Raw genomic sequence first — 46,929 nt, 5'->3', positions numbered from 1 at the left:
CGCAAAAGATGATGCAATCGACGCGGACTCACCAGGACAGAGAATGGGCTGAGAGGTTCCAGCCCATTGCGCATTCGCTCAAAGCTTGATGCCCTTGTGCAGGGCGACGATGCCACCCGAGAGATTGAAGTATTCGACGAGCTCGAACCCGGCGCGCTCCATCATCTGCTTGAGAGTTTCCTGATCGGCCCAGCGGCGAATGGATTCGACCAGATACTGATAACTTTCCCGATCGCCAGCCACCAGCTGGCCCAGATGCGGCAACAGGTGGAAGGAATAGGCGTCATAGACCGGACCAAGGCCGGGCCAGGTAGGGTGCGAGAATTCAAGGATCAGGGCCCGCCCGCCCGGCTTGAGCACCCGCTGGATCTCACGCAGGGCCTGCTCGGGATGGGTCATGTTGCGGATGCCGAAGGCCAGGGTGACGATATCGAACTCTTGGTCGGCAAAAGGCAGGTGCTCGGCATCGGCCTCGACGAATTCGACATTGCCGACAATACCCTTGTCGGCCAGCCTGTTGCGCCCGACCTCGAGCATGGCGGGATTGATGTCGGAAATGACGACGCGCCCCTGGGGACCGACCCTGCGCGCCAGGGCGGCGCCCAGATCTCCGGTGCCACCCGCGACATCCAGGACGTGCTGGCCGGGCCGGGCACGGGTCTGGTCGATGGTGAAACGCTTCCAGAGCCGATGGATGCCAAGCGACATCAGGTCGTTCATGAGGTCGTACTTGCCCGCCACATTGCTGAAGACCTGGCCGACCAGGCCGGCCTTTTCGGTTTCGGGGACCTCCCGAAAACCAAAGTGGGTGGTACCCTGTCCTGCATTCTTCTGCTGATCATCCATGGCAAGCATCTCCTTTACGCGGCTGATGAGGCCCGTTGCAATTGCGGTCTAGGATAACCGAAAATCCGCCACTGGTAACTTTTTAGCCATACAGGAAACCCACCCTTGCACGATTCACCCAGCGCGCTCTTTCTGGCCCGGTTCGAGGCCTTCCGTCAGGATGACACCCGGTTCATCTGGGAAACCCACAGCCGCGGCAGCGATTTCTATAAGGAGTATCCAGAACCGGAAGATTTCAGGGCCGGGTATGGGGCAATGCTGATCCGGGGTGTTCCGGTGCAGGAAGTGCTTGAGAGCCAGAATCCGGAAGCTTTTGCCAGAGCACGGGCATTACTGCCAGCGGATGACGAGCCGGCTGAGGACCGGGGGCTACTGGTTTATGCGCTGATCTACAAGACCGGCCAGCACAAGAATGTTCATCATGAATTGGGTCTGTTCCTGCTACAGGAAGGACACTGGGGATTTCACTCCAGCATCAGCACGCAAACCCGTCGCTATCGCCCGGGCACCGCACTCAGCCCGGTGATCATCAATGGCGTCCGTTTCCAGGGCAGCAGTAGGTCCTAGGCATAGAATCCTGATTCTATAGAGCTTTGCGGGCAAACAGCCAGAGATACTCGTGAGGAATGGCCAGGCCAGCATCTCCCTGATACTGACGAGACAGACTGGCGATCTCCGCCCGCACGGCTTCCCGCTCGGTCGCCGCCAGGCTGTCGAGTGGCGCCTGCAATACCCCTGAAGCTTCCACCGTCTGCCAGTAGGCATCGAAATCCGGGAAGTGGTAGACCAGTTCCGCGGTATGCACCTGGCAGGCTTGGAAACCAAGCTCTCTGCAAAGGCTTTCCAGCTTTCCGGGCTCGCCCAGAGCACTTGCCTTTTCCAGGGGCGGCAGAAGTTCCTCAGGCACTCGCTGACGCAGGGCCTGATGGGCCCAGGCGAGCGTCGGCATGCGTTCGGCGCTGCTCCATACAGCGACTGCCAACCGTCCGCCGGGCTTGAGCACACGATGCATTTCACCAAGACCGCGTTTCGGGTCCTCGAAGAACATCAGGCCAAAGCGACAGAGGACCGCATCAAAGCCTGCGTCCCCAAAGGCAAGCGACTCCCCGGGCATGCACTGGAAGGTCAGGCTACGCAGGCCGTGAAGCGCGGCCTTAGTCCGGGCGGCGCGCACCATGGCTTCTGCGGCATCAACGCCAATGATCTCAAGCTGGTCCTGCAGCCGACGCGCCAGCGTCAGGGCGGGTTCTCCGGTACCGGTGGCAACATCCAGGATGCGCTCCCCGGGTTGCGCGTCAATGGCGTTGAGCAGGCATTCGCTGACCGGTGCCATGTGGGGAATCCAGGCATCGAACTTCTCGGCGACCTTGTCGAAATCCAGACCTGTACCCATGCGAAAGCCCTCCTTGTGAGGTTCAGATGAGACAACTTCCCTTGCGGCGCAGGTAGGCTGCAAACTGCGCGTCGAAGTCCTGCGGCACGGATTGCTGTACGGCAGACAGGGCCAGCAGTGCCTGGCTCCAGGCCTGAAGACGGGGCAGGTCCGTCCAGCCCAGACTGGGATGAAGGCGCTGCATGATCTCCAGGCGCTGAAAAAGCGGGGCGAAGGCTGCATCCACGAGCGAGAAGTCCGGGCCCTGGAAAAATGGGCCGACCAACTGTGACTCCAGCATCTGCAGACGCTTGAAAAACCTTTCGGCCATCGCGTTCAGACCTTCCGAGTCACGCGCCAGCATGAGGTTGAATTGATCGACCAGCAGTGACGATCCGTACTCTATCCATGCCCGGTGGCTGGCTCGGGTCAGCGGATCAGCCGGATGCAGGCGTGGCTCGGTGACTTCGTCAATGTATTCGTTGATGACTGCCGACTCGAAAAGGACGGTACTCTCGACCCGCAGCACCGGTACCTTCCCGGTCGGAGAAATCTCCAGAAACCATTCCGGCTTGTTATCAAGGTCGATGTATGTGACGCGGAAATCAACCCCCTTATGCAGCAGCGTGACCATGGAACGTTGCACGAAGGGACAAAGGGGAAAGCTGATCAATTCGAGATTCATTGGTTCGGCTCCTCGCTGTTTGGCGTGGAAAAGGGTGGAATGCCGTTCATAACGGTTCAGAGTGCGGGTTCCAGGATCGACAGCAGTCTCGCCTGCAGGCGCTGCCAGCTCGAACGGGCTTGCCAGTCCGTCAGGCCATAAACCCGGCTTTTGGCAAGATCCGCGAGGAATACCGCCTCCAGTCCCCTGGCGAAAGATTGTCCGTAGACCTGGACGTTGAGTTCATTGTTGCTGGCGAAGGAGCGGTTGTCCAGATTCGACGAACCCAGGCTCGACCAGACCCCGTCCACAACCATGTACTTGCTGTGCATCATGGTGGGCTGATACTCGTACACCTTCACGCCATCTCGCAACAACCGGCCCAGCCGTGCCCGGCTGATCGGCTGGATGAACGGCACATCGATGTAGGCGCCGGGCAACAGGATGCGCACATCCACGCCCCGGCGAGCGGCCTGACCCAGCGCATCGAGCAGGGCCGCATCCGGCACGAAGTATGAATTGGCAATATAAATGCGTTTCTGCGCCGAGCGGATGGCCAGTTCGAACAGCAGGCGCAGGCGCGGAGTGGCAGCCCCCAGCGGCGAGGTGCTCACGATCTGTGCCCTGTCGCTGCCGGTTGCCGCCAGCTCGGGATAGATCGCCGGCCCCAGCAGGGCTTCGCCGGTGGCTTCCTGCCAGCCCTCGGCGAAGGCCGCCTGCATCTGCGCCACCAGGGGGCCCGTGATGCGCACCTGGGTGTCGCGCCAATGGTCCGGACTCTGGGCCTTGCCGCGCCAGGGATCGGCAATTCCCACGCTGCCGGTGAATCCGGCCCGGCCATCCACCACCAGAATGCGCCGATGCGTGCGGTCGTTCACGTGCCCTAAGGTGCGCAGGGCCGCTGGCCGGTACCAGACCACCTGGCAGCCAGCCGCCCGCATCTTTTCCTGCAAGTCAGCCCCGAGCTTGCGCGACCCCACCGCATCCAGCAGCACCCGCACCTGCACGCCGGCCCGGGCCCGCTCGCTCAGGGCCTCGGCAAACAGGCTGCCCACCCCGTCAGACCAGAAGATATAGCTTTCGAGATTGATGCTGGATTTCGCCTGGCCAATGGCGTCGAGCATGGCCGGAAAGATCATCTGGCCATTGTTGAGGATATCCACCCGGTTGCCGGACAGGATCGGGGCGTGCCCGATGCCTGCGGCCGCGCGCTGAAAGGCTGCCTGCTCGAGACCATGGGGCAAGGGTGCGCCCAGACGCACCCGGCCGTCCAGCCGGTGCGCGCAGCCCTGCAACAGGGCAAGCAGGCCACCGCAAAGCAGCAGGACCAGGAGCCGAGAACTCATCATTATTGTTGGCATATCGGGCAATTATAGACGCCGGCCCGTATCTTGGAATCAGGCGCTGGAGACGTGGCGCGCGAACAACAGATGTTTCGTTTTTAACCAAATCTTCATGCAACTGTCATCAATCTGAAATATAAGCGCCCTAGCATAGGCACCCGTAGATCAGTTCATCACAACAGGAGTGCAACATGCGCAAGTATATTCTGATGGCGGCGGTCGCCGCAGCGGTAGCAGGTGTGAGCGGTAACGCCATGGCTGAAATCAAGGTCAAGGCGGGTGGCCGTATCATGGTTGATGGTGAGTTTGGACGCGGCATCAACGGGTCAAAAGGATTTGAACCATCTTCCAGTGCACAGGAAACTGATTTCGACAGCCAGCTCGATCGCGCCCGGCTGAACCTGAGCGGTACGGTCAGCCCGGACTGGGGCTTCAAGATCGAATACGATTTTGCCTCCGGCAGCGCGTCCGCCAAGGACATCTACCTAGCTTACAAGGGCTTCAAGCCCGCCTCGGTGCTGATCGGTAACTTCAAGGAACCCTTCGGCCTGGAAGAACTGACCAGCTCCAAGTACATGACCTTCATGGACCGTACCATTGTCAACGGCCAGTTCGCCCCCAGCCGTAATGTGGGTGCGGCCCTGCACACGGGTGGTTCCAACTACTCCGCCACAGTCGGTATGTTTGGCAAGGGAACCAGCAAGGGCCAGGATCCCAAGTACAGTGTGGCTGGCCGCGTGACTTTCGCCCCCATCGCCACCAAGACCACAGCCGTGCACCTGGGTGCCGCGGTGAACTACATCGACGTGCATTCCAGCTCTCTTTATACTTCCAGTGGTGCAATTACTACAGGTGATACGAACAATAAAGAGCCAGCCGGTTATCATATCGGCAACCCGAATTTCGTGGATCTCGACAAGAGCACCATTGGTGGCCTGGAAGCCGCGGCCGTGTTCGGCCCCGCCTCCATCCAGGGCGAATACATGAAGGCTTTCAACGACTATCTAGACCCGACACATAACAGCGATCCCTCCGGCTGGTACGTGCAGGCCAGCTTCTTCCCCACCGGCGAATCACGCAACTATGTGGCCAACAAGGGCGCCTTTGGCCGCATCAAGACCAGCGGCAACGCCGTCGAACTGGCCGCCCGTTATGGCGTGCTGAAGCTTGATCAGGCCGGCCAGGACGATGTCAAGCAGACCACCCTTGGCGCCAACTGGTATGCCACCTCGCACCTGCGTTTCATGGCCAACTATGAAATGCTCGACTACGGCAACAACACCGGTGTGCCCGAAAGCGACGACAACTTCTTCATGGCCCGTGCCCAGGTGGACTGGTAAGCAAAACAACAGGGGCGCACCAGCGCCCCGCGCAGCAACTCTCCTCGTATTGAGCCCGCCACCCGGCGGGCTTTTTTCTACATCAGGATGATGTCGAACTGCTCCTGGGTGTAATCCGGTTCGACCTGCAGCACGATGGGCCGCTGGATGAACTCCTCCAGAGCCGCCAGTCCGGCGTTCTCGTCGTCCATCAGGGTTTCCACCACCCGCTTGCTGGCCATCACCATGAATTTCTCCGCCGGATAGGCGCGGAATTCGCGCATGATCTCGCGAAAGATCTCATAGCAGAGCGTCTGCGCGGTCTTCATGATGCCCCGACCGCTGCAGTAGGGGCAGGGCTCGCAGAGCACGCGCGCCAGGCTCTCGCGCGAGCGCTTGCGGGTCATCTCGATCAAGCCCAGCGCCGAGATCTGCGTCAGGGTGGTGCGCACCCGGTCGCGGGCCAGCGCCTTTTCCAGGGCCCGGTGCACGCGGCGCTTGTGCTCCTCGTCCTGCATGTCGATGAAGTCGACGATGATGATGCCGCCGAGGTTGCGCAGACGTAGCTGGCGGGCGATGGCCTGGGCCGCTTCGAGATTGGTCTTTAATATGGTTTCTTCGAGGTTGCGCTTGCCGACAAAGCCGCCGGTGTTCACGTCCACCGTGGTCAGGGCCTCGGTCTGGTCGATCACCAGATACCCGCCCGACTTCAGCGGCACCTTGCGCTCCAGCGCGCGGGCGATCTCGTCCTCGACCGAATAAAGCTCAAAGAGTGGCCGTTCGCCGGTATAGAGCTCGATGCCTTCGAGGACCTCGGGGATCAGCCGTTCGGCGAAATGGATGGCCGTCTGGTAGGTTTCGCGCGAGTCGATGCGCACCTTCTGGATGTCCTCGGAGATCACGTCGCGCATGGTGCGCATGGCGAGGTTGAGATCCTGGTGCACCTCGGCGGGCGCGCCGCTCTCGCTGATGCGGGTCTGGATGCCGGTCCAGAGTTTTTTCAGGAAGCGGATGTCGCGCGCCAGATCCTCGGCGGAAGCGCCCTCAGCCAGGGTGCGGATGATGTAGCCGCCGGTTTCGTCCTCAGGCACCTGGGCCTCCAGGATCTCCTTGAGGCGCGCGCGTTCCTCGGCGGACTCGATGCGGGTGGACACGCCGATATGCCGCACATAGGGCATGTACACCAGAAAGCGTGCCGGCAGGGTGATGTGCGTGGTCAGGCGCGCGCCCTTGCTGCCCAGCGGGTCCTTGATGACCTGCACCACGATCTGCTGGCCATCGCGCAGCAGTTCGTCGATGGGCTGGTGGTTGCCATGGCCATTGCCGTTGCTGGCGATGCCCTCACCGACCATGCGCGGCAGCACGTTCGGGTCCTGGCCGCTATGGATCACGTCAGCCGCATGCAGGAAGCCGGCGCGTTCCAGGCCAATGTCCACGAAGGCCGCCTGCATGCCCGGCAGCACGCGCGCGACCTGGCCCTTGTAGATGTTGCCCAGCAGCCCCTTGCTGCGGCTGCGCTCGATCTGCACTTCCTGCAGCACGCCGTTTTCTACTGTGGCAACCCGAATTTCCTGTGGCGTGACATTGATCAGAATTTCCTCGCTCACAACACCCCCACCCCGCATTCCTGTAATAATCGAGCTGTTTCAAAAAGTGGCAGACCCCTGATGCCGCTGTAGGAGCCATCGATGCGCGCCACGAACACGGTACCCAGACCCTGAATGGCGTAGCCGCTCGCCAGTGCCACCACCGTATCAGCCGCCAGCACCGGCTCGTGCCGGATCTGGTTTCGGATCAGGGCAGGGCCGGCGCTGGCTCAGGGGCCGGTGCGCTGGACACCAGCAGCTCCAGTTGACCTGCCGGCAGGTTCGTCCCCGGCACCACACTCACGCTCTGGGCCGGCAAGCCGGCCTGGATCAAGGCCTGGGCCAGTGCCTCGGCCCTGGCGGCTGAAGGACCGGCTGCCTCGCTCACCAGGAAGCGCCGATCCGGCAGGGCCTTCAGTAGCGCGGCCAGATTCTGGACCTGCATGCGGCCCTGGCTGCTGAGGCTGTGCTTAGAGCCAAACAGTCTGCTCGCCTCCAGGCGCAAGCGCTTGCCCTGACTGTCCTCGCTCACCTGGGCCCACTGGCTGAGCAGGATGTTGAGGCTGGCCTCGATCTGCTGCCTTTCGACTGCCAGGCGCGCCAGCCGGGTTTCCGCCTCCAGCCGGGCGCGACGCTGGCGTTCGAGCTCGGCATCGAGTTCCGCACGCTGGGCCTGAGCCTGACGGCGGCGAGCGATCTGACTCTGCAGTTCGGCCTGGCGGGCCTTGAGCTGGCGGATTTCAGCGACATAAATGTCGTGCTGCTGTTTGAGAGCCTCCAGATACTCGCGATTCTCGGCGGCCTGGCCCTTCAGCTCGGCCTGGCGCAAGCGGGTCTCCAGCCGGTCACGCTGAAAGGTATATTCGGGTGAGTCCGGCGCGGCGCGGCGCATGGCCGTCAGGGCCTGCCCGGCTTCGGCCAGTTCCTGGGATGCGGCACTGGCGGCCGGTTCCCGGCTGGCGGCTGACAGGCGCTCCTGGTAATCGCCCAGGTCCGCGCTCTGGGCCTGAACAGGCAGGCAGAAGAGCAGGGCGAGTGTGTAAAGGGAAAATTGTCGGCGCATGCGGCTACTCCGTCTCGCGCAGCTGGTTTTCCAGGTCCGCGATGGCCTGCTTCAGCGTGGTGATTTCCTGGGTCAGCCGGGCATTGCTGGCTTCGAGTTCGGCCCGCTCGCGCGCGGCGGGCTGGGTGCGCAGGCTGGTGTCGAGAAGATCGAGGTAGAGCTGCGCGCGCAGGGCTTCGCGCCGGGCACTGCGGGCATCGCCCTGGGCCAGCGCCGCGCGCCCACTGCCGAGTGCCGCACGGGCCCGCGTCAGGGCCTGACGGGCATCTTCACTGACCGTGGCGGGATCACTTGGCTGCTCCACGCCAATGGCCAGCACCCGGGCACGGGCATCCTGCAGGGCAAGCATCTGCTGCGGCTCCGGGCCCCGGTTGGTGGCGCAGCCGGCAAGCGCCAGCGCGCCCAGCAAGACGGGAAGATGCATATGCTTCATGGTCAGGTTCTCATAGAAGACCGGCTGGATTGCCTGTCTGGTGGCGGCTCACTCGCGGTGGTAGGGCAGACCGGCGGTGATGCTCCAGGCACGGTAGAGTTGTTCGGCGAGGATAACACGAACCACGGGATGGGCGAAGGTGAGGGGCGACAGCGACCAGCGCCAGTCCGCCCGTTGCAGGCAATCCGGTGACAGTCCTTCCGGGCCGCCAATCCAGAAGGCGACGTCCCGGCCCGCGGCCAGCCAGTGTTCCAGGCGCGTGGCCAGGAACTCGGTACTGACCACCTCGCCACGCAGGTCCAGCGCGACGACATAGGCGCCCTTTGCCGTGGCGGCGATCAGTCGCTCGCCTTCCTCACGGGTCAGGCGGGCGAGGTCCGCACCCTTGCCGCGCTTGCCTGCCGGTAACGCGGTGAACTGCAGACTGCAATGTGGCGGCATGCGGTTGGCGTACTCGCTCGCGGCCTCCTCCACCCAGCGCGGCATCTTATGGCCAATGGCCAGCACCTGCAGCTTCACCGGTCAGGACATGCTGCGCTTGGCGCCCACCGCTGACCAGAGTTTCTCCAGGTTATAGTAGTCGCGCGTCTCGCCACGCATGACGTGCGCGATCACATCACCCAGGTCCACCAGCACCCATTCACCAGTGGCTTCGCCCTCGGAGCCGAGCGGGCGCACGCCCTGCTCCTTGGCCTTGTCCGATACGGCATCCGCCAGCGAACGCACATGACGATCGGACGTGCCGGTGGCGATGACCATGTAATCGGTGATGTCGGTCTGGTCGCGCACGTCCAGCACCTTGATGTCCAGCCCCTTGCGGTCTTCCAGGGCATCGACGACGAGATCTTTCAGTTGATCGGCATTTTGCACAGGTTATTCGACTCCCTGGCAGGGCAAAGCGAAGAGGCGAAATTGCCTCCTTACTGTCCTGCTCTATTTGAATTGTTCTCCAGTCCGCGCTTTTCGCTATCCCCCGGATGCCGGACCCGCGGTCCGGTATAGCCCCTGACGCTCGATGTAGTCCAGCACGGCACCGGGCAGCAGAAAACGCGGGCTTCGGCCCTGGCACAGCAACTCGCGAATCTGCGTGGAGGAAATCGCCAAACCGGTGACATCCTGAAAGAAGATGCCACCGGCTGCCCGCTGCATCATGTCAGTGGCATCCTGGAACTCGCGTTTCTGGGTTTCCTGCTTCAGTATTTCGGGCAGTTCGGGTCCGGCCCAGCCGGGCCGACAGGCCACCACCAGATGCACGAGATCAAGGATCTCGCGCCAGCGGTGCCAGGTATCGAAGCGCAGGAAGGCATCCCGACCGAGGATGAAGGCAATCGGAATGTCACCTTGTTCAGTGCGCAGGCGGCTCAGGGTTTCGACCGCATAGCTCGGACTCTGCTTGCGCACCTCCCAGTCCAGCACCCGAAAGGGCGGGTGGCAAGCGGCGGCAAGCTCGGTCATGGCCAGCCGGTGCTCGGGGTTGCTGCGCGGGAGCCCGCGATGCGGCGGCTGCCCGGCCGGAATCAACAATACTTCATCCACGCCCAGGACCTGGCGGATCTCCTCGGCCGGGCGCAGGTGCCCATAGTGAACGGGATCGAAGGTCCCACCCAGCACGGCGAGTCCGGTCATGCGCTAGCCCCGGACGTGGCCATCACCGAGCACGATCCATTTCTGCGTGGTGAGCCCTTCGAGGCCCACCGGGCCGCGCACGTGCAGCTTGTCGGTGGAGATGCCGATCTCGGCGCCCAGGCCATACTCGAAGCCGTCGGCAAAGCGGGTGGAGGCATTGACCAACACCGAGCTGGAGTCCACCTCGCGCAGGAAGCGCCGCGCGTGCCCATAGTCCTCGGTAACGATCGCCTCGCTGTGGCCGGAGCCGTATTGGGCAATGTGCGCCATGGCGGCATCCAGACTGTCGACGATCTTCACGGAGATGATGGGACCGAGATATTCCGTGTAGAAATCCTGTTCCGTGGCCGGTGTGGCCTCGGGCAGCAGCTCCTGGGCCGCGGCATCCACGCGCAGCTCGATGCCCTTCTCCATCAGGGCCTGGGCAATCGGCGGCAGCATGTCGGTGGCAACGTTTTCATGCACCAGCAGGCTCTCGGCGGTATTGCAGGTGCCCAGGCGCTGGGCCTTGGCGTTCACCACGATGCGGACGGCCTTGTCGAGATTGGCATACTCATCCACATAGACGTGACAGTTGCCGTGCAGGTGCTTGATGACCGGCACCGTGGCCTCGGCACTGATGCGCTCGATGAGACTCTTGCCGCCGCGCGGGATGATGATGTCCACGTAGTCCTTTATGCGGATCAGGGCGCCGACGGCGGCCCGGTCCGGCGTGTTGAGCACCTGGATGGCATCGAGCGGCAGCTTGGCGCGCCCGAGGGCTGCGCGCAGGCGCTCGGCAATGGCGAGATTGCTGTGGAAGGCTTCGGAGCCGCCTCTGAGAATCACGGCATTGCCGGATTTCAGGCAAAGCCCGGCGGCGTCCGCCGTCACGTTCGGGCGCGACTCATAGATCATGCCAATCACCCCGATCGGCACGCGCATCTTGCCGACCTGGATGCCGCTGGGGCGGAATTTCAGATCCGTGATCTCGCCCACCGGATCAGGCAGGGCGGCGATCTGGCGCAGGCCCTCGGCCATGGCGCGAATGCGCTCGGCATTCAAGACCAGCCGGTCGATGAAGGACGCGTCCCGGCCCTCGCTCTCGGCGCTACGGATGTCCTTGCGGTTGGCGCGCTCGATCTCGTCGCTGTCGCGCTCCAGGAACTCGGCCATGTAGGCTAATGCTTCATTCTTGGCGCGGGTCGAGGCCTGTTGCAGCAGGCGTACCGCTTGCTTGGCACGCTGGCCGAATTCAATGACCTGGGATTCAATCGTGTCAGTCATGTACTGGATCCTGAAATACAAAGAGTTGAACGGGTCGAACCAAGCCTACCGATATCGGGACCAAAAGCCCAGGCGGAAATCCGGCATATTGCATAGACTGGCGCAATGCTGGCCATTGGAGAACAGACATGACCTTGCACCTCGCTTTAGAGCCCATTCTCGCCATTATTGCCGGAATTCTGATTCTGGTCATCCCCCGTCTGTTGAATTATGTGATTGCGCTATACCTGATCATCATCGGTGTGCTGGCACTGCTGAAGTAGCGGCAGGCCCGGATCCGGGACTCCGGGCAGGCTAATCCAAGGGCAGGCGGGCGCAGCGATACAGCGCGATTTCACCGAAGAGGTTGGGGGACAGGCGATTGAGCCAGCTGTCACGATGCTGGTCGTCGAGCACCTTGCGTTCCAGAATCTGAATCTGGCGTTTCTGGCAGAGCGCCTCGAAGTCGCGCAGGGTGCAGAGATGGATATTGGGCGTGTTGTACCAGGCGTGCGGCAGGGCATCGGTGACGGGCATGCGCCCCTTGATGCCGACGCACCAGCGGGCGTGCCAGTGCCCGAAATTGGGGAAGGTCACGATGGCCTCGCGCCCAACGCGCAGCATCTCCAGCAGCAGCTGATCCGGGCGGGCGGTGGCCTGCAGGGTCAGGGAGAGGACCACGTGATCAAAGGACTGGTCGCTGAAATCCTTGAGCCCCTGATCGAGGTCCTGCTGGATGACGGACACGCCATTGCGCACGCATGCCGCCACCTTCAGGTCGTCGATTTCGACACCGTACCCGGTCACGCCGCGCGTTTCCCGCAGATAGGCGAGCAGCGCGCCATCACCACAGCCAAGGTCGAGCACGCGACTGCCTGGCCGGATCCAGCCGGCCAGAACGGCCAGATCATGACGCGGGGCCTTCATGCGCCGCACTCCCGGCCCACGCGATCCATGTAGCCACCCAAGACATCGACATACTGGGCAATGGGCATCAGGAAGGCATCGTGCCCCTGGTGCGCCTCGATCTCGGCGTAACTCACCGGGAGATTGTTGGCATATAGCGCGGTGACGATCTCGCGGGAGCGGGCCGGCGAGAAACGCCAGTCCGAGGTGAAGGAGACCACCAGGAAGTGCGCCCTGGCCGGCGCCAGGGCAGCGGCCAGATTGCCCTCGTAGGGGGCGGCGGGATCGAAATAGTCCAGGGCCTTGGTGATGTAGAGATAGCTGTTGGCGTCGAAGCGCTCGACGAAGCTGCGGCCCTGATAGCGCAGGTAGCTCTCCACCTCGAATTCCACGTCGAAACCAAAGGCCAGATGCTCGCCATTGCGCAGGTCGCGGCCGAACTTCTGGCGCATGGCATCTTCGGAGAGATAGGTGATGTGGCCAATCATCCGGGCCAGCGCCAGCCCCCGGCGCGGCTTGGTGTCGTGGGCATAATACTGGCCGCCGTGGAAATCGGGGTCGGTCATGATGGCCTGGCGCGCGACTTCATTGAAAGCGATGTTCTGCGCCGAGAGCTTCGGCGCGGCGGCAATGACCACCGCATGGGCCAGGCGCTCGGGAAAGTCGATGGCCCACTGCATCACCTGCATGCCGCCGAGGCTGCCGCCCACCACCGCTGCCCAGCGTTCGATGCCGAGCAGGTCGGCCAGCCGGGCCTGGGTCTGTACCCAGTCGCGCACGGTCACGATGGGAAAGTCGAGCCCGTAGGGCTGGCCGGTGGCCGGATTGATGCTGGCCGGGCCGGTGGAACCCTTGCAGGAACCAATGAAGTTCGAGCACACGACGAAGAAGCGATCCGTGTCGATGGGCTTGCCCGGCCCGACCATGGTTTCCCACCAGCCGGGCTTGCGATCATCCATGCTGCGGTAACCCGCCACGTGGTGGTCGCCCGACAGCGCATGGCAGACCAGCACCGCATTGCTTCGCGCGGCATTCAGGGCACCATAGCATTCATAGGCCAGGGTGTATTCGGACAGGGTCCGGCCGGATTCGAGCTGCAGTGGCTCACTGAAACGGGCGCTTTGCGGCGTGACCAGACCGACGGAATTTGCAGGAATGCTTTCGGGCATGGGATCTACAGCTTGAAAGTGTGGATGAAGTGTAATGAGGGAGAAGCGTCGCGGCAATCCCCGGGCGTGGCCTTTATGCTTGAAAAGTACTATATATTGAGAAACTTCATTATAACTGCAGCTTGGATATAACGATAGTTGGACAGGGACGGGTTTCTGAACACACACCGCATACTGGGGAGAAACCCGCTGCACGCCAAACCTCTGGCGCTGCAGCTACGGGTTTTCACGCTCACGCTGATCCTGCTCGGGCTCATAGCGCAACTCATCTTTGCAGTGTTGAGCTGGCAACAGGAAAAAGCCGACCTCGAAGCCGATCTCGCCTCGCAAACAGCCTTTGCCGCATCGGCAGTCGAGCATTTCTTTGGCGATCTGGGTTCCAGCCTGGGCCTGCTGGGCGAGAGCCTGCAGGGACAGGTCTGGCCATCCGACCCACAACGGGCCCGCGCCCTGCTGCAGGGATTCCAGGCCCACCACCCGGAAGTTGCGAGCATGGTGCTGTTCGATGCCACAGGCAGGATGCGCATCAACACCGGGTTGCCGGTTGATGCTATCCTGCCCGACTTGCGGCAACACCCGGAAATTCTCAAGGCTCTCATACAGGACATGCAGTCCAGCGCCCCCTACGTGATCGGCCGGACCCAGCACGGCCTGGTGCTCGATCACTGGCGCATCCCGGTGCGGCACACGGTGTGGCAGGCCGGCAGACCCGAGTTTCTGCTGCAGGCCAGTGTTCGCGTCGAGCGGGCCAATCTCTGGCAGGGGCTGCCGCTGCAAAAAGATCTGCGGCTGGGCATCCTGCGCGATGACGGATTCCAGCAATATCGCTGGCCGGACCACGACCCCGAAAGCACCCATGGCCTTGAGGCACAGGATCCCCTGCGCCAGCATCTGGAAAAATCGCTCAAGCAGGGCTCCGGTGTCTTCGAAAGCCAGTTGCCGGAGGATGGCGTCGACCGGCTTGGCGCCTACATGCATGTTCCCGAACTCGGTCTGACGGTGTATCTGAGCCTGCCCAAAAGCCTGCTCTGGTCACGCTGGTGGACGCGCAACGCCCTTGCCCTGCTGGGCTTCGTACTGTATTCAGGTCTGTTTCTCGGAATGTCGCGCATGATCCTGCGCCGCGAGGAGCAGCATAGCCACTCGCTGCTGAGTCAGGCGCGCCGCGACGCGCTGACGGGACTTCCGAACCGCCTGGCGGCCCATGAAAGACTCGACCAGGAGATCGCCGACAGGCAGGCCGGCGGGCAGTTTGCCTTGCTGTTTCTGGATCTCGATGGCTTCAAGGAAATCAATGACAATCTGGGCCACGCCATGGGCGACAGATTGCTCAAGCAGGTGGCCACCCGCCTGCAGCAGGATTTGCGCAGGCAGGAAACGCTGGCGCGCCTGGGCGGCGACGAGTTCCTGATCATTCAACCCGGGGCCGGTGTCAGGGAGGCTGCGCGTCTGGCCCGACAGATGCTGGATCTCCTCAATCCACCCTTCCTGCTGGCGGAACACAGATTGCAGGTGGGCGCGAGCATCGGCATCAGCCTGTACCCACAGGACGGACTGGACGCGGGGCTCCTGCTCAAACATGCCGATCTGGCCATGTACGAAGCAAAGCGCCAGGGCCGCAACGACTTCGCGCACTTTTCTCCCCTGCTGGAACAACGCAGCCGTGAGCGCCTGCAGTTGAGGCAGGATCTCGAACGCGCCCTGGAAAATGGGGAATTCCTGCTCCACTACCAGCCACTGGTGGACATGCAGACCGGGCGCATCATCGGTGCCGAGGCCCTGATCCGCTGGCAGGACCCGCAGAAGGGCTTGCGCAGTCCGGCGGAATTCATTCCCTTTGCCGAGGAGTCCGGCCTGATCCTGCCGATTGGCGAGTGGGTCATGGAAGAGGCCTTCCGGCAGGCGCAACGCTGGGCCAGCCAAGGCCTTGATCTGCGGGTCAGCATCAATCTTTCCACCCGCCAGTTTCAGAGTCCGAGCCTGATTCTCAAGCTGGAATCCTTATTGCAGGAGTGCCCCCTGGCCCGGCGGCACCTGGAACTCGAAATCACCGAAAGTGCCGCGATGCTGGACCCGCGTGCCAGCATCCGCACCATGAACCTGCTCAAGAGCCTGAATCTGCGGATTGCCATCGATGACTTCGGCACGGGATATTCCTCCCTGAGCTATCTCAAGCACGTGCCGGCGGATGTCATCAAGATCGACCAGTCCTTCGTGCGCGACCTGATCGATGATCCGGATGATGCCGCGATCGTGCGCACGATCATCGCGCTGGCCCGCTGCCTGGGCTGCGAGTGCCTGGCGGAAGGCATCGAGACTGCCGAACATTTCGAAGCCCTGCGCGAGATGGGCTGCGATTACGGGCAGGGTTACTGGATGAGCCGTCCCCTCGCCCTGCCGGCCTTCGAGGAGCTGCTGCAGCGTAATCCCTGTTTCATGCCGGCCGATCAGAATCCGCTCGCGGGGCTGTCAGCGCTGCTACCTCGGCCGGGCTGAGCAGGCGGCATTCGCCCTTTTTCAGCTCACCGAGCTGCAGTGGACCAATGGCCACCCGGATGAGTTGCAGCACCTCCGCGCCGGCCACCTCCAGCATCCGCCGGATCTGCCGGTTCAAACCCTCTCGCAGCGTGATTTCCAGCCACTGGGTCTTGTCGCCCTGACGCAGCACCCGCACCTGCGCCGGGCGGGTCTGCTCCTCCTGATCCAGCAACATGCCGCTCCGCAGGCGCTCGAGCATCGGTTCATCGAGATGACGGTCGATCTGCACGTGATAGACCTTGGCCACGTGGCTTTCCGGGCTCAGCAAATGATTCGCCCACTGCGTGTCATTGGTGAACAGCAGCAATCCCTGACTGGCGCGATCGAGCCTACCTACCGGCGCCAGCCACTGGCCATCCGGCTTTCCCCATTCCCCCAGAGCGTCATAGACGGTCTTGCGGCCTTTTTCGTCCTGACGCGTGGTGACGACTCCGGGCGGCTTGTGCAGGGCCAGATAGACCTTGGTCCGAGGGCGCACCGGCTGATTGTCCAGGAAAATACGGTCTCGGCGCATGTCCACCGGGTGTTGCGGCGTGCGAACCACCTGCCCGTTCACCATTACCCGTCCGGTCAGTATCAGCGTGGAAGCCACCGTGCGGGAGGCCACGCCCATCTTGGACAGGGCTCTCGCCAGGGGAACCCCGGTGCCTGCTTTTTTGCCAGCAGTTTTCATGGGATGCTTTAACCCCCTTTAACATTCAGAAACGGAGAAACGATATGGCGCATTTCTTTGTCAATGTGACACATGCAGCGAACGACCTCGATCGCGCGACGGTGGGACTGGTGCTGGCGAAAAACGCGCTGGCGGAAGGCCACCAGGTCACCTTGTTCCTGAGTCTCGACGGCATCCATCTGGCGCGGGCGGACAATTACATCGACGGCCTGCATGAGCCGACCTTTCCGAGCATCCGCGAATTGTTCGATGCCTTGGTCAACAGCCAGCAGGCCCGGATCTGGGTCTGCGCCGGTTGCTACAAGAAACGCGGCCTGGAAGAGACCAACTTCATTCAGCAGGCGGAGATCGTGGGCGCGGGCGCTGCCATCAAGGCAATGGCCGAACCGGGCATCGTGCCGGTGTACTACTGATCCAACCATTCAGCCATCCCCCTGCCCGGCTCCCGGGCGGGGTCTTTTAGGAGTCCAGGCATGTCAAGCGAGAACCTGCACGAAAACACAGCCAAACTCAAACCGGAAACCATCGACCGGCACCGCGCCATCATTTCGATGATGGAGGAATTCGAGGCGGTGGACTGGTACCAGCAGCGCGCCGATGCCACCGATGACCCACAACTGCGAGCCATTCTCATTCATAACATGAACGAGGAACTGGAACACGCCTGCATGATACTGGAATGGCTACGACGCAGGATGCCGAAGCTGGATGAAAACCTGCGCGAATATCTCTTCACGGAAGGGGACATTACCCAGCTTGAACACGGCCATGCCCCCGAAGACCAGCCAGGCGCTCAGCCGGACAGTGACAGCAAGCCTATCCCAGGGCGCAGGCAGTCGCGTTTCACCGTCGGCGATCTGAAAGGAGAGTGACATGGAGATCAGCATTCCGCACTTTGATGACAGCATTGCAAGCCGCATGGAAACAGTCATTGCCGCGGCCGCCCGGGAAGTCCTGACCGCACGCCGCATCCTGCCGGTGGAGGGGCCCTTTGGCGAGGGATTCACGGCCCTGGAGGTCGGCAATGATGACCTGCGACATCACGATAACGATCATGACGCCATCACCGTGGTGTCCCGCTCGCTGAGCGTCCCCCTGATCTTCCGCCGTTTCGCGCTGGGTCGCCGCCAGGTGGCGGCACATCTGGAACAGGGCATGCCGCTGGATCTGACCCCGGTGCGCCAGGCCACGCTCTCGGTCTGCGCACGCGAGGAGGCCCTGATCTATCAAGGTGATGCCGCACTGGGACTACCCGGCCTGAGCACCGTGGAAGGCCGCAATCATCTGGACGGCGGCGACTGGTGCAATGTGGAACAGGTGCTCCGGGACGTGCTCGACGCCGTCACCCTGCTCGATGAGCGGGGATATCGCGGGCCCTATGCCCTGGCGCTGGCGCCGCGCCTGCACAACCTGCTGTTTCGCCGCTACCCCGATGGCAGTGATCTGGTGCAGGCCGAGCATCTCAAGGAGATCTGCACCGCCGGCATCTTCAAGGCCGACATGCCGGGGGCGGTCGTGCTCAGCCCCGAGGCGGGTACCCTGCTGATCGGCGAGGACCTGCATGTGGATTATACGCTGGCCGATCCCGCGCATTTCTACTTCTCGGTACGGGAATCCCTGGTCCTGAAAGTGGATGCCCCCGGCGCGATCTGCACCATCCGCCCGGCAGGCACGCAGGAACAAAGCTCAAGCAACACCGATGCCAACGCCGAAGTCGGACGCCACCCAAAGCAGTCTGGCTGATCAGGGCTTGAGTGTCAGCAAGCGCCGGGCCGCCCTGCCGGTCTGCAGGATGAAGACCGGCGCGCCTGCCAGCAGATACCAGTAAAAAGTATAAAATCGCCACACGATGAGCGTCAGGGCGCTGGTGGATGGCTCCAGGTAGCCATTGAGCAGGGCACCGAACCCCACCTCCACGCCGCCCCCACCGCCCGGCAGCAGCAGCATCTGCCCCCCGAACAGCAGCATGGACTGGACCAGGAAGAGATAGGCCCAGGGCACCGACTCCTTGAGCATCCAGAGCAGCACGGCCAGCACGCTGTAACGCAGCAGCCAATGGCTGGCGGTGAAGACATAGAGGGCGACCAGGCGATAGCGTGGCATGCGGATCAGATAAGTGATCGCCTGACGAAAGTGCACCACCATGCGCCCGATCCGGAAGCGAAAGCGCCGCAGCCAAGGAAACCGCCGCCCGATCCTGCCCAGCCAGAGCAGGAAACTTCGATGCTTGTGGATGAGCAGCCACAACAGCCCAAAACCGCTCAATGCCAGCATCAGCAGCAGTGTGGCGAAGATCAGCGGGTGGCTGATGCCACTGCGCAGAAAATAAAGCAGCAGAGCCAGCGGAATGGCGGTGCCGAAGAACACCAGATCGGCCAGGGTGTCCACGGCCAGGACCGCGGCACTCTGGCCCATGCTCAGGCCGCGCTGGGACAGCAGAAACAGCAGCGTGGGCGGCCCGCCCGAACCAGCCGGCGTGGCAACCCCGGCGAACTCCGCGGCCACCACCGTGCCGAGCGCCTGGCGGGCCTTGAGCGGGCGTCCCAGACCGCCGGCCAGGATCTGCAATCGGGCGGCATTGAAGCGCCAGCCAAGCAACACCATGCCCAGCAGCAGTGCCATGCCCCAAAGCGGCAGACGCCCGAGCAGGTGAAAGCTTTCCAGGCCGCCATAGATCACCGGGACGGCAAGGCTCAGCCCCAGGCTCAGGATCAGCAGTAGTACAAAGGAATATTTCATGAGCAGGCGCGAATCGCTGCCGACTTGGTCATCGGCTCACGGGACTCCAGGGTTCTGGCCAGGAATAGCTGCCAGTCTCGCAGCACCTGTGGATGCGCCGCATCCGCCGGATGCAGGGACAGGCGCAGGATCGGGCTGTCCTCCAGCCGGCTGTAGAGATAAGGGTTCCAGCGGCGCGACATCCAGACGCGCCAGGCCGAGCGCACGCTGTACACCAGGCTCTGGCTGGGAATGAAGCGCCGGGATGGCAGTGCATACAGGCCCTTGAGGGTGGTGGTGTACTGGAAGGGAAAGCGCGCCAGCGCCGCCCAGCCGCCCTCACCCAGCAACCAGGCCGGGGCCACGAAGCCAGGCGCCTGCCAGCCCAGTCGCTCGAACATGGCCAGCCCGGCCTCAAGCCGCTCCATGGCCCGCTGCTCGGGCAGCGCGGAAAATTCGCCTTCCCCGGCGGTATAGACCTGGCGCTTCAGGCGTCCCCAGGGGCTGTTCGAGACCTGGGCATCATCGAGATGATAAAAGCCGTGCAGGGCCAGTTCGTCGCCCTGGGCCAGGCGTGCCGCCACGGATTGGATGAAGGCAGGCGCCTGATCCACCCGCCCCTTGTGGTGATAGTCAGGCACCACGAGAAGAGTCACCGGAACCGGCGCCACGGCGTTCAGGGCGTCGAGAATGATGCGACAGGCCGGCCAGGTGGCCGGCGCGACATCGTGCAGAGACACACAGACGGCGCGTGTCACGCTAGTCTGCGGCGTATTTGATGGGAAAGCGGCTCAGGTCGAGCTGCCCGGCCAAGGCCGGGATGCTGGCATACTGGCGCAACAGGCGCGGTATCACCCGGTCCCAGCTGAAGCGCTGTTCCACACGCGAACGCGCATTTTTGCCAAGGGCCTGCAGATCCTGATCGAACAGCGCCGAGACCCCTTCGGCAAAGGCTGCCGGACTGCCCGGTTTCACCAGGATGCCGCAGCCCGGATCCACCAGTTCCGCCACACCACCGGCAGCCATGCCCACCACCGGCTTGCCACAGGCCATGGCTTCAAGCACGACCAGGCCGAAGGTCTCCTGATCACCCGGATGCACCATGGCATCACAGCTGGCGATCAGCCGGGCCAGATCACTGGTTTCCGACTGATAGGGCCAGAGCGTTACATTGTCCTGACGCGGCAGATGCATGCCGGCGCCGACCAGCAGGAGGTGATAGGGCGCGCCGAGCTGGCGCATGGCCTTGAACAGCAGCGGCAGGTTCTTTTCCCGCGAAAAGCGGCCCACGTAGATGAGCAGGCGCACCTGGCGCGGCAGACCCAGACGCTCGCGCAGCTGCATGTCCCCGATTCCCGGACGGAAGCGTTCGGTGTCCACGCCCAGCGGCTGGAAGCGCGCCTGCTGAATTCCCAGGGCCTGGAGCTTGTTGACCATGACCTGACTCGGCGCAAGCACCAGGTCAAAGCGCTCGTAGAGCTGGCGGACATAGCTGCTGGCCAGGCGGCCCGTCATCGCACCAAACCGGCTGCCCACCAGGCGCGGCAGGTCGGAATGATAGAAACTCACCACCGGCACGCCAAGCTTGCGCCCGGCGCGCAGCCCCAGCCAGGCGAGCTGATAGGGATCGCCCACCTCGATCAGATCCGGCTGCAGGTCCAGCAGGGCCCGTTCCCAGGCCAGCAGGTTCAGGGGCAGCCGATATCCATGGGCGAAGGGAATCAGCGGGCTGGGGATGCTGAGCAGGCCCGGCTCGCGCGGCGCGCCATCCCGCCCGCCCGGCACCAGCAGGGTATGGTGCAATATTCGATGGGCCTGCAGCCAGGCCCGCTTCTGGGTAAGGTAGCGTTTGACACCGCCGGACTCGCGGGCGAAAAACATGGTCATGTCCACTAGATGCAAATCCGGACTCCCCTGCCGTTAGCTGTCACCCCGGACCGGCCGGGCAGGCGCCCACGGCTCATGAGGCAGTACCTGAAGCGGCCCGCTTTCCGAGGCCCTGCGGTGGATGAACAGACGACATGCCGAACCTTGATCCGCACGCAGGAATCCCCTCATTGTAGCCATATTTTGCAGGGTCGGTAAAACCCCCGGACAGGCGTCTCATGCCGGGGGCAGGAAGAGGGCCACGAGATCGTTCAGGAAATGCATTCCCTTCTGGGTCGGCGCCATGTTCAGCAGGTCGCGGCGAAGCAGCCCGGCCGCCTCCGCCTGTGCCAGCGCATCCTGGATGGCCAGCAAGGGCAGACCGGTACGCGCCTCGAAGAGCCGGGTTTCCACCCCATCGACCAGCCGAAAGACATTCAGGGCAAACTCGAAGGGCAGCGACTTCGGCGACACATTTTGCCGCTCGCCCAAATCACCCGTTGCCAGGGCCTGCTTCATGTACTGCGCCGGGCCACGCGGCTTGGTGGTGCGCAGGATGCCGCCCGGGCTGGTGATCTTGCCGTGGGCGCCCGCACCGATACCCAGATAGTCGCCAAAGCGCCAGTAATTCAGATTGTGTCGCGCACGCATGCCGGACCGGGCATGGGCGGAGATCTCGTAGCGCGCAAGACCGGCCGCCTCAAGGCGCGCCCGCAGCAGGTCCTCCATTTCGCCGGCCATGTCATTGTCCGGCAACCCGGGCGGCGGCTCATAGGCAAAACGGGTATTGGGCTCCAGGGTCAATTGATACAGCGAGACATGCGCTGGCGCGAATTCAAGGGCTGTCTCAAGATCCCGCAGGGCGGCCTCCATGTGCTGGCCCGGCAAACCGAACATCAGATCGATGTTGAAGCTATCAAACCCCGCCTGCAGCGCGCTTTCCACCGCCGCCCGCGCCTGCACCGCGCCATGTATGCGCCCAAGCCGTTCGAGCATGACATCATCAAAGGACTGCACGCCGATGGACAGACGATTGATGCCCAGCGCGCGAAAAGCCTGGAAGCGCCCGCTTTCCAGGGTGCCGGGATTGGCCTCCAGGGTCACCTCGACAAAGGGCGCCAGCGGCAGGCGGGCGCGAATGCCGGAGAGTAACTGGTCCAGCGCGTCGGGGCTGAAGAGGCTGGGCGTGCCGCCACCGAAGAAGATGGTCTCGACCTGACGCCCCCAGATCAGGGGCAGGTCACGTTCGAGATCGGCCAGCAGGGCATCGACGTAATCTGCTTCCGGGAGGTCGCCGTCGGCGGCATGGCTGTTGAAGTCGCAATAGGGGCATTTGCGCACGCACCAGGGTAGGTGCACATAGAGCGACAGCGGTGGCAGCGTGGTGAAATGCAGCGGCAGGGGCATAGGGTTATCCCGGGTCGGCACCGGCATCAAACCCGCCGGATGAAGCCATGCAGCAGGCAGGTAGACGCGCGGGCCGCCTCCCTGCTACGAGATTGGCTTTCCGGGCAGAGAGGGGCGGCCTTGACGATTTGGGCTATTTCTTCAGTCCAAAGAGATAGGTCGAGCAGTCGGCATAGTCTTTGGACAACCTGCGGAACAGGTGGTCGAGGCTGACGATGGCGTGCTCCAGCAGATTCACGGCGATATAGGAGTGCTCGACCCGCAGGCGCTTGTAATGGGCGCGGGTCAGCGCCAGCACTTCGGTTTCATCGCTTTTTGACACCAGCCTTGCACTGCGCGGCTGACGATCGAAGAAGGACATCTCGCCCATCAGTTCGCCTTCCACCATGCGCCCGACCTCCTTCTGCTCGCCATCCGGGCTATCATAGATCAGCGCTACTTCTCCCTTGACCACGAAATAGAGCGTTTCGCCGAGGGCGCCGATATCCGCGATCACCTCATTCTTGGTAAAGCCCTGATGTTCCACATATTGCAGCAAGGTATCGATTTCCTGCATCGTCAGTGATTGGCACAGGTGCTGGTGCTTCAGAAACTGTGACAGATCAGCCGTTTTCGCGGACAGCATGTGAACTCCTCCTGATGGGCTTGCAAGGCCCGCCGACAACCCGAACGGACAACAGGCTACAGCATAACTCATTCCGGCAATTGGCGTTAAGCATATCAGCCGAGGGCATGCAAGGGGATAGATACTGGCCAGCAGGGAGCCGGCGCTTTACCATAGGCGCGCAGGTGTCCGCCTGCGCCTCGATCCGAATGCAGGGTGTCCATGTTCTACCAGATTTTCAAGCCCGCCGTTTTCCGCCTCGATCCCGAACGCGCCCATGACCTGGCCATCCTGGCGCTGGAGAAGGCCGGCACTTGCAGCATCAGCCGGGGCATGATGCGGACCCAGTTCTACCTGGAGGATGCGCGGCTGTCGCAAACCGTGTTTGGCCTGCGCTTCCCCAACCCCCTGGGCATGGCCGCCGGTTTCGACAAGAATGCCCGGGCGGTGCCGGCGCTCGCGGCCCTTGGCTTTGGCTTTGTCGAGATCGGCACGGTCACGCCCCGGCCGCAGCCCGGCAATCCCGCGCCGCGCCTGTTTCGTCTGGAAGCCGATCGCGCCATCATCAACCGCCTGGGCTTCCCAAGCGAGGGCGCCCCTGCCGTGGCCCGCCGGCTGGCGCGCCTGCGCGATCAGCAAGTGCCCGTCGGCCTGAATCTTGGCAAGAACAAGGATACCCCGCTGGAAGAGGCCGCCAGCGATTACGTCAGCGCCCTGGAAACGCTGTTTGCGTATGGGGATTACGCAGTGGTGAACGTCAGTTCGCCCAATACGCCGGGACTGAGATTGCTGCAGGGTGCGGATTATCTGAAGGGATTGATGCAGGCGGTGCAGGCGGCCAATCAGCGCCTGGCGGCAACGCATGCGCGCCCACCCCTGCCGGTACTGCTGAAGATCGCGCCGGATCTGGCGTCAGAGGACGTCGATGCCATCGGCGAACTGGCACTGAGCACGCTCGCGGACGGCAGCGGCAGGCTGATCGATGGCCTGATCGCCACCAACACCACCCTGAGCCGCGAGGGCCTCAGCCAGGCCCTGGACGAGGCCGGCGGCCTGAGCGGTCAGCCGCTGCGCCAGCGCAGCACCGAGATGATTCGGCGGCTGGCCCGGGCGACCCAAGGCCAGGTGCCGATCATCGGCGTTGGCGGCATCGCCAATGGTCAGGACGCCTATGACAAGATCCGCGCCGGCGCCAGCCTGGTGCAGCTTTATACGGGTTTCATCTACGAGGGCCCGGAAGTCGCGCATCGGATCAAGCGCGAACTGCTCAAGCTCTTGAAAAGGGATGGACTGGGTCATATCAGCGAAGCAAGGGCTCAGGATCTGGCCTGATGGCGCGACCAGAGCCTGCCTGATACAGGGTCAAGCCCAGGCAGGACGAGCCGGCTAGCCCGAAACCATCACGACCGGCTGATCCGTCGGGACCGGGCGCGTCAGCGTGAACCAGAAAGTCGCGCCTTCTCCCACCTGGCCCTCGGCCCAGACCCGCCCACCGTGGCGCGCGATGATCCGGCTGACGGTAGCGAGCCCGATGCCGGTGCCCTCGAATTCATCGATGCCATGCAGGCGCTGAAAGGGCAGGAACAGCTTGTTGACGTAGGCCATGTCAAAGCCCACGCCGTTGTCGCGCACGTAGAAGGCCGGCTCTCCCTCCTGCTCGAAGCAGCCAAACTCGATACAGGCATCCGGTCGATGGGCGGTGAATTTCCAGGCGTTGCCGAGCAGATGCTCCAGCACCACTTTCAGGAGCTGCGAATCGCCCCAGGCCCGGCAGTCGCCCAGCTGCACGAAACGCACCTGCCGCTGCGGATCACGCTCCACCATGACGGCCATGACCACATCCGCCAGCTTGCCAAGGTCCACCGGGCGCTTGAGCATCTCGGCGCGGGTCAGGCGTGACAGGTCCAGCAGGTCGTCGATGAGCTGGCCCATGCGCACGCTGGCGCGCTCGACGCGTTCGAGATAGGCGCTCTCCTGCCCCGCCAGGCGCTCGCCCAGCTCCTCGCGCAGGATGTGCGCGAAGCCATGGATGGCACGCAGCGGCGCGCGCAGATCGTGCGACACCGAATAACAGAAGGATTCCAGCTCCTGATTGGTGGCCTGCAGCTCGGCGGTGCGCTCGGCCACGCGCTGTTCCAAAGTCTCGTTGAGCTCACGGATGGCGGCCTCGGCACGGCGAAACTCGGTGATGTCCTCCACCGCCCCCACGGCGCTGACGAGCCGGCCATCCTCGAGCAGCGGCGTGGCACTGAAGCGCACCGTGCGCAGCGCGCCGTCCTTGCGCCGCCAGCGGGTCTCCAGATTCGCTACTGCTCTGCCGTACATGGCCATATCCATCAGGGCAGTGTTGGCGGCCGGGATGTCCGATTCCGGAAAGAGCATGAAAAAGGGCCGGCCGATCAGCTCATGGGCAGCATAGCCGCTGACCTCGCTCACGGCGCGGTTGACCAGGGTCAGGATGCCTTCCCAGTCAGTTGCAAAGATGGGGATGGAGGCATTTTCGAGGATGGTCCGGTGCAGGCGGGAAGCATTCTGCAGGGCTTCCTGGGCCCGCTTGCGAGCCGTGATGTCCTGGGCAGTCACAATGTAAAAGCGTGGTTCGCCCTGGGCGTCGCGGTACAGCGAGCCACTGAGATAGACCCAGATCACGTGACCCTGCTTGTGGACATAGCGCTTCTCCAAGGCGTAATTGGTGCTTTCTCCCGCCAGCACGCATCTGATCAATTCTTCTTCCGTAGCCACGTCTTCGGCAGACGTGATGTCGCTGAACCTGCGTCCCAGCAGTTCCTCGCGGCTGTAACCAAGCATTTCGCAGAAGAAATCATTGACCGCCATGAAGCGCTGATCCAGGCTCTTGTGAACCATGCCGACCGCCGCCTGGTTGAAGAGGATGGCAAACAGCGACTCGCTCTCGGCACGGGCCCGCTCCAGGGCCTTGCGCTCGCGGATATCCTCGATGACACCCACCCGAAACAGGGGCTGGCCGGTGGCATCGCGCACCACCGTCATGGTCAGCCGGGCCCAGACTGTGTGTCCATCCTTGTGCAGATAGCGCTTTTCGCGGTGCAGCACGTCCATGTCGCCGGCCATGAGCTGATCGATCAGCCTGATATCCAAGGCCAGATCATCGGGATGGGTGATGGCGGGGAAGGTAAGCTGCCGGAGCTCCGCTTCGGTATAGCCCAGGAGCTGGCACATGGCCCGGTTGACGCGCAAGACCCGGTGATCCGGCGCCATATGCACCATGGCCACCCCCGCGTGCTCGAAGGAAGTACGATAGATTTCGAGCTCATCAAAGGCAGAATTGGGTGTAGGCATGGCCACCAGCGTTCCTGAAAATTAGGCTACATGATACACTCCGGCCTCTCCCGCTTGCCAGCCCAAGGGGCTCCAGGTCCCTTGCCATGCGTAAAGGGGCAGGTAGAATCCTTGGCAGCGCTCCACAGCAAACAACATGAATCTGACAGCTACCGGCTTCCCGCTCAGGATAAAGACACATGAAAAAACACCACAACCTGCTCCGCGACCACCAGGACCGGATTCTTGGCAATTGGCTGCAGGCCACCACCGATACCAGCACCCGCATCAACCAGCTCATGAGCCGCGACGAACTGCAGCGCATGTGCAGCCAGTTCCTGCAGAAGCTGCAGCAGGGACTTGAACAGGCGGGCGCGCCAGACCTGCAGCGGGATGGCTTTGCCGGCCTGCGCGAGTTCGTCCAGCACCTGGCCACGGACTTTGCCGAGCGTGGCGTCAGCCCCTCGGAGACCGCCAGCTACATCTTCTCGCTCAAGCAGGTGCTTTTCCCGTTTTATCAGGACGACCTGGACAGCAAGCATCTGGCGGGGGCTTCCTGGGAAATCAACAATCTCATCGACCAGGTGGGTCTTTTCAGCTTCGAGAGCTTCTCACTGGCCCGCGAGCGCATCATCAAGAGCCAGGGCCAGGCCCTGGCCGAACTGTCCACCCCGGTGATCCAGGTCTGGGAAGGCATTGTTGCCCTGCCGCTGGTGGGCACGATCGACTCCATCCGCGCCAAGGAGATCATGGAAAAGCTGCTGGAATCGGTGATCCAGTATCAGGCCGATATCGTCATCATGGACATCACCGGCGTGCCCATCGTCGATACCCAGGTCGCCAACCGCCTGATGCGCACCGTGGAATCCGTGCGCCTGCTCGGCACCCGATCCATCATCACCGGCATCAATCCGGCCATCGCCCAGACCCTGGTGCAGCTCGGCGTCGACCTTGGCCAGCTCAACACCAAGGCCAGCCTGCGCGCCGGGCTCAAACAGGCCTTCCGGGAGCTGAAGCTTACGGTACGCCCGGCCAAGGGGAGCCAGTGAGATGGCCAGCAACATCCCCATTCTGCAGATCGGGCAGCACCTGATCGTTCCCATCCAGGGCGACCTCCATGACCAGTCAGTGCTGGAACTGCAAAGCGATATCCTGGAGCGCATCGAGAAAACCGGCGCGGCGGGCCTGATCCTCGACATCAGCGCGCTGGAGTTCGTGGACTCCTTCATGGCGCGGGTGCTCAATGACATCGCCGCCATGGCCGGCCTGATGGGCGCCCTGACGGTGGTGGTCGGCATGACGCCGGCCATTGCCCTGATCCTGATGGATCTTGGCCTGCAACTGAGCAATGTTCCTACCGCCCGCAACCTGGAGAAAGGCATCGCGCTGCTGCATGAGCTGATCGTGGAAGACGATGACGCAGAGGATGCCGCGGATGACGACTAGCCTGCCAGGCAAGCACATTCCCATTCAGGTGGAGACCGATGTCATCACCGCCCGGCAGGAAGGCCGCCAGATGGCGCAGAAGCTGGGCTTCAAGGCCGTGGATCAGGCGCGCATCACCACCGCCATTTCAGAGCTCGCCCGCAATATCGTCGTCTATGCCCATGGGCGCGGCAGTGTGCTGCTGCGCGAGGTGCAGGACGGCCCCCGCAAAGGCATCGAGGTACAGTTCGATGACCAGGGCCCGGGCATCGAGGACCTCGACCGCGCCATGGGCCAGGGCTATTCCTCGGGCAAGGGCCTGGGCGCGGGCCTGCCAGGCACTAAGCGGCTGATGGATGAATTCGAGATCCGCAGTGCGCCGGGTGAAGGCGTGCACATCACCATCCGGAAATGGCTTTGAATCCGGCCTGCACCCTGCCGCTGAAACGTCCTGAAGACGTACTCTGGGCGCGGCAGGAAACGCGGCGCTTCGCCGCCCGCTGCGCCTTCAGCGGCAATGATCTGGCGCGCATCGAGATCATTGCCGCGGAACTTGCCAGCAATATCATCAGGCATGGCGGCGGGGGCGAAATGTGCCTGGAGCTCATCCCGGATGGCGACAGACGCGGGCTGCGCATCGAGGCGCGGGACCGGGGCCCTGGCATTACCGATATCGCACAGGCCCTGCGCGCCAACTTTTCCACCGCCGGCTCGCATGGAGACGGCCTGAGCGCCATCCGCGAGTTTGCCGATCACTTCGAGATTCAGAGTCGGCCCGGCGAAGGCACACAGATCAGGGTGGAAAAATGGGCCAGATAGATCATGCCGTGGTGCAGCAGCCCGTGCAGGGCGAAAGCACCAGCGGGGATGCCTGCCTGGTGCTGGAAAGCCCCGACCAGGTACTGGTGGCGGTCATCGATGGACTGGGGCACGGCAAGGACGCGCACGAGGCCGCCCAGGCCGCTCTGGCCTGCATCCGGGCCAATGAAAACTGCCCGCTCGACACCCTGCTGACATGCTGCCACGAGGCCCTGCGCCATACTCGCGGCGCGGTGATCGCCGTCTCCCGCATCGATCGCCAGCAGCACCGACTGGTGCATGCCGGCATCGGCAACATCGAGACCCGCATCATCGGCGCCCAGCGCAACTATCATCCGGTATCGATCAACGGCATCGCCGGACATAACCTGCGCAAGATCCGCTGCGAAACCTTTCCGTTCGAGCCCGGCGACCTGCTGGTGATGCATTCCGATGGCATTTCCGATCGCTTCGATCTGAGCGCCCGGTCCCGCGAGCGGGATCTTCAGCTCCTGGCCAGCCAGCTCGTCCATGCCCATGGCCGGCATCACGACGACCAGCTCCTGCTGATTCTCCGGGAGACGCCATGAGCGATATCAGGCTGGCCTACGACCAGATGCTGCAGCGTTTTCTTACCGAGAGACGCGAGATCGACCTGCTACACGCCTACGAGCTGGGCAAGACCCTGCAAAGCGAGCAGGTCAGCCCCGACGAACTGGTGGGCCTGCATCTGGAGGCCCTGGAGAAGCTGCCGCCCGAACTATCGCCGGAGCAGCGCCTGCAGGAGGTGCTGTCCTCCTTTTCCATGCTGCTGGAGATGATGATCGCCTATGGCATCGCCTATGCCGATGCCTATCGCCTGCTGGAGGAAACCGCCAAGGAGGCCGAGGACGCCAAGTACGAACTGGAAAAGACCATCGTCGAGCTTGATCTCGCCAATCATCAGCTACGTGACATGGACCGGCTCAAATCGCAGTTCTTCGCCAACATGAGCCATGAACTGCGCACCCCCTTGAACGCCATCATCGGCTTTGCCGAGGATGGCCTCGATGGTCTGGCCGGCGAACTCAACCCCAAGCAGGCGCGCTATGTCGGCAATATCCTCCATGCCGGACGGCATCTCCTGAACCTGATCAATGACATCCTCGATCTGGCCAAGCTGCAGTCCGGCAAGAGCACCCTGACCCTGAGCGTGTTTTCCCTGGAGGATCTGCTGCAGGACGTGCAAAATACCTTCCAGCCCCTGCTCCAGCGCAAGCGCCAGACCCTGCTGGTGGAAGGCGCCGCCGGCCTGCCGCCGGTGGAGGCCGATCAGGCCAAGCTCTATCAGGTGATCGTGAACCTGGTCAGCAACGCCCACAAGTTCACGCCCGAGGAAGGCCGCATCGTGATCCGCTGCGCAAAGGACGAGGACAGGCTGCGGATCGAGGTCGAGGACAACGGCATCGGCATCCCCACCGAGGCCCTGCCCACCCTGTTCGAGGAATTCCGGCAGGTGGACACCATACGCAAGGGACGCCAGCAGGGCACCGGCCTGGGTCTCGCCATCAGCCAGCGCATCGCCGGGATGCACGAAGGCGAACTGCTGGTGGAAAGCGAGGTCGACCAGGGCTCCACTTTCACCCTCAATATCCCCTACCGGCAGCGATGAGCATGACAGACTCCCACCAGATATTGGTCATCGATGACGATCCTGACAGTGTCAACCGCCTGCGGGATCATCTACAGGCGGCAGGCTTTGCGGTCAGGAGCACGGACAATGCCCAGGACGCCCTGGCGCTGGCGCGCCAACAGCCGCCCGATCTGATCATCACCGACCTGCGTCTGCCCGGCATCGACGGCTTCCAGCTCACCAGCGCCTTGCGCAAGGATGAACAACTGGCCGGCATTCCCGTGCTGTGGATGACGTCCTATTACGATTTTGCCGAGATCCAGGCCCAGGGCGGGGCGTCCCAGACAGAGTTGCCCGTGCCCGGCGTACTGTTCAAGCCCTTCAAGCAGACCGAGCTGCAGCGGCGGGTGCACGCGGCACTTGGCGAACCCCTGCCCCTGGACCGACCGCATCGCATTCTGGTGGTAGACGACGACCTCAGCAATCTCGAACTGATCGAGCGCCGCCTGGAGGTGGAGGGATTCGAATCCAGGCTGGTGGAAAACGCTGGCACCGCCCTCGCGGCATTGCAGGAAGGCAAGTTCGACGCCGTGCTCCTGGACCTGCGCCTGCCCGATCGTGACGGCCTCGACCTGTTGCTCGAAATCCACGCCACGAACCCTGCCCTGCCCGTCATCGTCATGACCGCGCATGGTTCGGAAAGCATCGCCGCGCGCGCGCTCAAGCAGGGCGCCAACGATTATCTCATCAAACCCGTGGGCCGGCGGGACCTGATCGCGGCCTTGCAGCATGCCCTGGAAAAAGCCAGCCTGCGCCAGGAGAACCGCCAAGCCCAGCGCGACCTGGCCACCACCCTTGCGGCCTTGCAACAGAGCAAGAACGCGCTGGAACTGGAACATCAGCGCCTGAGCGACCTGCTCGACATTCTGGATCTTGGCGTTCTTATCCTCGACAGCGCCGGTCAGCTTGAGCGCCTCAACCGCGCCGGCCAGCGCCTCTTGCATATGGAGCATCCGGATCAGGCGCCGCACAGCCTGATTGCCGAAATACGCGATGAACGCGGCGAGATCCTGGACGCCAGTACGCTATACCCGTATTTTGCCTGCCGCCGTCAGGGAGAGATCTACCAGCTACGCTGGACCAACGGCGAGGAAGGCGCGTTGCTCGTGACCGCCACGCCGCTGCATGACGAGACTGGCACATACCGGGGCAGCATCCTCGTGTTTCAGGACGCGACAGACTTGCTCGCCCAGCGCCAGCGTTTCGATGCGCTGCTGCGCATCCAGGAGGAAGAACTGCACCGGACCGACGCCCGTCTGCGCCGCGAAACTCAGCCGGGGAACCCGGCAACGGATTCCCTGCTCGCGCCCCTGACTCATGAGCTACGCACCCCACTGCAGTTCATCGCCAGTTTCAGCGGCCTGCTCGCCAGCGAGGCCGGCCCCCAGCTCTCATTGCGTCAGCGCCAGATGCTCGAACGCATCCGGCATAGCGCCGAGCGCCTGGGGCAACGCCTCGACAATCTGCTTGATCTGTCACTGCTGGCCAGTGATCTGCTCCAACCCAGGCCGGAGCAGGTGGCGCTTGCACCCCTGGTTCAGGAAATGGTCCAGGCCTTTGCCGGGCAGGCCCAGGAGCGCGGCGCCTATATCGACATCCAGCCAGGCAGGCCGGGACTGCACGCCTGGGTGGATCCCGGATTCTGCCGCAAGATCCTCAGCCAGCTGCTGTCCAATGCCGTGAAGTTCATTGGTGTCGGCGGCCATATACAGGTTTCGCTGCGCGATGAAATGGACCAGGCCTGGGTGGAAGTCCGCGACACCGGTAGTGGCATGAGCGCCGGGCAAGCCGCCGCCCTGTTCGATCCCGTAGCGAGCGGGCAGCAAATCGAAGGCCTCGGACTGATCCTGGCGCGCCGGCTGGCCGAGTCCATGCAGGCCAGCCTGCAAGTCGAGAGCGAGCCCGGACAGGGCAGCCGCTTCCGCTTGCTCTGTCCCGTCATGCGGCACACCCTGGACTGACGGCCTGCTTGCAAGATCGTCGGGCATCTGGGATATTATTTTAATAAAATGCCCTGCGGGGCGCTTTCCCACATCACAACTCATATTAGGAGACGCTGCCCCCATGAGCGAAGCCATTGTTTACCTGACCGATGATGCTTTCGAGAGTGCGGTCCTCAAGTCCGACAAGCCCGTGCTGGTGGATTTCTGGGCGGAATGGTGCGGACCCTGCAAGATGATCGCGCCGATCCTCGAGGAAGTGGCCCGTGACTACGGCGACCGCGTCCAGGTCGCCAAGCTCAACATCGACGAGAATCCCGGCACGCCGCCCAAGTATGGCATCCGCGGCATCCCGACCCTGATGCTCTTCAAGAATGGCGCCGTCGAAGCCACCAAGGTGGGCGCGCTGAGCAAATCCCAGCTGACCGCCTTCCTGGACGCCAACGTCTGAGAGAAACCGCTCCCCCGGATCCAGCTTCCGGGGGACTGGCGCTTTTTTCCTGGACGTGTTATCGTGGCCTCACTTCCATACACCGTTCGCAGTTCCGCAGTTTTCCCTTCAAAGAAACAAGTGCGATTTGCTGTCTGAACAACACGTGCAACTGCTGTGTCTGCGCAAAGCTGGCGGTTTGTTGCCATTCCCGGCCTGCGCCAATCCAAACCCTGCGAGAAATCAACCCCCTAATTCCCTGAACCCATGAATCTTACCGAACTGAAACAAAAATCCGCCTCGGAACTGGCCCACATCGCCCAGGACATGGACCTCGACGGCGTCAGCCGCCTGAAGAAACAGGACCTGATCTTCAACATCCTGAAAAACCATGCCAAAAAGGGCGAGAACATCTACGGCGAAGGCGTGCTGGAAATCCTCCAGGACGGCTTCGGCTTTCTGCGTGCCGCCGACAGCTCCTACATGGCCGGGCCGGATGACATCTATGTCTCCCCCTCACAGGTCAGGCGCTTCAATCTGCATACCGGCGACACGGTGGCCGGACAGATCCGCCCGCCCAAGGAAGGCGAGCGCTACTTCGCCCTGCTGAAGGTCGAGAGCATCAACTTCGAGCCGCCGGAAAACGCCAAGCACAAGGTCCACTTCGACAATCTCACGCCGCTGTTCCCCAACGAGCGTCTGAAGCTGGAATCCGATGTCCAGAGCTTTGACGAAATCACCCCGCGCGTGGTGGATCTCGTCTCGCCGGTGGGCAAGGGACAGCGCGGCCTGATCGTGGCGCCGCCCAAGACCGGCAAGACCGTGATGCTGCAGCAGATGGCGCATGCCATCTCGGCCAACCATCCCGAGTGTTACCTGATCGTGCTGCTCATCGACGAGCGGCCCGAGGAAGTCACGGAAATGCAGCGCTCGGTGAAAGGCGAAGTAGTCTCCTCCACCTTCGACGAACCCGCCACCCGTCACGTGCAGGTCGCCGAAATGGTGCTGGAAAAGGCCAAGCGCCTGGTCGAGCACAAGCATGACGTCGTCATCCTGCTCGACTCCATCACCCGCCTGGCGCGCGCCTACAACACCGTGGTGCCCAGCTCCGGCAAGGTGCTCACCGGTGGCGTGGACGCCAATGCCCTGCAAAAGCCCAAGCGCTTTTTCGGCGCCGCGCGCAATATCGAGGAAGGCGGCTCGCTGACCATTCTGGCCACGGCGCTGGTCGATACCGGCTCGAAGATGGATGAAGTGATCTTCGAGGAGTTCAAGGGCACGGGCAACATGGAAGTGCACTCCGACCGCAAGCTGGCCGAGAAGCGCATCTATCCCGCCATCAACATCAACAAGTCCGGCACCCGCCGCGAGGAGTTGCTGGTGCCTGCGGACATCCTGTCGAAGATGTGGATCCTGCGCAAGCTGCTGGCGCCCATGGATTCAGTGGAATCGATGGAGTTCCTGCTCGACAAGCTGCGGGCCACCAAGAACAACGCCGAGTTCTTTGATTCGATGAACCGCTAGTGCTGACCCGCGCGCTGCATCTGGACGCGCGGGTAGCCCTGATCTATAATTTCGCCATTTCGCATTCAGGCGTCACAAGGATTTCACCATGAAAGAAGGCATTCACCCCAAGTACTCGGAAGTCACTGTCAAGTGCAGTTGCGGCAGCGAGTTCACCACGCGTTCCACGACGGGCAAGGAAATCCATCTGGACGTCTGCTCGCAGTGCCATCCCTTCTACACCGGCAAGCAGAAAACCCTGGATACCGGTGGCCGGGTGGACAAGTTCCGCCAGAAGTACGGCATGAAATAAGCTGGCTGTGGCCAGGCAAAGGCGCCCCGAGGGCGCCTTTTTCAGTTGATGCACGAAGCCCATGCGCGAACCCGATGAGACTCATCTCCTGCTGGGCCGGCTGAACAACGTCCGCGAACTGCAAACACTGCTGACGCAGCCCCTGCCAGAGGGGCTGTCGCCGCGACAGGTGCATATTCTCAGCGGCGAACTGCCGGCTGATTTCGATGCCGCCAAATGGGGCCGCACCCATCCCCGGCCTGGGTCATCTCTGCGCTGGACCCTGGCCGGCATGATGCTTTTTGCCCCGATTGGCCTGGCCGGGATCCTGCTCGGCTCCCACTGGATCTGGCTGCCCGGCATGCTGGTCAGTGGCGCTGTCTGGGGCTGGTTTGCCCATTTCTACTGGCGCATCTTCCGCAGCAGCCGGCAGGTGGAGCTGCGGGATTTCGGGCTGCCCAAGCGCGATCTCTTTCTGGCCCAGTCGGAAATGGCCGATGGCGCGGTGATTCTCGTGCTCTGCCTGCGTCCGGTACAGGTGGACGGCGCGGAACGCTGGCTGGCCGCGCAGAACGTGCCGGCTTATCATATTCTGGTCTAGCCACTCACTTACAGGAAACCTCATGTCAGAAGATCTCGCCCGCGCCGCCCTGCGCTACCACGCTGAACCCCGTCCCGGCAAGCTCTCGGTGGAATCAAGCAAGCCCCTGGAAAGCCAGCGGGATCTCGCTCTGGCCTACACGCCGGGCGTGGCGGAACCGGTACGCGCCATTGCCGCCGACCCCGCGGCCGCCTACCAATACACCGGCAAGGGCAACCTGGTGGCGGTGATCAGCAACGGCACGGCAGTCCTTGGCCTGGGCAATGTCGGGCCGCTGGCGGGCAAGCCGGTGATGGAAGGCAAGGCCGTACTGTTCAAGCACTTCGCCGGCATCGATGTCTTTGACATCGAGGTGAACGCGCGGGACGCCGAGCACTTCATCGAGGTGGTGGCGGCCATCGCCCCGACTTTCGGCGGCATCAATCTCGAAGATATCGCCGCACCCGACTGCTTTTACATCGAACAGACCCTCAAGGCCCGGCTGGACATCCCGGTTTTCCACGACGACCAGCATGGCACGGCGGTGATCATCTCCGCCGCCCTGCAGAACGCCCTGAAGCTTGCCGGCAAGTCGATGGCCGAAGCCCGCATCGTCTGTCTCGGCGCGGGTGCCGCCGGGCTGGCCAGCATGCGGCTTTTGAAACTGCTCGGCGCGCAGCAAATCACCCTCGTGGACAAGGATGGTGTCCTCTACGCCGGCCGTCCGGATCTCAACGACTACAACCGCCCATATGCGGTGGAAACCGAGGCCCGCAGCCTGGCCGAGGTCCTGCCGGGGGCGGATGTCTTCATCGGTGTGTCGGCGGCCAATGCCCTGCCCCCCGAGCTGCTCGCGCAGATGGCGGTAAACCCGATCGTGTTCGCGCTGGCCAACCCCGACCCGGAGATCCTGCCTGCCACCGCGAAAACCCTGCGCCCGGACGTGATCATGGCCACTGGCCGCTCCGATTTCCCCAATCAGGTCAACAATGTGCTGGGTTTCCCGTTCATCTTCCGGGGCGCGCTCGATGCCCGCGCCAGGGTAATCAGCGACCAGATGCTGATTGCAGCCTCTCAGGCCCTGGCGGCGCTGGCCCATGAGCCGGTCCCGGCCAGCGTGCTGCAGGCCTATGGTCTGGATGCGCTGGCGTTCGGACCCGACTATTTCATTCCCAAGCCGCTCGACCCACGCCTGCTCGATATGGTTGCCGGGGCTGTCGCCCGCGCCGCGCAAGCCTGACCCGGAGATCAAGATGCGTCTCGGCGATCTGGATACAAGCGATCTGGGGCGCATCATTGCCCTGGCCCTGGCCTTTGTCGGGGTGATGCAGCTGGCCTACGTGGTCCTCAACCCCTTTTTCAGGCCACTGACCTGGGCGGCCATTCTGGTTTACATCACCTGGCCCCTGTACCAGGTACTGCGCCGTCTGCTCAATGGCCGGGCAGGCCTGGCCTCGCTGCTGATGACCCTGCTGCTGGCACTGCTCTTCATTCTGCCGGCACTGTGGATCGTGGTGTCCTTCGCCCGCGAGGCCCCTACCCTCCTTGAACAAATCAATGCCTATGTCGAGACCGGCAATCATCGCCTGCCCACCGTCATCACCAACCTGCCCTGGATCGGGGACCTGATCCAGCGTCAATGGGATCAACTGCTGGCCAGCACGCCGGCCTTTCGCCAGCAGATCCTCGGCTGGCTAGGGCAGGGCTCGAAGTATTTCACCACCATTCTTGGTGGACTCGGGCGCAGCACCTTCAAAGCCGCACTGACCGTTTTCACCGCATTCTTCCTGTATCGCCATGGCGAGGAGATCCTGCGCCAGGCGCGACTGGTGGCCATCAGCCTGGTCGGGGACCGCGCCTCGGATTACCTGCAGGCCATTGGCGACACGGTACGCGCCGTGGTCTACGGCATCCTGCTGACGGCCATCGCCCAGGGCCTGCTGGCGGGGCTTGGCTACTGGGTGGCGGGCGTGCCGGCGCCGGTACTGCTGACCATCGTCACCATCCTGCTGGCCCTGGTGCCCTTTGCCACCCCCTTCGTCTGGGGTGGCGTGGCGCTCTGGTTGCTGATCCAGGGCCATACCCTGGAAGCCATCGGCCTGGCACTCTGGGGTACGCTTGTGGTCAGTTGGGTGGACAACCTCATCCGGCCCCTGGTCATCAGCAGCGCCACCAAGATCTCCTTCCTGCTGGTGATGTTCGGGGTGCTCGGTGGCCTGGCGGCCTTTGGACTTGTTGGGCTTTTCATCGGCCCGGTGATTCTCGCCATCCTGCTGGCGATCTGGCGGGAATGGCTGGAAGGCGTGGACGAGAAGGCCGAAGCCATCAAACGCGGCGACAGTCAGCCGCCAGTCGGTTGACGACCTGCGAACATGTCCAGAAAATGATCGCATGAACACGCATTCAGCCCAGACCCCGCTGGATCCCATCCAGCATCAGCGGCGCTTTTTCGAGCGCTTCGCCAATCGTACCCTGCTGGTTCACGATGGCTTCCCAACCGGCTGGTTCGAGGAGCTCCTGAAGCAGCCCGGCGGCGGTGGTCACTTCCGCATCGATACGCGTATCGCACCGGGCTCGCCCCCAACCCCGGTTGAATGGGTGGTGCACGGCTTCGTGCTGCCGCTCGATCTGCCCAAGCCCCTGCTGATGCGCATCGACCGGGATTGCCTTTATCTGCGCCACCTGCAGAAAAACGGATGCTGCGCCCACCCCAGCGAAATCCTGTGGATGCTCGATGACATCCGCGAACGCTATCATGCCCGTCTGCAGGTGGGGCGCGGGACTTTCGAGCCGGCAATGGGCATGCCCCTGACGGAAAACAGTATCGAGACGCCCTATGGCGCCTTCTGAGCTGGAAGACCAGGCGCTGCTGCGTTACAGCCGCCAGATCCTGCTGCCGGGGATCGATGTCGCCGGGCAGCAACGTTTGCTGGCCAGCCGGGTCTTGATCCTGGGTCTCGGTGGCCTGGGCTCGCCGGTAGCGCAATACCTGGCGGCCGCCGGGGTGGGTGAACTCTGGCTGGCCGATGGCGACAGCGTGGACTGGAGCAACCTGCAACGTCAGATCGTGCATGATGAGGCGCATGTCGGCATGAACAAGGCCGAATCCGCAGCAGTGCGTCTGTACGCCTTGAATTCCAGTGTGCATGTGCAGGTGTTACCAATCCATGCGGATGCCAGCCGGCTCGCCGAATGGGTGAAAGGCGTGGATCTGGTGCTGGATTGCACGGACAATTTCACTGCCCGCTTTGCCATCAATGCCGCCTGCCGGGTTGCCGGCAAGCCCCTGATCAGCGCCGCGGCGATCCGCTTCGAGGGCCAGATCTATACCTTCGATCCACGTGATCCGGAATGTCCCTGCTATGCCTGTCTTTATCCCCCGGCCAGCAGCGAGGACAGCGGCGACACCTGTTCGCGCAGCGGTGTGCTGGGACCGATGGTGGGCATCCTGGGCAGCCTACAGGCCCTGGAAGCGCTCAAGTTGCTGGCTGGACTGCCCTCGGCCCTGAGCGGCCAGATGCTGCTGGTGGATGGTCTGCATCAGGACTGGCGACGCCTGCGCCTGCCTCGCGATCCGGATTGCGCGGTCTGCGGCGAAAGGCACGCGCAGCAGGGGGCACAGAGCTCATGATCAAACTACCGCGTCCGCTCATCAATGAGCTGCTCATGCAGGCACAGCGCAATGCCGGCGAGGAAATCTGTGGTCTCATCGGCGCGCGCGAAGGCGAGGCCAGTACCGTGTATCCGGTTCCCAACGGGCTGCACGACCCGCAACGCTTTGTCATGGATGAGGCCGGCCAGATCGCGGCATTCAAGGCCATGCGCGAGGCCGGCGAGACGCTCTTTGCCATCTATCATTCCCATCCGGGCGCCGCAGCCTATCCAAGCGCCACGGATCTTGCCGAAAGCGCCTACCCGGATGCCTACTACCTGATCATTTCGCTCAATACGAAGGGCGTGCTGGAGATGCGCGGCTTTCGCCTGCGCGGTGAGGGGGTGGAAGAGCTGGAAGTGGGGCTCTCCAGTTATTGAGGGCGAGGCTCAGTCCTCGCCCTCCTCCTCGTCTGCCGGGAAATGAGCGACGCGATCCATCTGCCGGGGCAGGCGCCCCTCGGCACAGAGCTGGCGCAGATAGGCATTGAAACCCGCGCCCATGTCCTGGTGCCGCATGGCAAATTCCACCGTGGCGCGCAGATAACCCAGCTTGTAGTCGCAATCGAAACGCTTGCCCTCAAAACGGTAGGCCAGCACTTGCTGTTCCTGTAGCAGGCGGGCGATGGCGTCGGTCAACTGGATCTCCCCTTCCACGCCACGCGGCAGCTCTTCGAGATGCTTGAAGATCTCAGGCGTCAGGATGTAACGGCCCATGACCGCGAGATTGGAGGGCGCTGCACCGGCCGTGGGCTTTTCGACGATGCCGGAAAGCTGATACAGATTTTCGTCGCACAGGCGGCCTTCCACCACGCCGTACTGGGTGGTAACGGCCGGAGAGATTTCCTGCACCCCCAGGATGGGTGTGTTATAGCGCTCGAAGCGCTCCATCATCTGTGCCAGCACCGGTTGGCGGGACAGCATGAGATTGCTGGCCACTAGTACCGCGAAGGGCTCGTCGCCGACGATGCTCCTGGCATAGCGGATGGCATCCCCTAGACCGCGCGGGCGAGGCTGGCGCACGAATACCGCCGAGACATGCGCGGGCATGATGCTGCGCACGACCTCCAGCAGCGCTTTCTTGCCACGCTCTTGCAGTTCCCGCTCCAGCTCATAGGACACGTCGAAGTGGTCGGTAATGGCCGACTTGCTGCGCCCGGTAATGAAGATGATCTGGTCGCAGCCGGCGGCGATGGCTTCTTCCACCGCATATTGAATCAGCGGCTTGTCCACCACCGGCATCATTTCCTTGGGGCTGGCCTTGGTGGCAGGCAGAAAACGCGTACCCATGCCCCCGACGGGGAAAACGGCCTTTCTGACGCTTTGCATCCACAGTCTCCTCTGGTGCGGGTTCATCTGAACCGTGCAGGTTCAGCCCGCTATCTCTAAGATCAAATCCCCATGCTTCGGACCGCAGTGTCGGGTCGGAGCAATGCAATGCGGAAGGCCTGGACCGGCCAGCATTCCATGCAGGCCACAATCATATTATCAACGTGATGAGATTAGTGGATGGGTGCGAGGCGGAAAACCGCCCAAAGTACCATGAAGGCTGATGCTTTCAGGGAAACCAGTGGTTCAACGCAACCAGCCCTTGTGCCGGAAGTACAGGAAGGGCGCGGTCACGGACAGCACCATGAGTAGCAGGGAGAAGGGATAGCCGAAGGACCAGCCGAGTTCTGGCATGTGCTCGAAATTCATGCCGTAGATGGAGGCGATCAGGGTGGGCGGCAGCAGCGCCACGGAGGCCACCGAGAAGATCTTGATGATCTTGTTCTGGTTGATGTTGATGAAGCCGACCGTGGCATCCATGAGGAAGTTGATCTTGTCAAAGAGAAAGGAGGTGTGGCCGTCCAGCGACTCGATATCACGCAGGATCTGGCGCGCTTCCTCGAACTGCTCGGTGTTGAGCAGCCGCTCGCGCATCAGAAAGGACACCGCGCGGCGAGTATCCAGGGCGTTGCGCCGGATGCGGCCATTGAGATCTTCCTCGCGAGCGATGCTGGCCAGCACCTCGGCCGCCACTTCGTCGGTCACATGGGTGTTGAGTACCTTCTGGCTGACCTGCTCCAGCTGCGCGTAGACGCCTTCAAGGGCATCGGCCGAGTACTCGGCATCGGTGGCATAAAGGTCCAGCAGCACGTCCTTGGCATTCTCGACGTAACCGGGCTGGGTGCGCGCGCGCATGCGCAGCAGGCGAAATACCGGCAGGTCTTCCTCATGCACGCTGAAGAGCACGCTGTTGTGCAGCACGAAGGCAGTCTGGATGCTGCGGGTATCATGCTCGTCATCGAGAATGAAATCGGAACGCAGGTGCAGTTCGCCCAGATCGCCGGTAAAGAAACGCGCACTGGCTTCGATGTCTCCCAGGTCTTCTGGATCGGGCAGCGCCAGGCCAAAGAGCTCTTCGGCCCAGCCGCGCTCTTCGGGAGTCGGATCGACGAAATCGATCCAGATGGGGCGGACTGCGGCCAGGTCGGCCTGGCTTTCGATATGTACCTGATTCAGGCGGCCACTGGCGAGTTCAAAGGCGTTGATCATGGGCGTTCCTGAAGAATCAGGGGCGGAGGCAGCGCGCAGCTTAAACCGGGCCATCAGGCAAGTAAAGGCCGCCAAAGTCGGGAAAAGGGAAATGCTCAGGCGCGGCCCATGACCACGCCCGACAGGAGGCTGTCTTAGAAGAAAGTGCCGTCCAGAGGACTGCTGGCGGAGGCATGCAGCTTTTTCGGCATGCGCCCGGCCAGGAAGGCCGCGCGCCCGGCTTCGACACCCAGGCGCATGGCGCTTGCCATCAGCACCGGATCCTTGGCCGCGGCGATGGCAGTGTTGAGCAGCACACCGTCACAGCCGAGTTCCAGGGCAATGGCGACGTCGGATGCCGTGCCGACGCCGGCATCCACCAGGATGGGCACCTGCGCCTGCTCCAGAATCAGTTTCAGATTATAGGGATTGCGGATGCCCAGGCCCGAGCCGATCGGGGCCGCCAGGGGCATGACCGCGACGCAGCCCATGTCCTCGAAGCGCTTGCAGGCGACCGGGTCGTCGGTGGCATAGACCATCACCTTGAAGCCCTCGCGGATGAGCACTTCGGCGGCCTTGAAGGTCTCCACCATGTCCGGAAACAGGGTTTTCGGGTCGCCGATCACTTCGAGCTTCACGAGATCCCAGTCGCCCAGCTCGCGTGCCAGCCGGCAGGTGCGCACGGCATCCTCGGCGGTGTAGCAGCCGGCGGTATTGGGCAGGATGGTGTATTTGTCCGGCGAGATGACATCCAGCAGGTTGGGCTCATCGGGGTTCTGGCCAAGATTGGTGCGGCGCAGGGCGACGGTGACGATCTCGGCGCCCGAGGCCTCGACGGCCGCCCGGGTTTCTTCCAGATCCTTGTATTTGCCAGTGCCCACCAAAAGGCGGGAGCGGTACTCCCGCCCGGCTATCAGCAGGGGATCAGGGTGATGGGACATGACAACTCCTTATTGCGTGTTGCTGGGGAAGCGGGCCGCCCGATGGATGGAAGGCCAGGCCTAGCCGCCACCGATGGCCTGCACGATCTCAATCCGGTCACCGTCGGCCAGCCGGGTGTCGGCATGGCGACCGCGCGGCAGGATGCCCAGGTTCAGTTCCACGGCAACGCGCCTGCCGGCGAGATCCAGCCTTTGCAGCAGTTCGGTGACGGTGATGGGATGGTCCAGCGGGTATTCGGACCCATTCAAAAAGATTCGCATGCGCTGATCCTATGCGGAGCGGCGGCATGCGTCAAGGCGGGAAAGCAGCCGGGCAATCCTCTCTTACTGCGCGGCCTTGGCGGGTTTCTGTCCGGCCTTTTCCATGAGCACCGCGCAGTCATGATCCTTGGCCTGCGGGGTATCGACCAGGGGCAACAGCGCGGCAATCGGACTCAGCAGGGTACCAAGCGCCACGGCAGCACCGGTCTTGACGGCGACATCTGTCTTGTCGATGCCGAAATCAGGCTTCTTGAAGCTGCCACTCAGATACAGCGGTGTGCGGCCCGAGAGCAGACTGTAGCGTTTGGGTTCTGGCAGGAAGGTGAGATGCATGCGTTCCTTGCCAAGATCAATCGTGCCACGGCCATGGATATTGGTGGAGGTGGTATCAATGAGCAGGGTATCGGTTTTCATGACGCCATCCCTGACATCGAAATCCGCCACGGCGCAGCGAATGGTGGCACGCTTGTCACCACCCAGAAAATAGTAGATCGCCTTGTCGGCATGGATCTGCGCCAGGGACAGCAAGAGATTGCTGGTGCCGCCACCACCCATGACCAACCCGAGCTTTCCATCCGCGCTGGCGGCCATGTCCGCTATGGAATTGCCGCGCATGTCCAGCTCCGCCTTGCCGCCGATCCGCCCGGTACTGGTCTTGGCAAGATTCAGGGTGGGCATCAGGCGCTTGAGATAGAGGCTGCGCACGGTGGCATTCAGCCGGGTCTTGATGGGATTCTTGCTGGCATCGAGCACGACGTTGGAGACCACATTGCCGCCCGCCACGCCGAAATTCAGCGGCTTCAGGGTCAGGACACCGTTCTCGAGGACCAGGTGGGTGCTGATGTCATCGAAGGGCATTTTCCTGGTCTTGATGTTGGCAGCGCGAAATTTCACATCGGCATCGGCAGCGCGCAGGCGGTCCAGCTTGTAAGGCCTGTCCGGCAACACCCGCGGGCTTTTCTCTGCCCTGGCGGCTTCGGCCTGCTGCTCGGGAGAGGCCGTTTCACCCTTGCCGGTCTTGGGCGTGCCGCCGATCAGGCCAGCCAGATCATCGAGATCGAGGTTTTTTGAAACGAGATCGCCGCGCATGAGTGGACGCTCGTTGCCGAGATCCACGGCGAACTGACCCGCAAGATCGCTATCTCCCACGGAACCCTTGAAATCCGCAAAGGACCAGACCGGCCCCTGGCGGCGCAGGTGGCCGGCCAGCCGATAGGGTGGGGTCTTGGGCAGGGGCGTGCCGACGATGGGATAGAGCTTGGCGAGATCATCGCCCTGCAGCTTCATGTCGACATTGATGCCGACCAGTTTGACAGGATCGGTGATGGTGCCGGTGGCCTCGGCCCGGGTCTTGCCAATGCTGGCGCTGACTTTCAGAGGGTAGGGATCTTTGACATTGCGCAGGGACAGCAGTGAGCCACCCTGCCCTTCGAGCTTGAAAGCTTCGCCTTTGTAATGTCCCTCACCAAGCACGGCGATGGAGGCCTCGCGCCGCCCGGCCAGGGGCGGACGGGTATCGGCCAGCAGGCGAATGTCGATTTCCTTGGCGGGATCACGGAAGGCGAGCACGCCCTGGTCTATGTTCAGCGCGCCGATGGTCGGCGGAGACGACTGCTTGTTCGGCTCCTGCTTGCCCATGACCCAGTTTTTCTGCCCTTGGGGTCCGGTTTCAAGGAGGATGTCAGGCCGGGTCATGCTCAGTTCGGGAATGATTACCTCCCCCTTGAGCAGGGGCCAGAGCCGGATGCGAAATTCCAGGGCATCCATGCTGAGCATGTCCGGGCGGCTGCCCCAGGAGGCATTACCGAGCACGATCCTTTCCATGCGGATACGCGGCGTCATGGACAGGTCCACATCCAGATCGCCATTGATGGCAAAGGATCGCTCTGTGCGCTGACTGACCTGCTTGGCAACGACACCGCGCAGCATGTTCCAGTCGAATAGCGCGACGCCGATGGCGATCAGCAGCACCAGGACACCAAGAACGATTCCCGCTTTCTTTGCCCGGCTGGATGCCATGGAGTATCCCCGTTGTCAGTGGACACGACATTTCAAGGAAAAGCGGCGAACCCGATCACATCCTGATTGGTTCGGGTCTTGTCAGGACGATGATCGGCAGGAATGAAGCACCCGGCAAAATTAACACGCCCAGGGCGGCAGGCAGCATCCTACAAAGGTTTGCGTGGTGGGTTCCGATTCAGGCGGCGGGATAGGCAGGCAGCGTGCTCAGGCGCGGGTCCTCCACCGGCTCCCCGACGGTGAAGTGATAGAGATCCTGGAACTGGCGATTCTTGAGACCAAGCAGGTCATGCACGGCGTCATCGAAGTAGCAGCCGATGCCAGTGCCGCGCAGCCCTCGGGCCTCCGCTTCAAGATAAAGGATCTGGCCCAGGGCGCCACATTCCCAGAAGAGCTCGCGATAACGCCAGGGTCCTTCGGCCAGCGGAGTCTCGAATTCCGCGAGCATGGCCAGCGAAAAGGCGGAATCCGCGGCGATATCCTGATGGCAGCTCAGCAGGCGCGCCGCCGACTGCATGTCGGTAGGCAGGAGCATGCGAAAGGAGATATGGGCCGGGCAGCCCGGCACCGTTTCCCAGAGCCAGTCCGGGCGCATGGCGGCCTGGAGACTGGGAAGCGCCTCGGGGAGGCGGGCCAGCAGGTAGAGCCCGGGGGTGAGCCCCTGCACCCGATGCACGAAAAAGCAGAGATGCACGCGCGGCGCCCAGGGCAGCGCATCCAGGGGCGGCAGCTGCGGGCGCGGCAGCAGGAGATCGAGGAGCTGGAAAAAGCTGTTGCGCGACATGCCGCCCACACCGTCGAAATCCACCGCGCTGCGGCGCTGGCGAATGATGCGGGTGGCCGGAACAGCCGATTCGATGGGCGCAGGTGGCGGCAGCTCACTCTGGGCCGCTTTTTGGACTTCGCTTGAAATGCGTGGTTTGACAGTTGCTTCGCTGGCCGCGTCGATGGCCGGCCAGAGCCGGTGCTGCGGACTCAGGCGATTGGCCTGGCCCTGCCAGCGGGCATCAGCAAGGACCGCCAGCAAATCATCGGGATCGGGCGCCATCAGTTCGGGCCCGATCCAGAGCAGCAGGTCCGGCGTTTCGCGCTCCGCATCCGCAAAGTCCCCTGCCCGGTCCAGCCCCAGCAGCGCGGCAATGTCCGCATCGCCCCATCCATCCAGCAGCCGGGCCTGCCAGCCCAGGGTTGCGGCGGCATAGCGCAAGGCCGCCAGGGCGTGCCCCGCATCGTGCTGGCAGTAACGGTAGGCGCGTTCGCCGTATTTCCAGGCCTCGCGCCAGTGAATGCTGCTCAGGCCCACGATCACGCCCTTGCCCGGCCAGGCCGCATCCCAGCCAGCACCTGGCCGGGCGCGGGTTTCAAGCAGGTGCTCGAGGCTCAGATAATGGTAGATGCCACCGGGCAGATCCGGCAGATCGGGGCAGACCAGGTAGGCCTCGGTGGGGTGGAGATTGCCACTGGAAGGATTGCAGCGCAGTGCCCAGCGCGTCTGTCCCACCGCCTTCCAGGCCGACAGGGCCATCGACAGCTCAAAAAGAATGCCGACATGCTCGCGATCCAGGAGGCTGGAACTCACATGACCCGCTTGATGCAACGCGGAAAAAGGCAGGGTGATCCGGTCGGCGGCCAGGGACAGCGGCAGATGCTCGCTACCGGTGTAGCGGCGAAAGGGGTCGGGCTGGGTCGCCCAGTCCAGTTGTCCGGGGCCTGCGGCATAGCGGTTCAGATGATGCTTGGTCCGCTCGTGATACTGCACGATGGCTTCGAAATCATCGGGCATCTCCCCTCCTTCGCAGACCAGATGCAGCTTGGCTGGACCGCTATGAACTAAAGCGCCTTGACCTGAGTGGCGCCGCAGCGCCCACAACGCAGGCGGGAGACCAGGCGCCCCGCCTTCACGTCAAAGACCTGCTGCTGATCCACTTCCCACTGGTGAAAACCGCGCCGGCACAGGGTATTGCCCGCATGACGCGCCTTGGGTTTGGGAAAGCGCAGGACCTCGCTCACGGCTCAGTGCTCCGGCGGCACGTAGCCCTCCGGCTGCACGCCGCCCTCGCCGAAGAAATAGTCCTCCATCTGCTTTTCCAGGAACTGACGGGCCTTGGGATCCATGGGCGACAGACGGTATTCATTGATCAGCATGGTCTGGTGCTTCAACCAGCCGGCCCAGGCTTCCTTCGAGACGTTCTGCCAGATGCGCTTACCCAGTTCGCCTGGATAAG

General features: G+C 62.9%; 53 protein-coding genes (1 of these 53 cut by a window edge). 24 read left to right on the top strand and 29 right to left on the bottom strand.

Going from position 1 to position 46,929, the window contains the following annotated elements:
- Nucleotides 1–78 precede the first annotated feature (78 nt).
- The gene (gene ubiE, locus WOB96_RS09565; protein WP_341371071.1) at nucleotides 79–846 is read right to left on the bottom strand and encodes a bifunctional demethylmenaquinone methyltransferase/2-methoxy-6-polyprenyl-1,4-benzoquinol methylase UbiE; all 768 of its coding nucleotides are present in this window, start codon (nucleotides 844–846) and stop codon (nucleotides 79–81) included.
- Nucleotides 847–951: 105 nt separating this feature from the next.
- Here ubiE and WOB96_RS09560 point away from each other — a divergent pair, with 105 nt between their 5' ends.
- A complete protein-coding gene (locus WOB96_RS09560; protein WP_341371070.1) occupies nucleotides 952–1,413 on the top strand; it encodes a YchJ family metal-binding protein in 462 nt (153 codons plus the stop codon).
- Between the two features lie 16 nt (nucleotides 1,414–1,429).
- Here WOB96_RS09560 and WOB96_RS09555 read toward each other — a convergent pair whose 3' ends face one another.
- From WOB96_RS09555 to WOB96_RS09545, 3 genes are read right to left on the bottom strand one after another with little or no spacing between them, the layout of a single operon-like run.
- The gene (locus WOB96_RS09555) at nucleotides 1,430–2,239 is read right to left on the bottom strand and encodes a class I SAM-dependent methyltransferase (RefSeq protein ID WP_341371069.1); all 810 of its coding nucleotides are present in this window, start codon (nucleotides 2,237–2,239) and stop codon (nucleotides 1,430–1,432) included.
- A 22-nt stretch (nucleotides 2,240–2,261) separates the two neighbouring features.
- On the bottom strand, nucleotides 2,262–2,903 hold the full coding sequence (locus tag WOB96_RS09550) for a glutathione S-transferase family protein (protein ID WP_341371068.1): 642 nt from the start codon (nucleotides 2,901–2,903) through the stop codon (nucleotides 2,262–2,264).
- A 56-nt stretch (nucleotides 2,904–2,959) separates the two neighbouring features.
- Complete coding sequence (locus tag WOB96_RS09545) at nucleotides 2,960–4,228, bottom strand: phospholipase D-like domain-containing protein (protein ID WP_341371067.1); 1,269 nt, start codon at nucleotides 4,226–4,228, stop codon at nucleotides 2,960–2,962.
- Between the two features lie 188 nt (nucleotides 4,229–4,416).
- Between WOB96_RS09545 and WOB96_RS09540 the strand changes: the two genes are divergently transcribed.
- On the top strand, nucleotides 4,417–5,565 hold the full coding sequence (locus tag WOB96_RS09540) for an OprO/OprP family phosphate-selective porin (RefSeq protein WP_341371066.1): 1,149 nt from the start codon (nucleotides 4,417–4,419) through the stop codon (nucleotides 5,563–5,565).
- A 77-nt stretch (nucleotides 5,566–5,642) separates the two neighbouring features.
- On the opposite strand, the gene rng is transcribed toward WOB96_RS09540, so the two are convergent.
- The 8 genes from rng to WOB96_RS09500 all read right to left on the bottom strand — a co-directional run bounded on the left by rng (nucleotide 5,643) and on the right by WOB96_RS09500 (nucleotide 11,518).
- Nucleotides 5,643–7,151, bottom strand: coding sequence for a ribonuclease G (gene rng / locus WOB96_RS09535; RefSeq protein ID WP_341371065.1), 1,509 nt, complete (start codon nucleotides 7,149–7,151; stop codon nucleotides 5,643–5,645).
- Entirely contained in the window at nucleotides 7,148–7,291 is a 144-nt protein-coding gene (locus WOB96_RS09530) for a Maf family protein (protein ID WP_341371073.1), read from the bottom strand. The genes rng and WOB96_RS09530 overlap by 4 nt, the downstream gene beginning before the upstream one ends.
- Before the next feature lie 47 nt (nucleotides 7,292–7,338).
- Nucleotides 7,339–8,193: a hypothetical protein gene (locus WOB96_RS09525; RefSeq protein ID WP_341371064.1), complete on the bottom strand. Its 855-nt coding sequence runs from the start codon at nucleotides 8,191–8,193 to the stop codon at nucleotides 7,339–7,341.
- A gap of 4 nt (nucleotides 8,194–8,197) precedes the next feature.
- Nucleotides 8,198–8,617 carry a hypothetical protein gene (locus WOB96_RS09520; protein ID WP_341371063.1) on the bottom strand — a complete coding sequence of 140 codons (420 nt, stop codon included), beginning with the start codon at nucleotides 8,615–8,617 and terminating at the stop codon, nucleotides 8,198–8,200.
- Nucleotides 8,618–8,674: 57 nt separating this feature from the next.
- Complete coding sequence (gene rlmH, locus WOB96_RS09515) at nucleotides 8,675–9,145, bottom strand: 23S rRNA (pseudouridine(1915)-N(3))-methyltransferase RlmH (protein ID WP_341371062.1); 471 nt, start codon at nucleotides 9,143–9,145, stop codon at nucleotides 8,675–8,677.
- 3 nt (nucleotides 9,146–9,148) lie between these two features.
- On the bottom strand, nucleotides 9,149–9,496 hold the full coding sequence (rsfS, locus tag WOB96_RS09510; RefSeq protein WP_341371061.1) for a ribosome silencing factor: 348 nt from the start codon (nucleotides 9,494–9,496) through the stop codon (nucleotides 9,149–9,151).
- A gap of 96 nt (nucleotides 9,497–9,592) precedes the next feature.
- On the bottom strand, nucleotides 9,593–10,252 hold the full coding sequence (gene nadD, locus WOB96_RS09505) for a nicotinate-nucleotide adenylyltransferase (RefSeq protein ID WP_341371060.1): 660 nt from the start codon (nucleotides 10,250–10,252) through the stop codon (nucleotides 9,593–9,595).
- Between the two features lie 3 nt (nucleotides 10,253–10,255).
- A complete protein-coding gene (locus WOB96_RS09500) occupies nucleotides 10,256–11,518 on the bottom strand; it encodes a glutamate-5-semialdehyde dehydrogenase (protein ID WP_341371059.1) in 1,263 nt (420 codons plus the stop codon).
- 128 nt (nucleotides 11,519–11,646) lie between these two features.
- On the opposite strand from WOB96_RS09500, the gene WOB96_RS09495 reads away from it, so the two are divergent.
- Nucleotides 11,647–11,781 carry a DUF3096 domain-containing protein gene (locus WOB96_RS09495; RefSeq protein ID WP_341371058.1) on the top strand — a complete coding sequence of 45 codons (135 nt, stop codon included), beginning with the start codon at nucleotides 11,647–11,649 and terminating at the stop codon, nucleotides 11,779–11,781.
- 31 nt (nucleotides 11,782–11,812) lie between these two features.
- Here the strand turns inward: WOB96_RS09495 and metW are convergent, their stop codons facing one another.
- Together metW and metX are read right to left on the bottom strand one after the other, a co-directional pair.
- The gene (gene metW / locus WOB96_RS09490; RefSeq protein ID WP_341371057.1) at nucleotides 11,813–12,424 is read right to left on the bottom strand and encodes a methionine biosynthesis protein MetW; all 612 of its coding nucleotides are present in this window, start codon (nucleotides 12,422–12,424) and stop codon (nucleotides 11,813–11,815) included.
- Nucleotides 12,421–13,572 (bottom strand): homoserine O-succinyltransferase MetX, encoded by a 1,152-nt coding sequence (gene metX / locus WOB96_RS09485; protein ID WP_341371056.1) that lies wholly within the window; start codon nucleotides 13,570–13,572, stop codon nucleotides 12,421–12,423. Before metX ends, metW begins: the two co-directional genes overlap by 4 nt.
- 138 nt (nucleotides 13,573–13,710) lie before the next feature.
- Between metX and WOB96_RS09480 the strand changes: the two genes are divergently transcribed.
- Nucleotides 13,711–16,068: a putative bifunctional diguanylate cyclase/phosphodiesterase gene (locus WOB96_RS09480; protein WP_341371055.1), complete on the top strand. Its 2,358-nt coding sequence runs from the start codon at nucleotides 13,711–13,713 to the stop codon at nucleotides 16,066–16,068.
- Here the strand turns inward: WOB96_RS09480 and WOB96_RS09475 are convergent.
- Nucleotides 16,007–16,783, bottom strand: a complete 777-nt coding sequence (locus tag WOB96_RS09475; protein ID WP_341371054.1) for a pseudouridine synthase — start codon at nucleotides 16,781–16,783, stop codon at nucleotides 16,007–16,009. The genes WOB96_RS09480 and WOB96_RS09475 overlap by 62 nt on opposite strands.
- Before the next feature lie 44 nt (nucleotides 16,784–16,827).
- Between WOB96_RS09475 and WOB96_RS09470 the strand changes: the two genes are divergently transcribed.
- The 3 genes from WOB96_RS09470 to WOB96_RS09460 are packed head-to-tail and all read left to right on the top strand — an operon-like array spanning nucleotide 16,828 to nucleotide 18,526.
- Complete coding sequence (locus WOB96_RS09470) at nucleotides 16,828–17,196, top strand: DsrE family protein (RefSeq protein WP_341371053.1); 369 nt, start codon at nucleotides 16,828–16,830, stop codon at nucleotides 17,194–17,196.
- A 60-nt stretch (nucleotides 17,197–17,256) separates the two neighbouring features.
- Nucleotides 17,257–17,655: an encapsulin-associated ferritin-like protein gene (locus WOB96_RS09465; protein WP_341371052.1), complete on the top strand. Its 399-nt coding sequence runs from the start codon at nucleotides 17,257–17,259 to the stop codon at nucleotides 17,653–17,655.
- A 1-nt stretch (nucleotide 17,656) separates the two neighbouring features.
- Nucleotides 17,657–18,526, top strand: coding sequence for a family 1 encapsulin nanocompartment shell protein (locus WOB96_RS09460; RefSeq protein ID WP_341371051.1), 870 nt, complete (start codon nucleotides 17,657–17,659; stop codon nucleotides 18,524–18,526).
- Here the strand turns inward: WOB96_RS09460 and WOB96_RS09455 are convergent, their stop codons facing one another.
- The 5 genes from WOB96_RS09455 to WOB96_RS09435 form a co-directional block, all read right to left on the bottom strand.
- On the bottom strand, nucleotides 18,527–19,522 hold the full coding sequence (locus WOB96_RS09455) for a lysylphosphatidylglycerol synthase transmembrane domain-containing protein (protein ID WP_341371050.1): 996 nt from the start codon (nucleotides 19,520–19,522) through the stop codon (nucleotides 18,527–18,529).
- Nucleotides 19,519–20,259: an N-acetylglucosaminyl phosphatidylglycerol deacetylase gene (gene gpgD, locus WOB96_RS09450; protein WP_341371049.1), complete on the bottom strand. Its 741-nt coding sequence runs from the start codon at nucleotides 20,257–20,259 to the stop codon at nucleotides 19,519–19,521. The genes WOB96_RS09455 and gpgD overlap by 4 nt, the downstream gene beginning before the upstream one ends.
- A 1-nt stretch (nucleotide 20,260) precedes the next feature.
- Nucleotides 20,261–21,394, bottom strand: a complete 1,134-nt coding sequence (gene gpgS, locus WOB96_RS09445) for an N-acetylglucosaminyl phosphatidylglycerol synthase (RefSeq protein WP_341371072.1) — start codon at nucleotides 21,392–21,394, stop codon at nucleotides 20,261–20,263.
- A 210-nt stretch (nucleotides 21,395–21,604) separates the two neighbouring features.
- Nucleotides 21,605–22,774, bottom strand: coding sequence for a radical SAM family heme chaperone HemW (gene hemW, locus WOB96_RS09440; protein ID WP_341371048.1), 1,170 nt, complete (start codon nucleotides 22,772–22,774; stop codon nucleotides 21,605–21,607).
- 133 nt (nucleotides 22,775–22,907) lie between these two features.
- Entirely contained in the window at nucleotides 22,908–23,399 is a 492-nt protein-coding gene (locus WOB96_RS09435) for a Crp/Fnr family transcriptional regulator (RefSeq protein ID WP_341371047.1), read from the bottom strand.
- A gap of 201 nt (nucleotides 23,400–23,600) precedes the next feature.
- Between WOB96_RS09435 and WOB96_RS09430 the strand changes: the two genes are divergently transcribed.
- On the top strand, nucleotides 23,601–24,710 hold the full coding sequence (locus WOB96_RS09430; RefSeq protein WP_341371046.1) for a quinone-dependent dihydroorotate dehydrogenase: 1,110 nt from the start codon (nucleotides 23,601–23,603) through the stop codon (nucleotides 24,708–24,710).
- A 54-nt stretch (nucleotides 24,711–24,764) separates the two neighbouring features.
- On the opposite strand, the gene WOB96_RS09425 is transcribed toward WOB96_RS09430, so the two are convergent.
- Nucleotides 24,765–26,696 carry a PAS domain-containing sensor histidine kinase gene (locus WOB96_RS09425; protein WP_341371045.1) on the bottom strand — a complete coding sequence of 644 codons (1,932 nt, stop codon included), beginning with the start codon at nucleotides 26,694–26,696 and terminating at the stop codon, nucleotides 24,765–24,767.
- Nucleotides 26,697–26,875: 179 nt separating this feature from the next.
- On the opposite strand from WOB96_RS09425, the gene WOB96_RS09420 reads away from it, so the two are divergent.
- The 16 genes from WOB96_RS09420 (at nucleotide 26,876) to WOB96_RS09345 (ending at nucleotide 39,347) form a co-directional block, all read left to right on the top strand.
- Nucleotides 26,876–27,724, top strand: coding sequence for an STAS domain-containing protein (locus WOB96_RS09420; protein ID WP_341371044.1), 849 nt, complete (start codon nucleotides 26,876–26,878; stop codon nucleotides 27,722–27,724).
- Between the two features lies 1 nt (nucleotide 27,725).
- Nucleotides 27,726–28,121 carry an STAS domain-containing protein gene (locus WOB96_RS09415; protein WP_341371043.1) on the top strand — a complete coding sequence of 132 codons (396 nt, stop codon included), beginning with the start codon at nucleotides 27,726–27,728 and terminating at the stop codon, nucleotides 28,119–28,121.
- A complete protein-coding gene (locus WOB96_RS09410; RefSeq protein ID WP_341371042.1) occupies nucleotides 28,111–28,521 on the top strand; it encodes an anti-sigma regulatory factor in 411 nt (136 codons plus the stop codon). The genes WOB96_RS09415 and WOB96_RS09410 overlap by 11 nt, the downstream gene beginning before the upstream one ends.
- The gene (locus tag WOB96_RS09405) at nucleotides 28,518–28,919 is read left to right on the top strand and encodes an anti-sigma regulatory factor (RefSeq protein WP_341371041.1); all 402 of its coding nucleotides are present in this window, start codon (nucleotides 28,518–28,520) and stop codon (nucleotides 28,917–28,919) included. Before WOB96_RS09410 ends, WOB96_RS09405 begins: the two co-directional genes overlap by 4 nt.
- Nucleotides 28,907–29,488, top strand: a complete 582-nt coding sequence (locus tag WOB96_RS09400; RefSeq protein WP_341371040.1) for a SpoIIE family protein phosphatase — start codon at nucleotides 28,907–28,909, stop codon at nucleotides 29,486–29,488. Before WOB96_RS09405 ends, WOB96_RS09400 begins: the two co-directional genes overlap by 13 nt.
- Nucleotides 29,485–30,549 (top strand): sensor histidine kinase, encoded by a 1,065-nt coding sequence (locus WOB96_RS09395; protein WP_341371039.1) that lies wholly within the window; start codon nucleotides 29,485–29,487, stop codon nucleotides 30,547–30,549. The genes WOB96_RS09400 and WOB96_RS09395 overlap by 4 nt, the downstream gene beginning before the upstream one ends.
- Nucleotides 30,550–30,551: 2 nt before the next feature.
- A complete protein-coding gene (locus WOB96_RS09390) occupies nucleotides 30,552–32,531 on the top strand; it encodes a response regulator (RefSeq protein ID WP_341371038.1) in 1,980 nt (659 codons plus the stop codon).
- A gap of 103 nt (nucleotides 32,532–32,634) precedes the next feature.
- A complete protein-coding gene (gene trxA, locus WOB96_RS09385; protein WP_341371037.1) occupies nucleotides 32,635–32,961 on the top strand; it encodes a thioredoxin TrxA in 327 nt (108 codons plus the stop codon).
- 246 nt (nucleotides 32,962–33,207) lie between these two features.
- Nucleotides 33,208–34,464, top strand: a complete 1,257-nt coding sequence (rho, locus tag WOB96_RS09380) for a transcription termination factor Rho (RefSeq protein ID WP_341371036.1) — start codon at nucleotides 33,208–33,210, stop codon at nucleotides 34,462–34,464.
- 88 nt (nucleotides 34,465–34,552) lie between these two features.
- The gene (rpmE, locus tag WOB96_RS09375) at nucleotides 34,553–34,756 is read left to right on the top strand and encodes a 50S ribosomal protein L31 (protein ID WP_341371035.1); all 204 of its coding nucleotides are present in this window, start codon (nucleotides 34,553–34,555) and stop codon (nucleotides 34,754–34,756) included.
- A gap of 61 nt (nucleotides 34,757–34,817) precedes the next feature.
- Entirely contained in the window at nucleotides 34,818–35,336 is a 519-nt protein-coding gene (locus WOB96_RS09370) for a hypothetical protein (RefSeq protein ID WP_341371034.1), read from the top strand.
- 22 nt (nucleotides 35,337–35,358) lie between these two features.
- Complete coding sequence (locus tag WOB96_RS09365) at nucleotides 35,359–36,555, top strand: malic enzyme-like NAD(P)-binding protein (protein WP_341371033.1); 1,197 nt, start codon at nucleotides 35,359–35,361, stop codon at nucleotides 36,553–36,555.
- A gap of 13 nt (nucleotides 36,556–36,568) precedes the next feature.
- Nucleotides 36,569–37,675, top strand: a complete 1,107-nt coding sequence (locus WOB96_RS09360; RefSeq protein ID WP_341371032.1) for an AI-2E family transporter — start codon at nucleotides 36,569–36,571, stop codon at nucleotides 37,673–37,675.
- Between the two features lie 31 nt (nucleotides 37,676–37,706).
- Nucleotides 37,707–38,165, top strand: coding sequence for a hypothetical protein (locus WOB96_RS09355; RefSeq protein WP_341371031.1), 459 nt, complete (start codon nucleotides 37,707–37,709; stop codon nucleotides 38,163–38,165).
- Nucleotides 38,152–38,946 (top strand): HesA/MoeB/ThiF family protein, encoded by a 795-nt coding sequence (locus WOB96_RS09350; RefSeq protein ID WP_341371030.1) that lies wholly within the window; start codon nucleotides 38,152–38,154, stop codon nucleotides 38,944–38,946. The genes WOB96_RS09355 and WOB96_RS09350 overlap by 14 nt, the downstream gene beginning before the upstream one ends.
- A complete protein-coding gene (locus WOB96_RS09345; RefSeq protein WP_341371029.1) occupies nucleotides 38,943–39,347 on the top strand; it encodes a M67 family metallopeptidase in 405 nt (134 codons plus the stop codon). Before WOB96_RS09350 ends, WOB96_RS09345 begins: the two co-directional genes overlap by 4 nt.
- 9 nt (nucleotides 39,348–39,356) lie before the next feature.
- On the opposite strand, the gene galU is transcribed toward WOB96_RS09345, so the two are convergent.
- The 8 genes from galU to WOB96_RS09305 all read right to left on the bottom strand — a co-directional run.
- Complete coding sequence (gene galU, locus WOB96_RS09340) at nucleotides 39,357–40,295, bottom strand: UTP--glucose-1-phosphate uridylyltransferase GalU (RefSeq protein WP_341371028.1); 939 nt, start codon at nucleotides 40,293–40,295, stop codon at nucleotides 39,357–39,359.
- A 246-nt stretch (nucleotides 40,296–40,541) separates the two neighbouring features.
- On the bottom strand, nucleotides 40,542–41,504 hold the full coding sequence (gene corA, locus WOB96_RS09335) for a magnesium/cobalt transporter CorA (RefSeq protein ID WP_341371027.1): 963 nt from the start codon (nucleotides 41,502–41,504) through the stop codon (nucleotides 40,542–40,544).
- Between the two features lie 134 nt (nucleotides 41,505–41,638).
- On the bottom strand, nucleotides 41,639–42,424 hold the full coding sequence (locus WOB96_RS09330; protein WP_341371026.1) for a thiazole synthase: 786 nt from the start codon (nucleotides 42,422–42,424) through the stop codon (nucleotides 41,639–41,641).
- Between the two features lie 60 nt (nucleotides 42,425–42,484).
- Nucleotides 42,485–42,685 (bottom strand): sulfur carrier protein ThiS, encoded by a 201-nt coding sequence (gene thiS, locus WOB96_RS09325; protein ID WP_341371025.1) that lies wholly within the window; start codon nucleotides 42,683–42,685, stop codon nucleotides 42,485–42,487.
- A gap of 63 nt (nucleotides 42,686–42,748) precedes the next feature.
- Nucleotides 42,749–44,704 (bottom strand): AsmA family protein, encoded by a 1,956-nt coding sequence (locus WOB96_RS09320; protein WP_341371024.1) that lies wholly within the window; start codon nucleotides 44,702–44,704, stop codon nucleotides 42,749–42,751.
- A 178-nt stretch (nucleotides 44,705–44,882) separates the two neighbouring features.
- On the bottom strand, nucleotides 44,883–46,487 hold the full coding sequence (locus WOB96_RS09315) for a nitroreductase family protein (RefSeq protein WP_341371023.1): 1,605 nt from the start codon (nucleotides 46,485–46,487) through the stop codon (nucleotides 44,883–44,885).
- A gap of 47 nt (nucleotides 46,488–46,534) precedes the next feature.
- The gene (locus WOB96_RS09310; protein ID WP_341371022.1) at nucleotides 46,535–46,714 is read right to left on the bottom strand and encodes a hypothetical protein; all 180 of its coding nucleotides are present in this window, start codon (nucleotides 46,712–46,714) and stop codon (nucleotides 46,535–46,537) included.
- Nucleotides 46,715–46,717: 3 nt separating this feature from the next.
- Nucleotides 46,718–46,929, bottom strand: partial view of an oxidative damage protection protein gene (locus WOB96_RS09305; RefSeq protein WP_341371021.1) — the 3' portion only. Its footprint extends 61 nt past the window's final position; 212 of the gene's 273 nt are visible here — the last part of the coding sequence; the start codon falls outside the window, past its right edge — the gene reads right to left on this strand; its stop codon occupies nucleotides 46,718–46,720.

The organism is Thermithiobacillus plumbiphilus (assembly GCF_038070005.1).
Taxonomy (GTDB): Bacteria; Pseudomonadota; Gammaproteobacteria; order Acidithiobacillales; family Thermithiobacillaceae; genus JBBPCO01.
Note: the sequence above shows the minus strand (reverse complement) of the source record. Positions and strands in the feature narration are given on the sequence as shown.

Coding starts and splice junctions, on each gene's coding strand:
- WOB96_RS09410 (WP_341371042.1), top strand. CDS start 28,111: ATGACGACTAGCCTGCCAGGCAAGCACATTCCCATTCAGGTGGAGACC.
- WOB96_RS09540 (WP_341371066.1), top strand. CDS start 4,417: ATGCGCAAGTATATTCTGATGGCGGCGGTCGCCGCAGCGGTAGCAGGT.
- WOB96_RS09470 (WP_341371053.1), top strand. CDS start 16,828: ATGGCGCATTTCTTTGTCAATGTGACACATGCAGCGAACGACCTCGAT.
- hemW (WP_341371048.1), bottom strand. CDS start 22,774: ATGCCCCTGCCGCTGCATTTCACCACGCTGCCACCGCTGTCGCTCTAT.
- WOB96_RS09320 (WP_341371024.1), bottom strand. CDS start 44,704: ATGGCATCCAGCCGGGCAAAGAAAGCGGGAATCGTTCTTGGTGTCCTG.
- metW (WP_341371057.1), bottom strand. CDS start 12,424: ATGAAGGCCCCGCGTCATGATCTGGCCGTTCTGGCCGGCTGGATCCGG.
- galU (WP_341371028.1), bottom strand. CDS start 40,295: ATGCAAAGCGTCAGAAAGGCCGTTTTCCCCGTCGGGGGCATGGGTACG.
- WOB96_RS09495 (WP_341371058.1), top strand. CDS start 11,647: ATGACCTTGCACCTCGCTTTAGAGCCCATTCTCGCCATTATTGCCGGA.
- rho (WP_341371036.1), top strand. CDS start 33,208: ATGAATCTTACCGAACTGAAACAAAAATCCGCCTCGGAACTGGCCCAC.
- trxA (WP_341371037.1), top strand. CDS start 32,635: ATGAGCGAAGCCATTGTTTACCTGACCGATGATGCTTTCGAGAGTGCG.
- WOB96_RS09555 (WP_341371069.1), bottom strand. CDS start 2,239: ATGGGTACAGGTCTGGATTTCGACAAGGTCGCCGAGAAGTTCGATGCC.
- WOB96_RS09395 (WP_341371039.1), top strand. CDS start 29,485: ATGAGCGATATCAGGCTGGCCTACGACCAGATGCTGCAGCGTTTTCTT.
- WOB96_RS09425 (WP_341371045.1), bottom strand. CDS start 26,696: ATGCCTACACCCAATTCTGCCTTTGATGAGCTCGAAATCTATCGTACT.
- WOB96_RS09545 (WP_341371067.1), bottom strand. CDS start 4,228: ATGAGTTCTCGGCTCCTGGTCCTGCTGCTTTGCGGTGGCCTGCTTGCC.
- WOB96_RS09550 (WP_341371068.1), bottom strand. CDS start 2,903: ATGAATCTCGAATTGATCAGCTTTCCCCTTTGTCCCTTCGTGCAACGT.
- corA (WP_341371027.1), bottom strand. CDS start 41,504: ATGATCAACGCCTTTGAACTCGCCAGTGGCCGCCTGAATCAGGTACAT.
- WOB96_RS09420 (WP_341371044.1), top strand. CDS start 26,876: ATGAAAAAACACCACAACCTGCTCCGCGACCACCAGGACCGGATTCTT.
- ubiE (WP_341371071.1), bottom strand. CDS start 846: ATGGATGATCAGCAGAAGAATGCAGGACAGGGTACCACCCACTTTGGT.
- WOB96_RS09350 (WP_341371030.1), top strand. CDS start 38,152: ATGGCGCCTTCTGAGCTGGAAGACCAGGCGCTGCTGCGTTACAGCCGC.
- WOB96_RS09430 (WP_341371046.1), top strand. CDS start 23,601: ATGTTCTACCAGATTTTCAAGCCCGCCGTTTTCCGCCTCGATCCCGAA.
- WOB96_RS09500 (WP_341371059.1), bottom strand. CDS start 11,518: ATGACTGACACGATTGAATCCCAGGTCATTGAATTCGGCCAGCGTGCC.
- thiS (WP_341371025.1), bottom strand. CDS start 42,685: ATGCGAATCTTTTTGAATGGGTCCGAATACCCGCTGGACCATCCCATC.
- WOB96_RS09460 (WP_341371051.1), top strand. CDS start 17,657: ATGGAGATCAGCATTCCGCACTTTGATGACAGCATTGCAAGCCGCATG.
- WOB96_RS09435 (WP_341371047.1), bottom strand. CDS start 23,399: ATGCTGTCCGCGAAAACGGCTGATCTGTCACAGTTTCTGAAGCACCAG.
- WOB96_RS09345 (WP_341371029.1), top strand. CDS start 38,943: ATGATCAAACTACCGCGTCCGCTCATCAATGAGCTGCTCATGCAGGCA.
- WOB96_RS09455 (WP_341371050.1), bottom strand. CDS start 19,522: ATGAAATATTCCTTTGTACTACTGCTGATCCTGAGCCTGGGGCTGAGC.
- WOB96_RS09415 (WP_341371043.1), top strand. CDS start 27,726: ATGGCCAGCAACATCCCCATTCTGCAGATCGGGCAGCACCTGATCGTT.
- WOB96_RS09475 (WP_341371054.1), bottom strand. CDS start 16,783: ATGAAAACTGCTGGCAAAAAAGCAGGCACCGGGGTTCCCCTGGCGAGA.
- WOB96_RS09520 (WP_341371063.1), bottom strand. CDS start 8,617: ATGCATCTTCCCGTCTTGCTGGGCGCGCTGGCGCTTGCCGGCTGCGCC.
- WOB96_RS09525 (WP_341371064.1), bottom strand. CDS start 8,193: ATGCGCCGACAATTTTCCCTTTACACACTCGCCCTGCTCTTCTGCCTG.
- WOB96_RS09370 (WP_341371034.1), top strand. CDS start 34,818: ATGCGCGAACCCGATGAGACTCATCTCCTGCTGGGCCGGCTGAACAAC.
- nadD (WP_341371060.1), bottom strand. CDS start 10,252: ATGACCGGACTCGCCGTGCTGGGTGGGACCTTCGATCCCGTTCACTAT.
- WOB96_RS09330 (WP_341371026.1), bottom strand. CDS start 42,424: ATGTCCCATCACCCTGATCCCCTGCTGATAGCCGGGCGGGAGTACCGC.
- WOB96_RS09390 (WP_341371038.1), top strand. CDS start 30,552: ATGACAGACTCCCACCAGATATTGGTCATCGATGACGATCCTGACAGT.
- WOB96_RS09360 (WP_341371032.1), top strand. CDS start 36,569: ATGCGTCTCGGCGATCTGGATACAAGCGATCTGGGGCGCATCATTGCC.
- WOB96_RS09400 (WP_341371040.1), top strand. CDS start 28,907: ATGGGCCAGATAGATCATGCCGTGGTGCAGCAGCCCGTGCAGGGCGAA.
- WOB96_RS09465 (WP_341371052.1), top strand. CDS start 17,257: ATGTCAAGCGAGAACCTGCACGAAAACACAGCCAAACTCAAACCGGAA.
- rpmE (WP_341371035.1), top strand. CDS start 34,553: ATGAAAGAAGGCATTCACCCCAAGTACTCGGAAGTCACTGTCAAGTGC.
- WOB96_RS09355 (WP_341371031.1), top strand. CDS start 37,707: ATGAACACGCATTCAGCCCAGACCCCGCTGGATCCCATCCAGCATCAG.
- WOB96_RS09315 (WP_341371023.1), bottom strand. CDS start 46,487: ATGCCCGATGATTTCGAAGCCATCGTGCAGTATCACGAGCGGACCAAG.
- WOB96_RS09365 (WP_341371033.1), top strand. CDS start 35,359: ATGTCAGAAGATCTCGCCCGCGCCGCCCTGCGCTACCACGCTGAACCC.
- metX (WP_341371056.1), bottom strand. CDS start 13,572: ATGCCCGAAAGCATTCCTGCAAATTCCGTCGGTCTGGTCACGCCGCAA.